The organism is Ruegeria sp. YTSC325 (assembly GCF_059609525.1).
This window is the reverse complement of sequence record NZ_JBXWLY010000007.1, coordinates 169,573-225,965: the sequence shown is the minus strand read 5'-3', so window position 1 is coordinate 225,965 and position 56,393 is coordinate 169,573. Positions and strand designations below refer to the sequence as shown.

Below are 56,393 nucleotides of genomic sequence, written 5' to 3'. Positions count from 1 at the left end.
CGCAAACTGCGGCGAACTGAAGCGCCCGCACCACGTATGTGCGTCCTGCGGCCACTATGATGACCGCGAAGTCGTCGCGCAGGCCGACGAAATCGACCTGGACGAAGACGCGGCCTAAGCCTTTTAACGCGCAGGCCAAGGCATGACGGATCAGCCCTCGCAAGCCGGACGGATCACCATCTCGGTTGACGCTATGGGCGGAGATTCGGGACCCGCCGCTGTTGTAGCGGGCATTGCCAATTCGGCGGATAAGAACCCCGATATTGCGTTCATCCTGCACGGGCCTGAAGCCCCGCTTCGCAAGCTTGTTGCCAAACGGCGTGTCCTGAACGGGCGCGTCGTTTTTCGTGATTGCACCGACGTGGTCACCATGGAGGACAAGCCCAGTCAGGTTGTGCGCAACGGCAAGCAAACCTCGATGTGGTCGACGCTGGAATCAGTGCGTCAGGGCGAAGCGCATGGTGCAGTGTCCTGCGGCAACACCGGCGCGCTGATGGCGCTGTCGATGATACGGCTGCGCAAACTGCCGGGTGTGAACCGCCCGGCTATCGCGATTCTGTGGCCTTCGCGCAACCCGCAGGGGTTCAACGTGATGCTGGATGTGGGCGCCGATGTGCGCGCCGACGCGAAGGATCTGTTGCAATACGCGTTGATGGGCGCCTCATACGCGCGCAACGGCATGGCGCTAGAGCGTCCCCGGATCGGCCTGCTGAATGTGGGCACCGAAGAACACAAGGGCCGCGCTGAATTGAAAGAAGCGCACGCCATGATCTCGGAATTTGCGGAACAGGCCAGCTTTGATTTCGTGGGCTTTGTTGAAGGGAGCGACATCCCCGGTGACAAGGCGGATGTCATTGTAACCGACGGGTTTACCGGCAATGTCGCAATCAAGACCGGCGAAGGCACGGCCAGCTTGATCGGGGACCTTCTGCGTCAGGCATTCAAGTACTCGCCCTTGTCCCGGCTGGCGTCGGTTCTGGCCATCACCTCGCTGAACCGGTTGAAGAAACGTATCGACCCGCGCCGTGTGAATGGCGGGGTTTTCCTGGGTCTCAACGGCACGGTCGTGAAATCTCATGGCGGTGCAGATGCCACCGGAGTTTCAGCCGCCGTGAAACTGGCCTTTACCCTGGCGCAATCCGGGTTCTCTGAAAAATTGGCGGCACGGGTTGCATCGACGGTCGAGCTTGCACAAGATGCCGCCCACGCACCGTCCAAGGCGGGCGAATAACAAAAAAGGCAGTACCCCAACATGGCAGGCCGTTCAGTTGTTGTAGGTGTCGGACATTATTTGCCAGAGCGCATCGTTCCGAATTCCGAGTTTGAAAAGTCGCTTGATACATCTGATGAGTGGATCAAAACCCGCTCGGGTATCGAACGCCGCCATTTCGCAGCCGAAGGTGAAACCACCTCGGACATGGCGACCAAGGCAGCCGAAGCCGCACTTGCGGATGCCGGACTGACAGCGGATGACGTCGACGCCATCGTGCTGGCAACTTCGACGGCGGACCTGACCTTTCCCTCAGCAGCCACCATGGTGCAATCACGGTTGGGTATGACCAAAGGTTTTGCCTTTGACGTCCAGGCCGTTTGTGCGGGATTCGTCTACGCTCTGACCAATGCCAACGCTCTGATCTTGTCGGATCAGGCCAAGCGGGTTCTGGTGATCGGGGCCGAGACTTTTTCCCGAATCATGGATTGGACGGACCGTTCCACCTGTGTGTTGTTCGGTGATGGCGCTGGTGCCTTGATTCTTGAACGCCAGGAAGGGGTTGGTACAGCCGAGGATCGCGGTATCCTTGCTACTGACCTGAATTCCGACGGCCGCTACAAAGACCTGCTTTACGTAGACGGAGGCGTCTCGACCCAGACCACTGGTTTTCTTCGTATGAAGGGCAACCAACTCTTCCGCCAAGCGGTGGAACGTCTGACCGCCACTGCCGAAACTTGCTTGGAAAAAGTTGGCCTTGGACATGAGGATGTGGACTGGATCGTTCCCCATCAGGCGAATATTCGTATCATTCAGGGCACCGCCAAGAAGCTAGGCGTGCCCATGGATCACGTTGTCGTGACGCTTCAGGACCACGGCAATACGTCTGCTGCATCGATTCCCTTGGCTATGTCCGTCGCCAAGCAACGCGGGCAGTTCAAACCCGGCGATTTGCTAGTGACAGAGGCAATCGGGGGTGGATTGGCGTGGGGTTCTGTCCTCCTGCGGTGGTAACAGGCGCAAAACGGCTTACACACAGCCGTGCAATTCATTGATATTGACAGTGAATTTGCCCTGACCCTATGCTTTACCATCAACAGGGGAATTGGCATGGGCGACAAAACACTGACCCGAATGGATCTGAGCGAGGCCGTCTTTCGTGAGGTGGGCCTCTCACGCAATGAAAGCGCGCAACTGGTCGAAAGCGTTCTGAACCATATGTCCGACGCGCTTGTGCGCGGCGAACAGGTCAAGATTTCATCCTTCGGGACTTTCAGCGTTCGGGACAAAACTGCCCGCATCGGCCGCAACCCCAAAACCGGGGAAGAGGTTCCTATTCAGCCGCGTCGCGTGCTGACTTTTCGCCCGTCGCACCTGATGAAGGATCGCGTCGCAGCTGGGAACCGCAAGTAACATCAGGACAGCGACACCATGAGCAAGTCACCCGACGCCTTTCGCACGATCAGTGAAGTTGCGGACTGGCTGGGTGTTCAGGCCCATGTTCTGCGATTTTGGGAAAGCCGTTTCACACAGGTGAAACCGGTCAAACGCGCGGGTGGCAGGCGGTATTATCGACCCAATGACATGCGCCTGCTTGGAGGTATCAAAAAGCTGCTGCACGAAGATGGGATCACCATCAAAGGCGTGCAGCGCATTCTACGTGAGCAAGGCGTGGCTTATGTGGCTTCGCTGTCGCAGGGGCTTGATGAAACGGCCGAACCCGAAACCAAGGCAAACGACGCGGTCGTGGTTCCATTTACTGCAAAACCTGAGCCCAGCCAGCAGATCACTCTGGACTTGGGAGATAGCAGCACGACCCCCGGTGCGCCTAAGGAAAGCCCTGCTGCAAAACCCACTCCGGCCACGCCACAAGACACATCTATGCCGCGTGAAGCGGTTGCACCTGTCCATGTCGAACGGTCTCCGGCGATTTCCGGAATTGCAGCCCGTGCCTGGGCAAGAACCGATTTCGACGACGATCTTTTGCGCCGGATTGCACCCGTCGCAAAGGAATTGCGCGCTGTTCTGAACAGAATTGAAAACCGATCCGCGGGATAAGAAAAAAGGCGATGATTTCCTCTTGCCCCCGCCGGGAAAGTCTTTATGAACACCTCAACGTCGGGCTATGGCGCAGCCTGGTAGCGCGTCCGTCTGGGGGACGGAAGGTCGCAGGTTCGAGTCCTGCTAGCCCGACCAAATCACACCGACGTTTATGGCAGACAGGCCAGATCCCGCTCTGGCATCAGGGGGGATCGAGATGACAGGTGTATGCCCAAACCAGCAAATCGAAGGCATGATCGCACGCGGTGAGATCACTGCAAACCCGGCGGTTATCGACGCGCAGGTACAACCGGCCAGTCTGGATTTGCGTCTTGGAACAGTCGCTTACCGCGTGCGTGCCTCGTTCCTGGCCGGCGAAGGGCGATCCGTCGCCGACCGTCTGACCGAGTTTGAGATGCACCGCATCGACATCACCGACGGCGCTGTTCTGGAAAAGGGATGTGTCTATCTGGTGCCGCTGATGGAATCGCTGGCCCTGCCTGACAGCGTGACCGCTGTGGCCAACGCCAAGAGCTCGACCGGGCGCCTGGATCTGCTGACACGTACAATCACAGATGGAGGGGCCGAATTTGACCGTGTGCCCGCTGGCTACCGCGGCCCGCTCTATGCCGAAATTTGCCCCCGCTCCTTCTCGGTTCTAGTGCGACCTGGCATGCGTTTGAACCAAATAAGATTCCGTCAGGCACAAGCCGTGTTGAGCGACGCAGAACTGAGCGCGCTGCACAATAAGTCCCCGCTGGTCGATGGACCTGCGGTCATTCAGGATGGGCTTGGCTTTTCAGTTGACCTGCGCCTGCCTGACACTGATCTGGTGGGCTACCGTGCCAAGCCCCATACGGGCGTGATCGATCTGGACCGGATTGGTGAATACGACCCGCAGGAATATTGGGAAGAAGTGCGCACCACCGAGGGGCGTATCATCCTTGATCCCGGCGCTTTCTATATCCTGGTCAGCCGCGAGGCTGTTCATATCCCACCAATGTATGCCGCCGAAATGGCCCCTTATCTCGCTATGGTTGGTGAATTCCGGGTGCACTATGCCGGCTTCTTCGACCCTGGTTTTGGTCATGCTGCAGCTGGGGGTGCAGGGTCGCGCGGCGTATTGGAGGTGCGCTGCCATGAGGCCCCATTCGTGCTAGAGCATGGGCAGGTCGTAGGACGGCTCGTCTACGAGAAAATGGCTGAAATGCCCACACAGCTCTATGGGGCGGGCATCGCGTCAAACTATCAGGGACAGGGCTTGAAACTGTCCAAGCACTTTAAAGCTGTTTCTTAAAACTTCATGAACCGCCGCATCTGACGGGTCATCCGCTGCATCTGTTTCATGTTTTGCGCCTGACGGTCGCCGTTCTGTTTCATATGCTGGGCAGCTTGAGGATCATTGGCAGAAGGCCGTCCTTGCTGCGGCTTTCCAACTCGGCCCGCCAAGTCGAACCCTTTATCGACGCCTTTTGTCACAAGCCGACGCATGACTTGACGCACAATCATATCGATAATTCGATTGGCATTCATTGCTTAACTCCGTTTCCTGCGCCTCAACATAGGTGATTCTTGCGTCAACAAAAGGGCCGCGCGATCACTCTTCCTCGAACAGTTCGGTCTGCTCGTCGTCATCTTCATCCTCGCGCCCTTCGCCCATTGGGATCGTTCCCGGAGGCGGCCGGTTTTCCAGCAGCCCGGCGGCGCGCAATTCTTGCAGCCCCGGAAGGTCGCGCGCGTTTTCCAGCCCGAAATGATCCAGAAACTGCGGCGTTACCACGAAGGTCACCGGGCGGCCTGGAGTCATCCGTCGGCGGCCCAGCCTGATCCACTCCATTTCCAGCAACTGGTCGATAGTCCCACGCGAGACGGACACGCCACGGATTTCCTCGATCTCGGCCCGCGTGCAGGGCTGGTGATAGGCCACGATGGCCAGCGTTTCGATCGCGGCACGGCTGAGTTTGCGGGTCTCAACCGTTTCCTTCTGCATCAGAAAACCCAGATCGGGGGCGGTCCGGATGGCCCAGGCTTCGCCCACGCGCACCACGCGCACGCCGCGGCCTTCGTATCGTTTGCGCAACAGATCAACCGCTTGCGCTGCATCGCTGCCATGAGGCATCCGGGCCTCAAGATCGCCAATCGTCACCGGTTCGGCGCTGGCGAACAGCACGGCTTCGACCATGCGCTCCTGTTCGGCCAAGGGGGGTGCTTCGAACAGTGTGCCGGTTTCCTCAGAGGTTTCAGTCACGTGTTTCGGCCCTCTTGCGCAGATGGATCGGAGCAAACGTCTCGCTCTGTTTGATTTCCATATGTCCCTCTTTCACCAGCTCCAACGAGGCCGCGAATGTCGCCGCCGTGGCCGAGCGCCGCCGCACCGGATCGGCGTCCCAGCCATCGGGCAGATAGGTTTCCATATCCGTCCACGCGCCCGCAAACCCGATCAGAGGGCGCATCCGTTCCAGCGCCTGTTCCATGGTAAAGACGGCATCGCGGTCCATGACAAAGGGTCGGAATTCGTCGCGGGTACGAATACGGGCATAGCCCTGCATCAGGTCAAGCAGCGTGGCCGAATAGGTCACTGTACGGATGCGGGTGATATCCTCGCCCTGCCCGCGTTTGAAGAAATCGCGCCCCAGCTGGTCGCGCGCCATCAGACGGGCAGCAGCATCGCGCATGGCCTGCAGACGTTCCAGTTGGAAGGCCAGGTGCGCGGCCAATTCCTCGCCCGACGGTCCTTCGTCATCGGGATCGGGCGGAAGCAGCAGGCGGGATTTTAGAAAGGCGAGCCACGCGGCCATCACCAGATAATCAGCCGCCAGTTCGATCCGCAGCGCACGGGCCTTTTCCACGAAGGTCAGATATTGCTGCGCCAGCGCCAGAACCGAGATTTTCCGAAGGTCAACCTTTTGCGTCCGCGACAGGGTCAACAGCACGTCCAGCGGGCCTTCGAACCCGTCAACGTCAACAATCAACGCCTCGGCGGCAAGCCGATCCGCGACCGAGACCGGGTCTTCGCTGAAAAGGTTATCGTTCATATACCTGCCCGCCCATTAGGGCAGATAGTTCCGCCTCGGCGGCTTCGATGTCAAGTTCCACGGGCTTTTGCCGCATCGACAGTGCCTTTTCGGCGCGTTTTTGCGCTTGCGGGGTCATCTCTCCAGCAGCCTCCAGCACTTTAGCGCGGGCCTCATACGAGCCGTTGCAATGCAAGACCACGTCGCAGCCCGCAACCAACGCATGCTGGGCTATCTCTTCGGGCGCACCGCTCAGGGCTTTCATCGAGATATCGTCGGTCATAATCAGCCCATCGAACCCGATCTTATCTCGGATCAGGCCTATCATCGTAGGTGAAATCGTCGCCGGTTGCGGGTCGATCCGGTCATAGACCAGATGCGCGGTCATCCCCATGGGAAGATCGTTCAAAGCGCGAAACGGTGCGAAATCAGCCCCTTCCAGCGCTTCTTGTGTCAGGTCCACATGCGGCAGGTCATGGTGGCTGTCCAGCGTTGACAACCCGTGGCCGGGCATATGCTTGATAACGGGAAGAACACCGCCCTCAAGATGTCCCTTCGCGACGGCGCGCCCAATCTTGGAAACCTGTTTAGGGTCAGACCCATAGCAGCGCTTCTTTAGAAAAACGTGCGTATCTGCGCGCGCCAGATCCACCATGGGGGCACAGTTACTGTCGATGCCCAGCTCGAACAATTCCCGCGCGATCAGCCGATAGCGCAGATACATCGCGCGTTCGGCGCGATCCCCGGCGCGTTCGGCGTGATCCAGCGGCGGCAGCCACTCGCGCGCTATGGGCGCGCGCAGGCGCTGCACGCGCCCGCCTTCCTGATCAATGGTAATTGGGCAATTGCGACCTACCGCCTCGCGGAACTCATCACACAGAGCGCGGACTTGATCCTCGGTCTCGATATTGCGGGCAAACAGAATGAACCCAAACGGGTTCATTTCTCGAAACAGTTTCTTTTCCTGAGGCGTCAGGCGCAGCCCCTCGGCATCGGTAATTGCGGCGCAGAATGTCACCGAGCGGCCACCGGGATACAGTCAGCGCCTTGCCCTTGCAGCGCGGCACAGAACCGGCGTGAATCGCTCAGGTCATCAAAGCCCAGAACCCGCAGGCGATAGAACGTCCGGCCACCGCTTGAGGTTTTTTGGATAACACGTTGTTTTCCATACATATACTCACCGAAACGCCCATTCAGACGATTCCATTCGGCCCGTGCGACATCAGGGCTTTCATACGCGCCCAATTGGGCCATGCGGGTACCTTTGGACAGCGCGTTCGGATCGACATCCAGCCCCACGGCCGCCTTGACTGCCGCGTTGATGGCATCTTCGGTCTTGCTGGATGCGGTAATGCCACTGGCAGTCGTTCGTGCGGGCCGCGTGGTCGGACGCAATGAGCGCCGGACGCCTGGCAGGGCTGCAATCGCAGGGTCAGGCAGTTGCGCGGCCAGATCGGCAGGATCAATCGCGGGCTCATCATCCAACGGAGTCAACGAGGCCAGCTGAACACCTTCGTCTGTTACGGTGTCAGGCGTGTCGGCCTCACCCGCCAATTCGGCAACCAACGCATCAACCGCGCCTTGACGCAGTTGAGCCGCCTCCTGGTTCGAGATTTCCTCTTCAACCACATGCACCGCAGGGGTTGCACGCAGCGGTTCAACCGGCGTGTCCTCATCCGTCAGCGAAACCGGGCGCGGAGCAAGGATCAGACGATCTGCCGGAGGCGCAGCCGTCCCGACCGCAGCGACAGTATTTACTGCAAGGCCCTGATGATCAGCGGGGGTTCCACCGGGGTTTTCTGGCTGAATACGCATCGGGCCTTCGACAGCACGTACCACCGGAACGCCACTGACATCACGCATCACAAGCTTGTAGCCCCAGACACCGATCCCCGCGACCAAGGCCAGGGATGCAACCGCGCCCAGCGCATTCACGATACGACCTAAACCGGCGGCACGGGGCGCATCTTCGTATCCGTGCATCTCATCGGAATAGTCGTACCCACCCTGAGGATGCGGTTGATTCGTGTAATGCATTTGCTCGGGACGCATTTGCCCCGAGTAATCGTAGTTCGCCATGTCCGCCTCACCGCCCGTTTCGCGCCGGGAAATAAGGCGCGCGGGTCATTTCTTGCCTACCTCGTACCGGCGCGTCGGGCGGTGTTTGTTACCGCATCTCCTGCGCCGGGGTAACGCCAAGAATACCCAAGCCCGCTGAAATCACAACAGAAACGGCACGAGCCAATGCGATTTTTGACTGGCTTGTGGCAACATCGCCATCCTGGATGAACCGCAGCTGGGTTTCGTCGTTGCCCTTGTTCCACAGCGCATGGAAGTCGCCGGCCAGTTCATAGAGGTAGAACGCAACGCGGTGCGGCTCGTTCGTGCGGGCGGCGATTTCCACCAGTCGCGGCCATTCAGCCAGCTTTTTGGCGACTGTCAGCTCGGATGCGTGATCGTTCTTACTCAGATCGGCCCCTTTGAGGGTCGCATCATCTGCGGCAATCCCGGCCTCAGCCGCGCGGCGCAGCACGCTCATGACGCGGGCATGGGCGTATTGCACGTAGAACACGGGGTTCTCGCGGCTCTGCTCCAGCACCTTGTCAAAATCGAAATCCAGCGGCGCGTCATTCTTGCGGGTTAGCATCACAAAGCGGGTCACATCCGGCCCCACCTGATCTACCACATCGCGCAGAGTGACAAAGTTCCCTGCCCGTTTGGACATCTTGAACGGCTCGCCATTCTTCCACAGCTTTACCAACTGGGTCAGCTTGATATCCAGCGGCACCTTACCGTCAGACAGAGCCGACACAGCCGCCTTCATCCGTTTGACATAGCCGCCGTGGTCGGCACCAAACACGTCGATCAGCGCGTCAAAGCCACGGCTGACTTTGTCATAGTGATAGGCGATATCGGGCGCGAAATAGGTCCACGCGCCGTCTGATTTCTTGACCGGACGGTCCACGTCATCGCCATGTTCGGTCGATTTGAACAGGGTCTGCTCGCGCGGCTCCCAATCCTCGGGCTTTTTACCCTTGGGCGGCTCCAGCACACCTTCATAGATCAGACCCTTCTCGGTCAGCGACTGCAGCGCAGCCTCGATCCGGCCTGTACCGTAGAGGGACTTCTCAGAAAAGAACACATCCATCTCGACGCCCAGCGCCTTAAGATCGGCGCGGATCAGGTCCATCATCGCGTCGGTAGCAAAGTTGCGCAGGTCTTCCAGCCATTCGCTTTCAGGCTTGTCGATCAGGCTGTCGCCGTATTTCTCTTTCAGAGCCTCACCGATCGGGATCAGATAGTCACCGGGATAAAGGCCTTCGGCAATCTCGGGGCTGAGGCCATTGGCCTCGCGATACCGCTCATAGGCCGAACGCGCCAGTACATCCACCTGCGCGCCGCCGTCGTTGATGTAATACTCACGCGTCACATCATGGCCGGAATAGGCCAGCAGGCTTGCCAATGCGTCCCCGAAGACCGCGCCCCGAGTATGCCCAACATGCAGCGGGCCTGTGGGGTTGGCCGAGACATATTCGACGTTCACCTTCTGCCCGTGCCCCATGGTCGAGCAGCCATAATCGGTGCCATGTTCCAGCACGGCGGTCAGCACACCCTGCCAGACCGACGGCGCCAGCCGCAGGTTCAAAAACCCCGGCCCTGCCACCTCGGCGCTGGTGATCCGTTCATCAGCGGCCAGCTTACCAGCCAGCACATCGGCAATGTCGCGCGGCTTCATCTTGGCTGGTTTTGCCAATACCATCGCCGCGTTGGTCGCCATATCGCCATGTGCCGCGTCGCGCGGAGGCTCAACCGCCACGTTGTCAAAGCTCAGCCCCTCGGGCAGAGCACCTTCGGACTGCATCTGCGCCAGCGCGTCCAGTACAAGGGCGCGGATCTCGGAAAACAGGTTCATTTCGAATGTCCTTTTGCTTGCCCGGCGGTTTATCACGCAGCGCGGTAAGGTCAATGGATGCCTAAAGTTTGACCTTGGTTTGGGCGCAATCCCCGCTACAGTCTGCCCGAACTGCGAAATTCGGAGACCATTGATGCGCCTCGCCCTACCCCTCAGCCTGCTTCTGTCCACCGCCCTGCCCGTTCTGGCCGAGATGCCCGCACCGCAAGGACATGTGCTGGTGACATTGGGTGGCGCTGTCAGCGAAACCAACCTGCCCGCGCGGGGCGAGAATGATGGCGGGCTGCTTGGGTTTCTCGAAGTGACTCATGACGGGGCAGCAGGGTTTGACGCCGCCCTTCTGGACAGCCTGCCTCAGGTTCAGATCACCATCCCCTACGGCCCGCCCGATCATCAGCGCGACTACACGTTCAGTGGCCCGCTGCTGTCGGACGTCATGATCCTTGCGGGGGCCGAAGGAAAAACCGCACGCCCCATGGCAATGGACGGGTATCAGGCGGAAATTCCGTGGGACAGCATTTCGACGTACAAACCCATACTGGCCACCCATGCCGACGGTGCGCCGATGGGGGTCGGAGGCTATGGCCCCACCATGATCGTGTTCCCGCCAACCGACGATGCAGACGCAGCCGACGCTCAAGCCAGCCAACAGGTCTGGGCGCTGGCCTATATCGGGATCGAGTGACCCGCCGGCGCGGGTCGTCCCGTCAACCGTACATGATCCTGTATCGCAAACCGGTCCGTCATACCGGCGATATAGTCTGACACGATCCGGGCAAGTGCGGTTTCATTCCCTGCCGCCTCAATATCAGCGTGCCAGCGGGCCGGCATTTGACGGGGGTCCCCGAGATAAATCGGGAACAACTCTTCGACGATCTTGCTAACTTCGGCCCGCACCTCCATCACCGAGGGCGCGCGATACATCCGGGTGAACAGAAAGGCGCGGATGTCCTGCAACTGCGACCACAATTGCCCCGAGAACTGGATCACCGGGCGGCCCAAATGGCGGATATCTTCCACCGATTGCGCTCCGGATTCGGCAATCAACGCGGCAGATGTATCGATCACATCCGAGACCATGACCCCAAAGACGCGCCGCAGAGCTTCATGCCTGCGCCGATACGGATCAAGATTTGGATAGGCGCGATCAACCTCGGCATAGCATGCACCCACAATCGGCAGGGCTTGAATTTCATCATCACTGAACAAATCCGCCCGCAGCCCGTCCAGCAAATCGTGATTGTTATAGGCAATGTCGTCGGATAGAGCCGCAACCTGCGCCTCGGCGCTGGCATGAGTGTGCAGCTCCAGATCAAACGCGCCGTTGCACTCGGCCAGCGCCCAGGGCAATTCACCAACCACCGGACCGTTGTGCTTGGCAATGCCTTCCAGACACTCCCAAGTCAGGTTGCAACCGTCGAATTCGGCATAATGGCGTTCCAGCTTGGTGACAATCCGAATGGCCTGAGCGTTGTGATCAAACCCGCCATATGGCCGCATCAGCGTGTGCAATGCGTTTTCGCCCGTATGACCAAAAGGCGTGTGACCCAAATCATGCGCCAGAGCCACGGCCTCGGTCAGTTCGGGGTTCAGGCCCAAGGCCCCGGCTATAGTCCGCGCAACTTGCGCCACTTCGATTGAATGGGTCAGACGGGTGCGGTAGCTGTCCCCTTCATGTTCGACAAACACTTGTGTCTTGTGTTTGAGCCGCCTAAACGCGCTGGCATGAATGATCCTGTCACGGTCGCGCTGAAAGCATGACCGGAAACTGCTTTCGTCCTCCGGCACCAACCGCCCTCTTGCGCGGCCGGGATCCGAGGCAAAACCCGCTCTGTCCAAAGGTCTTGTCCTTGTCGCCTGTCCTTTGGTTACATATATTGTAGCGGAACAAGGAAATAAACCTTTGGAGTCCGGCATGAATCTGCCTCCCACAGTCACCGAACGCGCCTTTGACCGTCTTGCCGAAATCGGCGCTGCGGATCAAGGGCAGGCTTTACGCGTCGCGGTCGAAGGCGGTGGATGTTCAGGGTTTCAATATGAAATTGCACTGGATCAGCCAAAAGACGATGATCTTGTGTTGGAAGGCAAAGGCCAAAAGGTCATCGTGGACTCGGTTTCCCTACCCTTTCTGGAAAACGCGGTCATCGACTTTACTCAGGAACTGATCGGTGCGCGGTTTGTCATCGATAATCCCAACGCCACATCGTCCTGTGGCTGCGGCACGTCGTTTTCGATGTAACGTAGGTGGGGGCTTTGCCCCCACACCCCCAAGGTATTTTCAGCCAGATGAAGAGGGATCCGCTCTCCGACCCTACCGCCGGAGAGCTTCACCTGGCGCGGTCATCGGCGCCTCCGCCTGTACCGCCTCCCATAGATCGCAAAAGTTGGTTAACAATCCGTTTCTTCATCTGGCCAAAAATATCTCGGAGCGCGAGGCAGAGCCTCGCATCCTTCACCGCCACTTGCCGCTGGGTTCATTCTGCGCGATAGGTTGCCAACAGCTTTGGAGGGCCGCGCATGAAAATCGCCACGTTCAACATCAATGGGATCAAAGCGCGGGCCGAGGCCCTGCCCCGGTGGCTGGACGAGGCACAACCGGACATCGCTCTGCTGCAGGAAATTAAGTCCGTCGACGAGAACTTCCCTCGCGAAATCTTCGAAGAACGCGGATACAATGTCGAAACGCATGGTCAGAAGAGCTTTAACGGTGTCGCAATCCTCTCGAAGCTACCATTGGAGGATGTAACGCGCGGCTTGCCCGGTGACGACGAGGATGAACAAGCCCGTTGGATCGAAGCGACTGTTGTCGGCAAGCAGGCGATCCGGATTTGTGGCCTTTATCTACCGAACGGAAATCCCGCGCCCGGGCCAAAATACAACTACAAACTGGCGTGGATGGAGCGTCTGTATGATCGCGCCCGTGACCTGCTGGCAACCGAAGAGCCTGCGTTGATGGCGGGCGACTACAACATCATTCCGCAAGCGGAAGATGCAAAACGCCCCGATGCATGGCGCGAGGACGCCTTGTTCCGACCCGAAAGCCGGGCCGCCTTCCGCAAAATCCTGAACCTAGGGTTCACCGAGGCGTTCCGTGCCCGAGTACAAGGTGCTGGCCACTATTCCTTCTGGGACTATCAGGCCGGAGCGTGGAACAAGGATGACGGCATTCGCATCGACCATTTTCTACTAACCCCTCAGGCCACAGATCTGATGCGAGACTGTCAAATCGACAAGGAGGTGCGTGGGCACGAAAAACCCTCGGATCACGTGCCAGTCTGGGTTGATTTGGACATCTGAGATCAAACGGTTGGGTCGTAGTTGTAGATCCAGTCGTATTTCTGCGTCAGGCGCGGACCTATCGCCGCCAGAACTGCTTGCGCGGCCAAACGCATCGGACCGCGCAAGTGAAAATTGCGTGCATTTGCGGATGCGGCAGCTACCACGTGCTGCGCGCGGCGTTGGCGCACGGATTCGTAGGCTACAAGGGCCTGCCTTACGCCCGATTGGTTGTCGAAAGAGCGTGCGAGAACCCAGGCATCCTCAAGCGCCAGACACGCTCCTTGCGCCATGAAGGGTAACGTCGGATGGGCCGCATCGCCCAACAGGGCCAAGCGTCCGTTCTGCCATCTCTCGGCCACCGGACGCATGAACAGTGCCCACAGATGCGTTTCTTCGACCTTTGTCAGAATGTCTGTCACCGGCCCTCCAAAATCGGCAAACCTAGCGCGCAAGTCATTGGGATCGCCCTTTACACGCCAGCCTTCCTGCTGCCAGTCCGAGCGTTCTTCAATTGCTACGACGTTCATCAGGCGTTGGTCGCGCAGCGGATAGGTGACGATGTGCCGCCCCGGCCCCATTGTCAGTGAGGCTTGCGACTTCTCGACCTTATCCTCCCAAGGCACCGTCGCGCGCCAGGCGATCTGGTGGGTGAAGGCTGGGGCCTCGGGGCCGTTCAGGATCGGGCGAAGGGTGCTGCGTCCACCATCTGCGGCAATGGCACATTCGACGCGGAGGCGCTCTTCATCATCCAGCACGATCTCGACCTCGGACGGGTGTTTGCGAACCGTCTGCACTCGCGCGCCAAGGCGTATGTCGACACCTGCATCCTCGGACGCCCGTCGCAACAGCTCCAGCAAATCGGCGCGGTGATAGTAGAATGTCGGACCCGCCGCAGGGGCTGGGATGCGACTGATAACCCGACCCTTGCGATAGTCACGCAAAATAGTTCCGTGCGAGAGTTGCGCGGCTTCAGGCGGATCCCCCGCAACCCCCAAGGCGCGCAGAACGGACATCCCGTTGGCGCTGATCTGAAGGCCCGCTCCGACCTCGGTCAGTGCTGGGGCCTGCTCTAGCACCGTCACCTGCGCACCGCGCTGGCGCATGGCCAACGCCGCAGCAAGTCCGCCGATGCCGCCGCCAACCACGCAAAACTTCAAACCATTGATCTTCATAGCATTGCCTTAACGCAAAAACGCCGGAGCAACAGGCCCCGGCGTTTGAATTCTTGACATTTCAGGACGATCAATCGTCGCGGTGGACTTTTTCGCGACGCTCATGCCGTTCCTGCGCCTCGAGCGTCATGGTTGCGATCGGGCGCGCATCCAGACGCTTCAGCGAGATCGGGTCGCCTGTTTTTTCGCAGTAACCATACTCACCCTCATCGATCCGGCGCAGGGCCGAGTCGATTTTAGCCACCAGTTTGCGCTGACGGTCGCGCGTGCGCAGTTCCAACGCTCGATCGGTTTCCTCGCTTGCGCGGTCGGCAACGTCGGGGATGTTACGGGTGTTGTCCTGCAAACCTTCGATCGTGTCGCGGCTGCCTGCCAAAAGTTCGGTCTTCCAGTCCAACAGCTTGCGACGAAAATACTCAAGCTGCCTGTCGTTCATAAATGGCTCGTCTTCGGCTGGACGATAATCTTCGGGCAGAAATACTTCCTGCTTCATTTTTGCTCCCTCGGTGTGGCCTTCAACGCCGAGTGCACTCTCTTCACCAGACATGAGGCATTCCCTTCTGCGGAGCGTTTATCTGACGGCGCGGGGATTGTCACTATGCAAACGTAGCGCCGAACAAGTGTGATCATAAACAGTCTAAATATGAGACATCAAACAACAAAACCTTGTTTTTCTGTGAAAATTGGCGGGCCTTTTCAAGGCATCCCCCAAAATGCCGCTGGGTCTGTTAGCGCTCGAATCAACCAAAGGCATTGGACTCGCTGACCAATTTGGCGCGACGGCACTCAGCGACGCGGGTTGTAAAAATCCTCACTGCTCTGTAACCCAAAGACCACAGGCCGCGCGATACAGGATGAGGACCCCATGACCGCACGTTTTCAAGGCACAGCCGAATATGTTGCCACTGATGATTTGACCATCGCGGTGAATGCCGCGGTCACACTGGAGCGTCCGCTACTGGTCAAGGGCGAACCCGGCACCGGCAAAACCGAGCTGGCCAAACAGGTGGCTGGCGCGCTGGGTCTGAAGATGATCGAGTGGAACGTGAAATCCACCACCCGCGCGCAACAGGGCCTGTACGAATATGACGCCGTCAGCCGCTTGCGTGACAGCCAGTTGGGCGATGAGCGCGTGCATGACGTGTCAAACTATATCCGCAAGGGCAAGCTGTGGCAGGCGTTCGATGCCGACGAAAAGGTCGTGCTGCTGATTGATGAGATCGACAAGGCCGATATCGAATTTCCAAACGACCTGCTGCAAGAACTCGATAAGATGGAGTTCCACGTCTACGAAACTGGTGAGACGATCAAAGCCAAGAACCGGCCTATCGTGATCATCACCTCGAACAACGAAAAGGAACTGCCCGACGCCTTCCTGCGCCGGTGTTTCTTTCACTATATCCGTTTCCCCGATGAGACCACGATGCGCCGCATCGTCGAGGTTCATCACCCCGGCATCAAGGACGCGCTGCTGACCACCGCACTAACGCAGTTCTATGAAATCCGCGACACGCAGGGGCTGAAGAAAAAGCCCTCGACCTCGGAAGTACTGGACTGGTTGAAACTGCTTCTGGCCGAGGATCTGACCGCCGAGGATCTGAAACGCGACGGAGCGAATGCCCTACCCAAGCTTCACGGCGCGCTGCTTAAGAACGAACAGGATGTGCACTTGTTCGAACGTCTGGCTTTTATGGCGCGTAGCAAACGCTGATCATGGGGTGATCGGCCTTGCCATACGGCAAGCGGGCTGTCAGCATTGGTTAACGACGGCCCGAAGACCGGGCATCCGAGCAGATGGGACAAGCTGAGTGTCTGACACCCTTACGATCCGCGCCTTGCGGCCTGATGATCGCGCCCAATGGGCCGAACTATGGCGCGATTATCTGGCGTTCTATGAAACGACCGTTCCCGACGGCACCTATGACGCCACTTTTGCCCGCCTTTTGGGTGATGACCCGAACGATTTTTCCTGCTTTGTCGCCGAAAGCGCCGGACAGTTGGTCGGACTGACACACTACCTGTTCCACCGTCATGCGTGGAAGGAAGAGTCTGTCTGTTACCTGCAAGACCTGTTCGCAACCCCGGCATCACGCGGTACCGGCGTCGGCCGTGCGTTGATTCAGGCTGTATATGACGAAGCTGACCGTCAGGGCGCGCCCTCGGTCTATTGGCTGACGCAGGAGTTCAACCACACCGCGCGCAAGCTCTATGACCGTATCGGCAAGCAAACGCCCTTCATCCGGTATCAACGCCCATGATCAGGCTTGGTGCGATGGTGTTCGGATTGGCCCTTGCAGGCTGCACCACGGTCACCCCACCCGAACCGCCGACGCGCGTCAAACCAACCGAAGACATCCTGCCGCCGGCCAAGTCATTCGCGACCGCGCGCCCTACCCCGCCCACGCGATCCAACGTGAGTATCGCGCAGGATTTCGTGTCGCTTCACTTCGCGTTGGAAAGCGGCACTGCGCTGCCTGTCTTCACCCGGTTTGAAGAACCGGTAACCGTGCGCCTTAGGGGTCAGGTCACCCCTTCAATGCAACGCGATCTCCGACGCCTTCTGACCCGCTTACAGCGTGAAGCCGGGATCGATATCCGGCAAATCCAGGACGGCCCCGCCAATATCACCATCGAAGCCGTCAGCCAGGAACAAATCCAAAGCATCCTGCCCCAGGCAGCCTGTTTCGTGGTGCCCAATTCTTCGGACTTTGAGGAATACCGCCGGGATCGGCGGAAACAGAAAAGCAGTTGGCTCCGCCTGCGTAACCGGGAAAGACTGGGCATTTTCATCCCATTTGACGCGAGCCCACAGGAAAAACGCGACTGCCTGCACGAAGAGCTTGCGCAGGCTTTGGGCCCTTTGAACGACCTGTATCATCTACCGGATTCGATCTTTAACGACGACAACATACACACCGTTCTGACTGGGTTCGATATGCTGGTCCTGCGCGCGGCCTATGCGCCTGAGTTGCGCAGCGGCATGACCCGCGAAGAGGTCGAGGCCGTCATACCTGACGTGCTCAAACGTCTGAACCCGCGCGGTGAAAACGTGCCGGCGCAACCAACGACCCAGACCACGCGAGACTGGATTCGAGCCATCCAGAGTTCCCTCAACCCCAACCGCAGTGTTGACGCCAGACTACGCTCGGCCAGTCGCGCCGCCCGGATTGGCGCGGAACAAGGATGGACCGACCACCGTCGTGCCTATCCCTATTTCCTGATGGGTCGGATGGAACAGTTCGACAATCCGCAAAAAGCCTTGCGCGACTATGACACCGCCCTGCAATACCTCCGCGCGACACCAAACACAGAGATTCATCAGGCGTATATCACGACTCAACTTGGAACTTATGCATTGGCACAAGGCAGCGGACCGCAATTCCTGCCCGAATTGGACAAAGCCATCGACGTTATGACGCGCGCTGAAAACGCCTCGCAGCTGGCAACACTATTGCTGCTGAAATCCGAGGCTCTAAATCAGGCGGGACGCCCAACCGAAGCACGTTCCGTCAGGCTGGACAGTCTGGGATGGGCACGCTACGGGTTTGGCTCGGAAACGGTGGTCCGGTCGCTGATGCAGGACGTTGCAGAGGCACCCGCGAATAACAGAGGCGGTTAACGCATGGTCGTAGTTCTGGGAATGGCATTACTGGGGGCGGTCCTAGGAGCGATGGCCGCGCGCAAGCGAAACGGCAGTGGTGCGGACATGGCACAATACGCCGCTGGCTATGGTATCGCCTTTTCGCTGGTGGGCCTTATCCTGTCATTGATCATCGTCAGACTGATTTCGTAGCCATGTTCCTTCCCTTCTTTGAAAACCTCCGCAAAGCCCGTATTCCAGTATCCCTGCGCGAATACCTGACCTTTCTGGAAGGCATGAAAAAGGGTCTGGCCACCTATGATGTCGAGGCGTTCTATTACCTCGCCCGTGTCTCGATGGTGAAGGACGAACGTAATATCGATAAGTTCGACCAAGCCTTCGCCGCCAGCTTCAAAGGTTTGGAAGAAATTAGCTTTGACCAGGTGATCGAGGCTGTGGACATCCCCGCCGAATGGCTGGCCAAGATGGCAGAAAAACACCTGTCCGAAGAAGAAAAGGCCGAGATTGAGGCCATGGGCGGGTTCGAGAAACTGATGGAGACGCTGCAAGAGCGGCTCAAGGATCAGGAAGGCCGCCATCAGGGTGGCAACAAATGGATCGGCACCACCGGGACCTCGCCGTTCGGAGCGTATGGGTACAACCCCGAGGGCGTTCGCATCGGCCAGAAGGAAAGCCGTCACCAGCGCGCAGTCAAGGTCTGGGATAAGCGTGAATTCAAGAACTTAGATGACACAGTTGAACTGGGCACCCGCAACATCAAGGTCGCCCTGAAACGCCTGCGCCGCTGGGCCCGCGAGGGCGCGGCGGACGAGCTGGATCTGGACGGCACAATTCGCGCCACCGCCGAACACGGCTATCTGGACGTTAAAACCCGACCTGAGCGTCACAACGCGGTCAAAGTGCTGTTGTTTCTGGACGTAGGCGGATCAATGGACCCGCATATCAAGGTGGTCGAAGAGCTGTTTTCCGCCGCGCGGACCGAGTTCAAGCATCTGGAATATTACTATTTCCACAACTGCCTGTACGAAGGCGTCTGGCGCGACAATGCCCGTCGTTGGGATCAGCAGACCCCCACCCATGAAGTGCTGCGCACCTACGGCCCCGATTACAAGTGTATTTTCGTAGGCGATGCCTCCATGAGCCCCTATGAAATCGCCTACCCCGGCGGGGCGAATGAGCACTGGAACCAAGAGGCAGGTCAGGTCTGGCTGCAACGCGCACGAGATCAGTGGAATTCAAACCTGTGGATCAATCCGGTGCCCGAGAAATACTGGGACTACACCCATTCCATCAGCATGATCCGCGAGATTTTCGAGGACCGCATGGTGCCGATGACTCTGGCCGGGCTGGAGCAAGGGATGCGCGAACTGACGCGCTGAACCGGCTCTCAACTGCTTATTGGATCCCGGCCCGGAAGGGTCAGCACCCGCGTAAGGGGTAAAGTCAGGCCCAGATAGGTTGACACCGCGCCCGAGTATTTCGGGACATTATCCAACTGATCTTCGACCCGCGTGCCGTAATAGATGTCGCAATCGACCGGTGGCAGTTCCATCTGCTGCGCCGTTCGGGCCGGAACCACCGAGAGCGCGCCGAACAGATAAGCCAGCATCGGATCGCCACAAGATTTGCACAGACCGCGTGACAGAGGCGACGGGTTTTCGGTGTGAATCCATTTGATGGTTGACGGATCAGCAGGACGCGCCTGCCCCCGGCGCAGCAGCAAGGCATCCGCGTAGGGCGCCTGATAAACGGACTGGCATTTCGTGCAATGGCAGCGAAAACGAACACGGGGCGCGGCGGTGACGGTCACTTTGGTCTGACCGCAGGAACAGCATGTCTGGATCTGTGTCATGGCGCAGGTTAAACACGCCTCTCGCGACCGGTCAACGCGCCCTCACAGGCTGTTGCGCAGCGTCATTTTCCTGTTGCTTCGGCCTCTGCGCAGCCCCATATCTGATCTATGCTGCGCCTGACCCCAATCCTGTTGGCCATCGCCTATGCCGTCGTTATGTACCGGATTTCCGTGTGGCGTACCCATCGCGAATTAGACGCGAAGTCGACCGAGTTGGCGGACCCTGCGCTGAAACGCATGACCGATCGTTTGGCGGCGGCGCTCGAGATCGAGCGGGTTCCGGTCTACATCTACGAAATCGACCCTGTAAATGGGTTGGCCGCGCCGGACGGGCGGATTTTCATCACGCGGGGGTTTTATCGCAAGTTCCGCGATGGCGACGTCTCGGCCGAGGAAATGGCCAGCGTGATCGCGCATGAGCTTGGTCACGTGGCGCTGGGTCATGCGCGGCGGCGGATGATTGATTTTTCCGGTCAGAACGCGCTGCGGACGGCGCTGATCATGGTGTTGAACCGGTTCATTCCGTTCATTGGGGCGTGGATCGCGAATATGCTGGCGCATCTGCTGGCCTCGCGCCTGTCGCGCGGGGATGAGTATGAGGCGGATGAATATGCCGCCGCGCTGCTGACCAAGGCCGGGATTGGGATTGGGCCGCAGAAATCTCTGTTTCACAAGCTCGAAAAGCTGACCGAGCAGAGGGCGGGAGTTACGCCAGCTTGGTTAATGAGCCATCCCAAAACGGATGAGCGGATTGCGGCGTTGGAGGCGCTTGAACAGCGTTGGAAGGCGGGTGGATAGGTTGCGGCCGTGAGGGGCCAGCCCCTCACACACCCCGAGGTATTTTTAGCCAGATGACGGGCGGATCGGATTTAAGTGGTGAGGGCTTTGCCCAGGCGTGGCAGACGAGCTTTTTTCATCAGCGCACGCAGGGTCCATTGGTCGCCTGAGAGGCGGTTGGCTTCTGCGAGAACACGGTCGGCCATCTTAGATATGCCTTCCGGATCGATGCGCCAAAAGCCGTGCAGCAGGTTATCGGGATCTTGGCGGTCCAACCCTTCTTCCGACAGGATGTTTCGGGGGAAGTCTTTCGCGTTCATAGTGACAATTACATCTGACGACGACGCTATGGCGATGGCCAGTACGTGAACATCAGCGGCATCGGGCAGCCAGAGGCGCTGCTCAAGACCTGGTTGTGCTTCACGCTCTGCTTTGGGCCATTGAGATTGAGTCAGGGCAATTTCGGCGCGGGCCTGTGACTCACCCGTGGAGCCCAGCTTTCGTGCAGCACGGGCCCATTCTTCGAGGATGCGCGCAGACCATATGGGTTCGAAATGACCCATCTTTGCCGCGCCCAACAGCATCGCTCGCATCACCGTGGGATAGATGACGCAGGTATCCAGAACCGCCCTCACACCCGGTAGAACACGGCTTTGAGGTATCCGCTTTCGGCCAGTTGCGGCAGTTGCAGGTGATCCGGCCCCGCAAAGCCCGTGTGGATCAGTTGCGCCTGCTGCCCGGTTCGGCCGATCCCTCGCGATGAGGCGTCGCGGAAACGGCCCAGATCGGCGGCGTGAGAACAGGAACACAGGCCAAGATAACCGCCCGGTTTGGCCAGCGGCGCGGCCAGACGCGCGATGCGCTCATAGGCGCGCAGCCCCGCGTCCAGCGCCTGTTTCGAGGGCGCGAAGGCGGGCGGGTCACATATGACCACGTCGTATTGCGCGCCCTCTTCGGCCAGTTGGGTCAAGACATCGAAGGCGTCGCCTTGCCGGGTTTGGAACCGGTCGGCAAAGCCCGAGGCTTGCGCGCCTTGGGCGGCCAATTCCAATGCGGCGGCTGAGCCATCGACGGACAGCGCCGACCCGGCTCCGCCAGCCAGCATCGCCAGACCGAACCCGCCCACGTGGCTGAACACATCCAGCACCTGTGCGCCGGGTTGGACCAGCCGGGCCGCGAAGGCGTGGTTGGGGCGTTGGTCGTAGAACAGCCCGGTTTTCTGGCCGCCGGTCAGGTCGGCCATATAGGTCGCGCCATTCATAGGCACCGGCAGCGGCGCATCGGGGGCCGTGCCGCGCAGGGTGAGGTTGGCATCGTCTAGCCCCTCAAGCCCGCGTGTCCGGCCCGAGGCGTTTTTCAGCACCGTGGTCACGCCGGTCACCGCGACCAGCGCGTCGGTCAGAGTGTCCAGATGCGCTTCGGCCCACGCCGCGTTGGGTTGGATGACGCAGGCGTCACCAAAGCGGTCGATGATCACACCGGGAAAGCCATCGGCTTCGGCGTGGATCAGACGGTAATAGGGCGCGTCGAACAGGCGCTCGCGCATGTCTAGCGCGCGGCGCAGGCGGGTTTCGAACCACGTGGCGTTTAACTCGGCATCCAGATCGCGGTCCAAAACGCGGCACATGATCTTGGACTCGGGGTTCACCGCCACCAGCGCGATGGGCGCGCGGTTTTCGTCTTCCAACACGGCCAAAGCCCCTGCCGGGATCTTACGGGTGCGGCGGTCTGTAACGACGTCATTGGCATAGACCCAAGGGAAGCCGTGGCGCAGTCCGCGCGCATTGGCTTTGGGTTTCAGGCGGATACGGGGGCGGTCGGCGGATTGGGTCATGCCGCTCCTCTTAGTGGCTCCGGCGCGCGGGGAAAAGCCCTAGCGATCGCGGGACCGCCAGCCGCCGCGGCGTTTGGGTTTTTGTGCTGCCTGCAATCCCTCGGTCAGCACCTGCGTCATCGGGTGATCCGCCTGCGCCGCGTAGATGGCGTGCAGATCGGTCAGCGCCTGCGTCTGATCCCGATCCGCAGGCAGGCTGAGTGCCCAGTCCAGAAAGATGCTTCGGCATTCGGGCAATGTGATGCCCTCCATGTTATATGCCTCGCGGATCAGGCCCTTGTGGTCATTGGGGTCGTCACTGCGCGCCATGAGTATCCTCCGAAATAACGCAGCCGATGATCCCGGCGGCGGTGTCGTAACTGTCCTGCAGCGCGGCCTGAAGCTGGTCGACCTTTTCAAACCCGGTGGCCCGGCACAGGAAGGCGGCACCGCCCTCGCCGATCTTGTCGGCCTCGATCACCTTGCCCGACAGCAGCCGGGCCGCGCATTGTACCGACCAGCATAGATCATAGCAGTCCTTCAGCGTTTGCGCCTGCGCGACATTCAGCAAGCCAGCAGCGACCGCGCCGTCCATCCCCGTGTGTACATCACGTTGAGGTAAACCGGACAGCAACGCGCCAGTCTCGGCCATCAGTTCGATATCCATCATCCGACCCGAGCCGTTCTTGGCATCCCAGATACCGGCCGGAGATTTGGCGGCGGCAAGTCTCGTGCGCATCTCGGCCACCTCGCGTAGCACCTTCGCGGTATCTCGGGGACGGGTCAGAAATTCGGCGCGGAAGGTTTCGATATCCTGCGCCAGATCAGCATTTCCAGCCACAACGCGGGCGCGGGTCAGGGCCAAGTGTTCCCAGACCCATGCTTCATTCTGCTGGTAGTTGGTGAAACTGGCCCAACTGGTCGCCACCGGCCCCTGATTGCCCGAAGGGCGCAGACGCATGTCGACCTCATAGAGCCGCCCCTGCGACATGGGCGCGGAAAGGGCCGTAATCAAAGCCTGCGTGAACCGCGCGTAATAGGTGCGCGTGGCCAGCGGGCGCGGACCGTCGGACATGTCCTGATCCAGCGGGTCATAGATCACGATCATGTCCAGATCGGATTGCGAGTTGATCCGCCCTGCCCCGATCGACCCCATGCCCAGCACCACCGCCCCTCGTCCCGGTGCGGGCCCGTGTTTTCGGGCGAATTGTTCGGTCACGCAGGGAAAAAGCGCGGCGATCACGGCGCTAGCCAGATCGGCGTAGTGCTGCCCGGCCTGTGCGCCGTCGATCAGCCCGCGCAGGTGGTGAACACCGATGCGGAAATGCCATTCCTTGCACCAGCGGCGGGCGAAATCCAGCTGCGTCTCATAGTCTGCCTCTTGCGCCAGCGCCTGCTCCAGATCGGCGTGCAACACCGCTTGCCCGGGCCAGTCGTCAAAGAAACTGCCCCCGATCACCGCGTCAAAGACCGAAGCATTGCGCGACAGATGCCCCGCCAGCGCATGAGACGTGCCGACGATATCGACCAGCAGGTCGATCAGATGCGGGTTGGCCTCGAACAGGGAAAACAGTTGCACCCCCGCAGGCAGGCCCGACAGGAACCCGTCGAGCGCCAGCAGCGCTTCATCCGGTTTCGCGGTCTTGGCCAAACGCGCCAGCAATTCGGGTTTCAGCCGTTCGAATATCCGCGCGCCCCGTTGCGAGCGCAGCGCCGGATAGGTCGGCCAGCGCGCCATGACGCCTTCGTCAAAGCTAACCTCGGGGGTTGGCGCGGGGGCTACTGCTCCGGGCGCGAAGAACCCTTCGGTCAGTTCATGCACCTCGGTCAGGCGGCGGGTCAGGTCGGAGGTCAGCTCGGCGCTGTCGATCCCCATAAGGCAGGCGACACGTTCGATACCTTCCGCAGATTGCGGCACTTTGTGGGTCTGCGCATCGTGGATCATCTGGATGCGGTGTTCGACGTCGCGATGAGCACGGTAATGGTCGGTCAGCTTGTCGGCGACCTCCTGCGGCACCCAGCTTTTTTCGGCCAGCGCGGCCAGCCCCGGCACCGTACCGCGGACGCGCAGATCGGGGTCGCGCCCCCCGGCGATCAACTGGCGGGTCTGGGTGAAGAACTCGATCTCACGAATGCCGCCCTGCCCCAGCTTCATGTCGTGGCCCGGAATGGTCAGCGCACCGCCGGTTCCTTTGTTTTCGCGGATGCGCAGGCGCATGTCATGGGCGTCCTGAATGGCCGCAAAATCCAGATGCCGCCGCCAGACAAAGGGGCGCAGCGTGTCCAGAAACCGCTGCCCTGCTGCGATGTCCCCGGCACAGGGGCGCGCCTTGATATAAGCCGCGCGCTCCCACGTGCGGCCCAGGCTTTCGTAATACCGCTCGGCGGCCTCGGCGGCCATGCACACGGGCGTTACCCCGGGATCGGGGCGCAACCGCAGATCGGTGCGGAACACATAGCCATCGGCGGTTTTGTCGCTGAGCGTGGCGCAGAAATTCCGCGTGGCACGCACCATGCCATGGCGCGCCTCGTAGAAATCATCCGGGTCAAACCGGGTCTCATCGAACAGCACGATCAGGTCGATATCCGAGCTGTAATTCAGCTCATGCGCGCCCATCTTGCCCATGGCCAGAATGATCATCCCGGCGGCGGTTTCAACGTCGTCCTCGCTCATGCCCGGCAACTTGCCTCGCCGGATCAGCGCGGCGATCTCGGCCTTGGCCGCCACATCCGCCGCCAGCGCCCCGAAATCCGTCAGCGCAGCTGTCACTTTTTCTAAGGGCCACGCCCCCGCCACATCGGCCAGCGCGGTCAGCAGCGCCATCCGTCGTTTGCCCTGCCGCAACCCCGGTTTCAGCTGATCCGGCGGCAGCGCGCGGGCGGCTGCCATCACCTCAGCCAGCGCTTGATCGGGCTGCTGCAAGGCCCCGGCCAGCCAGTCTTTTTCCCGCTCGATCAACCCTTTGAGATACGGGCTAGAACCCGCGACACCCGCGATCAGCTCAGCCTGTTCAGGCGTCAGATCCGCAACCAGACCCTGTGTTTCATCACCCAACGCGGGATCGAACGGGCGCGGCATTCGCTGGATCGACAGAGCGGTCATGATGGGGCCTCCGGCGTGTTACTGTCCCCAAATGGCCTGATTTCAAAGGCTTGCACAAGTCCTAACTGCATCGCTGCGACACCCCCTTAAAGCCAATGTAAAACATTTTTACATACACCCCTTGCAACCTGCCGCCCAACTCCCATCTATTCAATGTGAAAACAATTTACATCAACCCGGAGACCAAAATGACCGCACTATCCGACCCCGCCGTCCCTTCAAATCCGGGATGGCTGCACCGTATCGAGGCCTGGCTGGACGACAAGGGCAAAGGCGCCTGGATTGGCGCCATGGTCCTAGGTTTCATCTTTTTCTGGCCTGTGGGCCTGGCCCTTCTGGCCTATATGATCTGGAGCAAACGCATGTTCAGCAAATCCTGCAGCCGCCGCACATCCTGGAACAGCCACATGAGCGCGATGAAACCGTCGGGCAACAGCGCCTTTGATGCCTATAAGGCCGACACCCTGGCCCGGCTCGAGCGCGAACAACAGGATTTCGAAGCCTTCCTGCGCCGCCTGCGCGATGCCAAGGACAAGGCCGAGTTCGATCAATTCATGGACGAACGCGCCCGTGATAACCACGATGCAGACGAAAGCGACGCACGCGCCTGATCTGATCCTTGCCCTGCCCCGGTTTTCGGGACAGGGTGAACCCATTCAACGACGCGGATATCCCTATATGACTCATCTACCAGATCCAGATCGCCAACCGGAATTCTATCAATCGGTGGCGACCAAGCGCTTTGTCGCCTGGCTGTTCGATATCGCGCTGATATCGCTGCTTTGTATTGTTCCGATCTTCCTCACTCTGGGTGCGGGGTTGTTTTTCCTGCCTCTGATCTATGCCGTCATCAGCTTTGTCTACCGTGTCGTCACGATTGCGAACGGGTCGGCCACTTTGGGCATGCGTTTTATGGGAATCGAACTGCGTGATGCATTCGGCACACGGATGGACCTGGGCAAGGCTATCGCCCATACAGCGGGATATTTCGTGAGTATGGCGATCTTTGTGGTGCAGGTCATCTCGGTCATCATGATGCTGACCAGTTCCCGCGGACAGGGCCTGACGGATTCCTTCCTTGGAACGGTGATGATCAACCAGCGCGCGTAATAGTAACCCTGTCGCGTGAATCACTTGGCGGCTCCGGGATCGATTGCTATCATCCCGGTCAGAAAACACGGGACTTTCATGCGACACACGCTGCCTATCGCGCCACAATTCTATGTGACGGCCCCACAGCCTTGCCCTTATCTTGAGGGCAGGATGGAGCGGAAGCTGTTCACAGCCCTACAGGGTGAAGGGGCAGATCAACTGAATAACTCGTTGTCGCAACAAGGGTTTCGCCGCTCGCAAAACGTCCTGTACCGGCCGTCATGTGCCGATTGCGCCGCTTGTCTGTCAGCCCGTATCGACGTATCCGCGTTTGCCCCCAGCAAAAGCCAAAAGCGCGCGGTAAAGCGAAACGCGTACCTGCAGCGCAAGGCCAATTCGCCTTGGGCCACCGATGAACAGTACGAGCTGTTTCGCCGCTATCTGGATACCCGCCATGCCGATGGAGGTATGGCCGATATGGACGTGTTCGAATTCGCCGCAATGATCGAGGAAACTCCGATCCGCAGCCGCGTTGTGGAATATGCGGACCCCGACACCGATAACCTGATCGCCGTCAGTCTGACCGATGTTCTGGATGACGGGCTTAGCATGGTCTACTCGTTCTATGACCCGCATCAACCGCAGAATTCCTTGGGCACCTATATGATCCTTGATCATATCGACATCGCGCGCGAGGCCGGACTGCCCTATGTTTATCTTGGATATTGGGTCCCTGGCAGCCCCAAGATGGGATATAAGGCCCGGTTTTCGGGGTTGGAGGCATATATTCAAGGTGAATGGGTCAAGGTCGGAAACCCGGCTGATCTTGCAGGATCGGGCCACCACCCTCTGTCGACCGCTCCGATTGCCGAACAAGTCGCGAATATTCAATTGCCCGACCGACACCCGACCAAAGGCTGAAGTCCCATGCGTCAGAGCCTGCATGCGGTGACCCTCGTAGTGCCAGACTACGATGCTGCGATCTCATTTTACACGCAGACCCTGAGCTTTACGCTCGAGCAGGACATTGATTTGGGTGATGGTAAACGTTGGGTGCGCGTGGCCCCCCCCAACGCGCCCGAGGGGTCTTTGCTGCTGGCCAAAGCGGCTGACGCCGATCAAAACAAGGCCATAGGCAACCAAACCGGCGGACGTGTCGGCTTTTTCCTGGCAACGGATGATTTTCAACGCGACCACGCGGCCATGACGGCGGCTGGCGTGACGTTCGAGGAAACCCCGCGTCGTGAACCTTATGGAACCGTCGCGGTCTGGCGCGACCCGTTTGGAAATCGCTGGGATTTGATCGAGTTCAGCTAGCGCTTGTTCCAGCATTTTGACTGTCTCGGGGCAGATCCGTCAGAAAAGATGAACAATTATTAATCATCTAAATGGCGACTTCCCTACGCCCAGCGATTGAATCCTTACCCTACGTCACCAAGTAATCCTGACCCTCAGCCGTTCGACCCCGTTTAGATCCGCTCGGCTGGGCTTCAATGACATAGCCCGTGATGCAACAGGTTCCCGACCTGCGGGTTTGGCTTTGGTAAAGGGAGACGGACAATGACTCATGCTATTCGACGGCTGCTTGCGGCCAACCTGACGACGCAAATTCTAACGGCCCTTGCGCTTGGTTCAGCCCTTGGACTGGCCCTGAACTATTGGCACATACCGTTCCTTCAAGAACATCTGGTCAATGGCCTGTTCAGCATGGTCGGCCAGATGTTCCTGAACGCGCTGCAGATGCTGGTCGTACCGCTGGTGGTTTTTTCCCTACTGTGCGGCGTGGTTGGGATTGGTGATCTCAAGGTCTTGGGGCGTGTCGAAGGGCTGACTTTTGTGACCTATCTGGCGACCACGGCGCTGGCGGTGATGACGGCGCTTGTGTTTGCCAACATCATCAACCCCGGCATAGGATTTGACAGCCTGCATATGGCCAGCGCGGATGTGTCCGTCGCAACGCAGGATACCGCGTGGCAGATACTGGCAAACATCATCCCCAAGAACCCGGTTCAAGCGCTGGCCAATGGCGAAATGCTGCAGATCATCTTTTATGTGATCGTTGTCGGCATTGCGGTCCTGATGATCGGAAGCCGCGCCAAAGCCTTTGTCGAGGGCTGTACCTTCATGAACGAACTGGCGATGAAAATCGTCGAGATCGTGATGGCCTTCGCTCCGATCGGCGTCTTCTGTCTGATTGCCAAGACCTTTGCGCTGGAAGGGTTCGGCCTGTTTGCCCCGGTCATCGGATATCTAGCGACCATCAGCCTGACGCTTGTCTTCCACCTTTGCGTGACGTTGATGGTGCTGCTTTACGTCTGCACCGGCCTGAGCCCGCGTGCGTTTCTGCGCAAAATGCGTTCGGCACAGGTGTTTGCCTTCTCGACCTCAAGCTCAAACGCGACGATCCCGGCCTCGATGCAATGCGTGACCCAGCGCATCGGTGTAGACCGCTCGGTTGCCTCGTTCGGCATCCCGTTGGGCGCGACGATCAACATGGACGGCACCGCGATCATGCATGGGGTGGCGACGGTGTTCCTGGCCAATGCCTATGGGATTGATCTGGGGCTGGGTGGCTATATGACCATCATCTCGATCTCGGTTCTGGCCTCAATCGGCACTGCCGGAGTGCCTGGCGTGGGTATCGTGATGCTGGCCATGGTGTTGAATCAACTGGGAATGCCGCTGGACGGGATCGCCATCATCCTCGCCGTTGACCGGATCATCGACATGATGCGGACGGTGGTTAACATAACCGGCGACGCGGTTGTCACCACCATTGTCGCCCAGCGTGTCGACAAGCTGGACAGGGCGGTCTTCAATGACCCCGACGCCGGGACCCTGACCCCTGCCACGCTGGATATCGACCACGAGGCCGAAGCTGCTTTTGCGGAACTGACGCATCCCAAAGCCGAAGCCTGAACAAAAAAGACCGGAGGCCACAGGGCCTCCGGTCTGTCATTTTTATGTCGGCCTGATCAATTCGGGATCAGATCCGGCACGATGGTCACGATGGTCGGGAAGAACCATAGGATACCAATCCCGACTACCTGAATCAGCACGAATGGAATGATCCCGCGATAGATATGACCTGTTGTGACCTCTTTAGGCGCAACGCCCCTTAGGTAGAACAGCGCGAACCCGAAAGGTGGCGTCAGGAACGAGGTCTGCAGGTTCACCGCCACCATGATCGTGACCCATTTCGGATCGAACGACCCGCCATAGATCACCGGGCCCACGATGGGGATCACGATGTAGATGATCTCGAGGAAGTCCAGCACAAAGCCCAGAATGAACAGCACCAGCATCACGATCAGGAAGACCGTGAACTCGTTGTCGAAACTGCGCAGGAACTGCTGGATATAGTGCTCACCCCCGAACGAGATCACCACAAGGTTCAGCAACTGCGAGCCGATCAGGATGGTGAAGACCATCGAGGTCACCTTGGCTGTCTCGCGCACCACGGGCGTCAGAACCCCGCTGGTAAACAAGACCCAGCAACCAAACAGCAAGCCGAACAGGGCAAACAGATAGGCGCCATAGGCCACGATGAAGGCAATCCAGGTCTCGACGCTAACATCGCTCTGGTTGATGCGCAGGTCAAAGTTCACACCCATCAGCAAGGCCACGATCACGGCCAAAGTCGCCCAGATGATCACCTTGGCCGAGCGGCCCTGATCCTGCAGCTTGCGGTACGCGGCCAGCATGATCGCCCCGCCTGCCCCCAGCGCCGCAGCGGGCGTCGGGTTGGTCACACCGCCCAGGATCGAGCCCAGAACCGCGATGATCAGAACCAGCGGCGGGAAGACCACGCGGATCAGATCATTGGTCGCGCAGCGCGCAGCGGCCTCTTTGCATCCATAAATGGCCAGCGCAAACGGCACCGCCATCAAGACAAAGGTCGCCCCCGAGGACGTGGTTGGCGCAATGAGCAGGACATCGACCAGCAGCATCAGCAACAGGCCGATGGCCCCTACGATCAGCGGCTGCGTCGGCTTCGATGGCGCAATGCCGCGACCCATGACCAGCGTCAGACCCAGCAGCACGACCATGACAGCCACACCCGTGCCGATCGGCGCAGCAGCAGCGATCTTAGCTTGTTGCGCAGCAACCAGTTCCTCTTCGGTCAGGCGTGTCGACTCGGCGGTGCCACCTGCGGCATCGATGGCCTCTTGCTCGGCCACGGCCTGATCCCAGGCCAATTGTCCGTGCAAGTCGATCATCGAGGCTTTGCATTCCTCAGACACGTTCGTGCGCAGCGATGCGCCCTCACCGATATCCGAGAAAGCCGAGACGCTGATGTTCTGGCTTCCGACAACACCAGCACTGCTCAGAACCATCATGCCCACGATCAGCGCAACCGGTGCACCCAGCAACCAGGTCAGACCTTCGGCACGGGTGATCGGCTCACCACTACCGCCTGACATTTCAACGGCCGGGGCCTTTTCCGGATTCAGCAACGCATAGCCAAAGGCATAAAGCGCATAAAGCAGCGCCAGCATGATCCCCGGCAGCAAAGCGGCTTGGAACAATGTCCCAACCGAGACCACCGCAGGCTCACCCAGATAGGTCAGCGCGTCTGTACAGCCTGCATCCTGCGCGCGGGTTTCCTGCGCGGTCGAATACAGATCACCGGCCAGCGTCCCCAAAAGAACGATCACGATCGACGGTGGGATGATCTGCCCCAACGTGCCCGAGGCCGCAATCACACCGGTTGCCAGTTCTGGCGAGTAGTTGTTGCGCAGCATGGTTGGCAGCGCCAGCAAGCCCATGGTCACAACGGTCGCGCCCACGATCCCGGTCGAAGCGGCAAGGAACGCCCCCACAACCACAATCGACACGGCCAGACCACCGGGCAGCGGGCCAAAGACACGTGCCATCGTGGTCAGCAGATCGTTTGCGATCTTCGAGCGTTCCAGCGTGATGCCCATCAGGACGAACATCAGAACGGCCAGCAGGGTTTCAATCGACTGACCGGCCAGAACGCGTTCGTTCATGCGGTTCACGATGAAGGACACGTTGCGGTCCAGCGCGGTTTCCCAGCCCTGCACAAAGACCGGCTCGGCGATCCTTGGTAAGTCCGGGAAGCGGAAAACCGACACCGTGTCGGGTTTGACGCCCGAATTCACGAGATCTCGGTAGGCTTGGGAGCCGGTATCAATTGCCTGGTGGATCAGCAGCCCGGCACTGTCCAGCGCTGCGATGATCCCGAAGGAAATGATCCCTGCCCCGCCGATGGCGAACGCCACCGGGAAACCGGATAGGATGCCTCCGAAAAGGCAGAAGAATACGATAATGAGGCCTATCTCGACGCCATCAAGTCCGAATAACATAGTCTGGGTCTCCGTCCCTAATGTGCGCCTTCGTAGGCTTCTTCACCCTCACCAAGGCTATCCTTGTCGAGGTATTTTCCTGTGCTCTCGGACCCTTCCGAGTATTCCAAGAACGAGCGGTAGAGGAATGCAATGGCGTGCAGGAACACCATGGCCGCAAAAGCCACCAGCAGGATCTTGAACAGGAAGTACGCGTTGAACCCGTTGGGGCTGAAACCGATGGTTTCCACGTTCCAGCGCAGCGCGCGGGATTTGGCGACCAGGCGGTCCAACGTATCACTAGCCGAGGGTTTCGGCACGATCAGGTGCCGCCACATGAAGTACCAGCCATACATCCACGTCAGCACGGCCATAGGCATCATAAACAGAACCGCGCCGCACATGTCGACCACGCGTTTGGCCCGATGGCTGATGCCGGCATAGATCAGGTCAACGCGCACATGCCCGCCCTGCACGAACGTATAGGTACAGCACAGGCAGACCACCATGGCGTTATACAGTTTAAGTTCTTCCGCGAACCAACTGATATCCTGAGTGAATGGGATACCAAGGCCAAAGGACATATCAGGGCGGGTAAACACCCGTTGCATGAAAACGATGACAATCTGCTGGATGACCATCAACAAACCGGCCCATGCAAAGAACCGACCTGTGGTGTTCGCAAAGCCCTCGAGAACCCGCACCATCCCCCACATGAAATTGCGGTAGTACAGGCCGACGGCGGTCAGAACCAGAAAGAAGGTGAAGATCACAAAGAAGAACTCGACCGAGCCACCGTAATAGACAAAGCGCATGATCGACGCCTTGTCTGACCAGTCTAGCCAGAGTTGCGGATGCGTGATGGCGTATCCGAAATTATAGAAGGCTTCGGCAATGTTCTGGATGAACCATACAAGTCCATTCCACAGGGCGCCGAAGAACGAGATACCGTTTTCGTCCTGCATGTTGTCCCCAGGTCGCGTCAGTTGCACCTATGATGCGCGGCTGTCCGAACCGCGCTGTTGCAACGGGAAAGGCTTCCCCACGCGTGGTGGGGAAACCGTTTGGTCGAAGAAACGCTGCTTAGCCGCGAACGCGGTCGCGCTGGGTGGTGTAGGCACCCGACGACAGGTTGTTCCATGCCGAAGACGCTGCCATCGACGACATTGCGCTGTCGTGGATTTTCTTGAACAGCTCGTCGCCCATGTTTTCGTCCAGAACTTCCTGGCTAGCCTGACCGAAGGCATCCCAGACGCTGTCGGGGAATTCCAGAACCTTCACGCCACCCGACTGCAGGCGCTGCAGCGCCGCGCCGTTGTTGGCCAGGAATTGCGCCAGGTTCCACTGGTGTGCTTCACCAGCTGCGATCTCGATGATCTTCTGCTGTGCAGGTGTCAGTTCGTCGAACACGTCGCGGTTCGTTGCCAGCGACAGACCTGCGCCCGGCTCGTGGAAGCCCGCGGTGTAGTATGTCTTGGTGATTTCCTGGAAACCGGCTTTTTCGTCCGCCCAGGGGCCAATCCACTCGGTGCCGTCAATCGCACCCGAGGACAGCGCCTGATACACTTCCGAGCCCGGAATGTTCTGAACCGATGCGCCCAGCTTGCCCAGCGCCTGACCACCCAGACCCGGCATGCGGAATTTCAGACCCTGGAAATCCTCGGGGCCGTTGATCTCTTTCGAGTACCAGCCGCCCGCCTGCGCGCCGGTGTTCCCGGCCAGGAAGGATTTCAGGCCAAAGATTTCGCCCAGCTCGTCATGCAGCTCCATGCCGCCATCGTGGTAGTACCAGTTCACCAGTTCCTGCGCGGTCATGCCGAACGGAACAGCGGTGAAGAACGCGTAGCCCGGGTGCTGACCCACAAAGTAATAATCGGCAGCGTGGTACATGTCGGCCTGACCGGACGAAACGGCGTCAAAGACCTCGAACGCGCCAACCAGTTCGCCCGCGGCTTTGATTTCGACCGTCAGGTCGCCATCGGACATCGTAGTGATGCTGTCGGCGCAACGCTGTGCGCTGTCAAAAACGCCCGCCAGACCGCGACCCCACGAGGTCACCATGGTCAGGGTGCGCTTGCCCTGTGCATAAGCCGGTGCTGCCAGCGTGGTGGCCGCAGCAGCCGAGCCGCCCAGAGCAGATGTTTTTAGAAATGAACGACGATCCATATGAGTGTTCCTCCCCTACATAGTTCAAACCCCCGAACGATCTCGGGGCAGTCGTTTTCAGTGCGCGCCAGCCTAATGACAGGAATTTGAATGTGAATACCTACTACTACGTAGGTAAGCCGGTTTTTCTGCGGCGAGGCTTAGAAATTGGGGAAACGTCCAGTGCTTTCCGCTCGCGAACGATAGAAAAAACCGGTCTCGAGCAAAGATTTTGCATTTTCCCGCGCGCTTGCGTATCGATTCGTCCATGAAAGGATTTCGCAACCTGATCTCGCTGACCTATGGCCAGAAACTGTCACTTGTGGCAGCTATCCCGCTATTGGTGGCCGTGGCGGCAATTGCGTTCTTTGTTACACAGGAAGCCCGCGCCACGGCCGAGCGCGAAATTCAGGCACTTGAACGTCGCCTGATCGAGGCCAAGAAAGAAGAACTGCGCAACTATGTCACCCAGGCCCGCAACGGGTTTGCCTATATCTATGGCCGCGCCACGCCCGACGATAAGGTCGCGCAGAATCTTGTGACACAGATCCTGTCGGCGATGATCTACGGTAAGGACGGATTCTTCTTCGTCTATGACTATGACGGCAACAACCTTGTCAGCCCACGTCAGACGCAATTCATCAACCGCAACTGGGAGGGGCTGACCGACAGCGATGGCACCCCTGTCGTGGATGAGTTCATTCGCCTCGCCCGTCAGGGCGCGGGATGGCACAGCTTTATGTGGCAAAAGCCCTCGACCGGGGAAGAGGCGCAGATGATCGCCTATGTGGTCGGCCTGCAGGACTGGCGCTGGGCCGTGGGGACCGGCGTTTTCATCGACGATATCGTAGCAACCGTCGCCAATGCCCGTGCCGAGGTCGAGGCCCGTGTGCAGCGCACCTTTGGATACATCGGCGCTATCGTTCTGGCGGCTGTCCTAATCGTTTTCACATCGGGGATGCTGCTGAACGTTCGCGAGCGCAGGTTGGCCGACGCAAAGCTGAAAGAGCTGACACAACGCGTTTTCGATGCGCAAGAGGAAGAGCGGGGCCGCGTGGCGCGCGAATTACATGACGGGATCAGCCAGATCCTTGTGGGCGTGCGCTATGCGTTGGATAACGCCCGCAGGCGGTTGGAACGTGGCGATGATGCGGGCGCGCGTGATCCTTTGGGCAAGGGCATCGACCATCTGGGGTCTGCCATCACCGAAGTTCGTCGCATAAGCCGCGACCTGCGTCCCGGCGTTTTGGACGACCTCGGGCTTGGCCCTGCCCTCAAGGCATTGACCGATGACTTTAGGGACCGCACCGGAATCGACACCGAGTTCTCAACGGTTGTCTTCCGCAACCGTCTGGATCAGGACAGCAAGATTGCGCTCTACCGTATCGCGCAAGAGGCCCTGACCAATATCGAACGCCATTCCGGCGCAACTCGTGTTACGATAGACCTGCGCGGCCACAAAAAGGGCGCAACCATGCGGATCACCGACAACGGCCGCGGACTGCGCAGTGCACCCGGCGACGGCAGTACGGGGATCGGGTTGCGAAACATGCAGGAGCGTATCGAACAGCTTGACGGATCGCTGCGTATTCTGTCATCACGCGGCCCACGCAGCGGAACGGTGATCGAGGTCAGCCTGCCTCTCAGCCATTTGCTGCCGCCACAGGAAGACGCCACGCCCAACCGAAAGGCCGGTACATGAGCGACGCCACAATCCGTGTCCTTATCGTAGACGACCACCCAATGGTCGCCGAAGGGATACAGTCGATCCTCGAAAGCTACGACGAAATCACTGTTGTCGGAACGCTCAGCAGCGGGCAGGACGCCGTAGATCAGGTCGCTACTCTGGCACCTGATGTGATCTTGATGGATTTGAACATGCCCGGCATGGGCGGCCTCAGCGCGACCGAGATCATTCTGGAACGCCTGCCTCAAACCCGCGTTCTGGTCCTGTCCATGCACGACAGCCCTGAATACATTTCGACGGCCCTCAGTCACGGGGCCAAGGGATATGTCCTCAAGGATGTTCCGACGGACGAGATCAAGAAGGCCATCGATGCCGTTATGCAAGGCGAGCAATACCTGTGCACCGGGGCCAGCGGATCGCTGGAACCCAAAAGAGGTGGTGCGCGCGAGGCCCTGACGGGTCGGGAACAGACCATTCTATTGGAACTGGCGCAGGGAAAATCCAACAAAGAAGTAGCCCAAACGTTGGACATCTCGGTCCGCACAGTCGAGACCCACCGCAAGAACATCAAACGCAAACTGGGAATTTCTTCGACCGCCGGTCTGACTCGCTATGCGCTCGAGCATGGAGTCTTGCAGGGCACCAGCCCCGGTTTCTGACCGCAGCGCGGCACGCGCTGCCCGGCCCAACCGGCGGAGATGCGCCGCAGACGCATTGACAACGGGCGGGAGCACTCAGCCCCGTGGCCTGATGTCCTGACCGAAAAACACCAGCGTTCCATCTTCATCAATGACGTGAAACTCGCGCTGCTGATAGGGTTGGTCAAATGGTGGCCGCACGCGTCCCTCGGGCAAACTCTCCAACCCCGCGCGTAGGGTTTCATACAGCGCGTCAACATCATCCACGTCTATGTAGAACGATTGCTCGTCGCCTAACTGTCGTCGGTCTTCGCGCGGCGGGCATTCCAGCAAACGAACGGCCACTGGGCCAAGCGACAGAAACGCGTAATTGTCTTGCCGAAACCCGCAGGCAAACCCAAGACGGTCGCAATAGAAGTCTATCTGCTTTTGCAACGAAGAGCACAATACAAATGGAGTGAGCTGCAATATTTCAGGCATACGCGCCTCCGGCGGAAAATCTATCTCACGCGCAGGCTACCACGTTTCAATCCAGCAATGGATCGTTTCTCAGCCCCTCCCGATCATGGTGATGTTGTAGCACCCGACCATAGAGCTGTTTGGTTCGCTCAACGCTGCCACACATCCCTTCGGCTTCGGCGAATGAGAAAATGCCGACGTAACGGCTGCGCGGCCCTTTCACAGGGGCCACCCGGTGCAACGCGTACCGCCCACGGAATATCTGCAGATCGCCAGGAAGCAGTTCCAATTCACGGACCCTTGACCTGCTTCCGTCAAGAATCGAAGCGACCGATTCAAACTGCTCGTCCTCGGCGGTTCGAAGGTTCGGGACGTATTCGAACGCACCGCCTGCCTCACCATTTTGAATGGCCAGTGTGACCGTGTAGTTGTTGGTGTCGAAATGCCATGGAAAACCCTGCCCCTCCTCCACAACGTTGATAATCACATCCGCCAACGGGTCATCGTAGCGAAAGAACTTGTCTTCCGGTTCGTTCAGCGCCGCCCGGATAAAAGGCAAAAAAGGTTCAGACTCATATATACGCCTCAGCGGCCCGGAATTCGGTAAATTATCCGCAGGCACAAACGCGTTCGAACGATCATAAAACTGCCGCACTGGGTGGGATCTTTCCAGCGTAGGATCGTCCTGCGTGAAATAGGCGTTCGTCCGGTTGAACGAGCGATAGGCGTGACCTGCGACACGCTCAGCCTCTTGCAACAGCGACGCGACACCTTCGGCATGAACGAACCCCGGCATGACGGCGCAGCCATCCTGATCCAGTTCTTTTCGCAGATCGTTGATTAACTGCTCATATGCCCGCGAGTCCGGACAATCTATCGGATACCGTCCCAGATCAATCAGATCATGCAGCATGGCCTGCCTCCGTTGCCAGCAAAGGTCTGGGTCAGGTTGCCTCAGCTTTGAGCCGCAATCATGCTCGTTTCGGACATCGTCGTGACGCTTTTGAGCACAAGCGAAACAGGCGAATGCAGGGAATCAGCACCCCTATTTCGCAAAAATTCCAGGCATGCGGCAATCTGCGCAATAAAATGTCGCAAAATTCACTGCCTGAGATAGAAAATTGGTGCGATTGCCTGTTGACGCCCCGTCGCGCCGCCCATAATGTCCCTGCACGCAAAAAAGGAGCCTCTGGCGATGAAAGCGCTAGTCGTAATCGTAGGAAACACGCGCATGGGCCGGTGACGGTAAACCATAATCCAACCCATGCGCCTCCGAAAATCTCGGGGGCTTTTTTTTGGCAACACGCAAGACACATGTCGCGAACGGAGCAAAGCAGATGACACGTGAGATGACCGGCGCAAAGATGGTGGTTCAGGCCCTCAAGGATCAGGGCGTGGACACGGTATTCGGATACCCCGGCGGCGCCGTGCTACCGATCTATGATGAGATTTTTCTGCAAAACGACATTCGTCACATTCTGGTGCGTCACGAACAGGGGGCCGTGCACGCCGCCGAAGGCTATGCGCGGTCGACCGGCAAGCCCGGCGTTGCGCTTGTGACATCCGGCCCCGGTGCCACCAACGCGGTGACCGGCCTGACCGACGCGTTGCTGGATTCGATCCCGATCGTGGTTCTGACCGGTCAGGTTCCGACCTTCATGATCGGCTCGGACGCGTTTCAAGAGGCTGACACCGTTGGCATCACCCGCCCCTGCACCAAGCACAACTGGCTGGTGAAGGATACGGATTCGCTTTCTGAGACCATGCACGAGGCTTTCCACGTCGCCACCTCTGGCCGCCCTGGTCCTGTGCTGATCGACATTCCTAAGGACGTGCAGTTCGCCTCGGGCGACTATACCGGCCCGAAACCTTCGACCTCACATTACCAGCCAGTTTTGAAAGGCGATCTCGAAGAGATCACCGAACTGGTTGCCGCGATTGAGACGGCGAAAAAACCTGTCTTCTACACGGGTGGTGGCGTGATCAACTCGGGCCCCGCGGCCAGCCAGTTGCTGCGCGAGCTGGTGGATGCAACCGGCTTTCCGATCACCTCGACCCTGATGGGACTGGGGGCCTATCCGGCGTCGGGCGAGAACTGGTTGGGCATGCTGGGAATGCATGGTCTTTATGAGGCCAATCTGGCGATGCATGACTGCGACCTGATGATCAACATCGGCGCACGTTTCGATGACCGGATCACCGGGCGCATTGATGCGTTCTCGCCGAACTCGAAAAAGGCGCATATCGACATTGATCCGTCGTCCATCAACAAGGTGATCCGCGTCGATATCCCGATTGTCGGGGACGTGGCACATGTGCTGGAAGATATCCTCAAGGTCTGGAAAGCACGTGGGCGTAAAACCGACGCAGCGGCGGTTAAACAATGGCAGTCGCAGATCGCGGATTGGCGCAAGGTCAACTGCCTGGCCTATACCAACAGCGAAAAGACGATCAAACCGCAATACGCGCTGCAACGTCTTGAAGAGCTGACCAAAAACCACGACCGTTATATCACCACCGAGGTCGGCCAGCACCAGATGTGGGCAGCACAATATCTTGGGTTCGAAGACCCCAACCGCTGGATGACATCCGGTGGTCTGGGCACCATGGGCTATGGCACTCCGGCCTCGATCGGTGTGCAGATGGCGCATCCCGACGCGCTGGTAATCAATGTCGCGGGTGAAGCCTCTTGGCTGATGAACATGCAGGAAATGGGCACCGCCGTTCAGTACCGCCTGCCCGTGAAACAGTTCATCCTGAACAACGAGCGTCTGGGCATGGTACGCCAGTGGCAGGAATTGCTGCATGGCGAGCGGTACTCGCATTCGTGGTCCGAGGCCCTGCCCGACTTCGTCAAACTGGCTGAGGCCTTCGGGGCCAAGGGCATTTTGTGTTCCGACCCGGCCGATTTGGATGACGCGATCATGGAGATGATCAACTATGACGGCCCGGTGATCTTTGACTGCCTTGTTGAAAAGCACGAGAACTGCTTCCCCATGATCCCGTCGGGCAAAGCCCATAACGAGATGCTTCTGGGCGAGGCCGAGACGCAGGGCGTGATCGACTCCAAAGGTTCGGTTCTGGTTTAACAACATTCGTCGGAATTGACCGGGCGCCCAACGCCCGGTTTTCGCAAGATGATGAAAGGGACGTAAATGTCTGCCCTACATATCAAAAAAGGCTCTACCCGCCATTCCGCTTATAACCTACGGCCGACCTTCTCGGACGTACAGGAACGTCATACAATCGCGGTTCTGGTCGAAAACGAACCGGGCGTTCTAGCCCGCGTGATCGGGCTGTTTTCGGGTCGTGGCTACAACATCGAAAGCCTGACAGTGGCCGAGGTGGACCACACTGGTCACCTGAGCCGTATCACCATCGTCACAACCGGAACCCCGCAGGTGATCGAACAGATCAAGGCGCAGCTGGGCCGCATCGTGCCCGTGCATGAGGTACATGACCTGACGGTCGAGGGCCCATCGGTCGAGCGGGAACTGGCGATCATTAAAGTCGTCGGCGAAGGCGACAAGCGGGTCGAAGCGCTGCGTCTGGCAGATATTTTCCGTGCCAATGTGGTCGACAGCACCTTGAATTCATTCATCTTTGAGATCACCGGTGCGCCGGACAAGATCGACGCCTTTGCCGACCTGATGCGCCCGTTGGGTTTGATCGAGATCGCCCGCACAGGTGTCGCCGCACTGCTGCGCGGCGACTGAGTATTCTGTCCCGTCCACTGCGCTTACGTAGCGGACGGGTCAACTCGGGTTTGATAGCGGCCACACGCGTTTTAGCAATGTGTTGCCTAAAACGAGCCAAAACACCAAAAATTCCATACAATATACTTAAAAGACTATTGCTTTTACGCATCAGGACGTTAGCCTCGTCTTGTGACGTGGCGTTGGGATGCGCTGGTCAGGGTCCTCAGTACGATTGAAGCGCGATTGTCCGGTCTATTGCTCGGACAAACAGGGTGAACACGGCAACACATAATAAGACCGGGACAGAAATGACCAACGAAACCCGCAGCCCGGCTGAGCTGCGCAAGATGTTCGGTGATAATCTTCGACTGCTAGCATCGGACTACCCCTCGATTTCTGAACTGTGCCGTCAGCTTGGGATCAACCGCACTCAGTTCAACCGGTACCTTGGCGGAGAGAGCTTTCCCCGGCCCGACGTGCTTAATCGTATTTGCTGTTTTTTCGACGTGGACGCACGTATTCTTCTACGACCCCTTAACGAAATCGATCTACCTACACCTCATCCTGCTGCAACTGCTCTGACAGAATTTCTGGGTTCCGGGCCCGGCACTCTGACCGAGGACCTTCTGCCCGCTGGTTTTTATTATGTCTCGGAAACCGCTCTGGACGGGGCGCAAGCGACACGGTACCGCGTGATCCATGCGCGACGCCTGCCGCAATGCACCATGATCCGCAGCTACGAACCGCCGACGGCCAGCGAGGCGACCTCGCCTGAGTTGCGCGAAGTTCAGGGCATTGCCGCCTGCGCAGGAAGCCAAGTCTACATATTGATGTCGAACCGTACGGCGCAAAACAGCAAAATTTACCTGATGACTCGCTGTGGAGGAGATCAGCCGGACACCTGGCGAGGTGTTGCGATTTGCTTGTCCAAAACCACGGCCAACGAGACAACCATGCGTCGCTTGAATTTGCGTTACCTTGGTACACAACCATCCGCAGCCATAAGCGCGGCCCGCACCGCCCGACGTGCGCATACCATGGCCTTGAACGCTTAGAATAAACGTGGATTAACTTGGCTCTGCAGCAGCGGATTCGGCTTGTGTGATCTGCCGATACAAGTGCCAGCTCGCATGTCCAAGCAGCGGCAAGATGATCAGCAGTCCAAGAAACCATGGGATCATGGCAAGAAACGTCAGCACGGCGACGAACACGCCCCAACCCAGCATCACCGTCAGGTTCGCACTAACATAGCTGTAGCTGGCGATCATCGCTGTCACGAAATCCAATTCCCGATCCAGCAACATTGGGATGGACAGTACAGTGATCATGTAAAGAAGGGTGGCAAAAACCGCTCCGACCAAAGTTCCGACCGCCAGCATCGTCAGGCCATTTACAGTCAGAAAAACCTCAAGAGAGGTAGAAACGTTGGTCATGGTCGACAGTCCCATGAACAGTGCAAAAATCATGTGGCCAAGGAAGAACCAGAACAGGAACATGACCACGATGATCGCACAAATTGAAGGCAGCTGACGTCGGCCCTGTTGCGCCACAACGCCGAAAATAGAAGCATAATCAAGTGGCTCCCCCAACTCCAACCGGTGAGAGACTTCATAAAGCCCGACTGCTGCAAAGGGCCCCAATAGTGGGAATCCGATCGCGGCCAGTACCAGCCAATACGAGGTCTGAGTTTGTACCGTGACCCACGCCATTGCCCAGCCTGCGAGGACGTAGAAGCCTGCGAACACAAGGCCATAGACCGGCGCACGTCGAAAATCCGCCCAAGCCCGGCTCAAGGCTTCACGCAACATGTCTGTCGTAACCGGCCCCATTTTCGGAACTCCGAAAGGCTTCTCCATTCTGTCTCCCTCCTCCCTTTGTCGCTTATTAGCTGGCGGGTCTTTTTTGTGGCCACTCAGTCGCCGCATGATAGGCAGCCCCGATTGACAAAAGCTTTGCGTCCGTGCCGCGCGGACCGAAAATCTGCATCCCCATCGGCACGCCTTCTGGGCCAAACCCCGCCGGCACTGACAGGCACGGCAAGCCAATCAGGCTCACTGGCAGAACAACTTCCATCCAACGGTGGTAAGTATCCATTTTGGTGCCAGCGATCTCAGTCGGATACGACGTTTCGATCTCGAAAGGCCAGACTTGCGCTGATGGCAGGATCAGCGCGTCATAGGTGTTGAACATTCCAAGAGCGTGCCGGAACCATTCTGAACGCATCTCACTGGCGCGGTGAACCTGCATTGCGGTCAAGGCAAGCCCCCGATCCAGTTCCCATTGCGCCGTGTCTTTCAACATTGATCTATGCTCGGTCAGAGGGGCAAGGCCGGCGGCTATGCTCCATGATCTAAGCACCGTCCAGCTTTCCCACAGACGCTCGGCTTCGAAATCAGGCACGACTTCATCGACCTGTGCCCCCAACCCGGCAAGAACGGACACTGCATCCCGACACAGGTCCGTTATCCCGTCTTCGAACGGATAGGCTCCGCCCCAATCGCCAAGCCAACCGATACGAACCCCTGTCAGGTCTTGTGCCTGAACCGGCCCAACGGGCTCAGGTTTCACACTGTAGGGCTGTCGCGCGTCACGCTCGGATATTACATCCAAAAGCAGGCCCAAATCTTCGGGGCAACGCGCCATCGGGCCGAGGGTCGAAAGCTGATGCAGAAACGCGTCTCCGACTGGTTCGGACGGAACCCTCCCCCAGCTTGGTCTAAACCCGTAGACATTGTTCCACGCGGCGGGATTTCGCAAACTACCCATCATGTCCGAGCCATCCGCCAGCGCCACCATACCGGACGCCAAAGCAACCGCCGCGCCACCAGAAGATCCACCGCAAGTTCGTGATGAATCATACGGGTTGCGCGTGGCGCCATAAACGGGGTTGAACGTGTGTGACCCCAATCCGAATTCGGGCGTGTTGGTCTTTCCGATCAAAATCGCTCCGGCCGCCCGCATCCGGGCAGCGATCATGTCATCCTTCTGAGGGATATGATCGCGAAACAACGGCGACCCTTGGGTCGACACAACCCCGGCCACATTGACCAAGTCCTTGACCGCGATCGGAACCCCATGCAGAGGACCCCGCTTCGCCCCTTTGTCCAGCTCAGCCGCCTCTGCCAACAGATCGCCCTGGTCCCGCAATCCAACTATGGCGTTTAAATCGCCATTCACCGCTGCTATGCGGTCCAACGTGGCACGCATCACTTCAGACGCAGAGACCCGCCCCTCGGACAATTCGGTCACCAACGCGGTTGCGGTAATCTGGCTTAGGTTCATTCGGATCTCTTCGGCTGACAGGTCACACTGACTCGATCAGCCTATCCGGGGCTTATCCCCATTTAAACCCACTGTTTAGATGTATCTTTTCCAGCAGCAACTACACGGGGATCGACTTCATCTGGCCAAAAATATCTCGGGGGAGTCGCGCACCGCGCGGCGGGGGCAGAGCCCCCTGCCCGGCTTAGTCGCCCTGCGCCTCGGACCGGGACTTACCAGCCACATCCAGCGCCAAAGTTGCCGCCATGAACCCATCCAGATCCCCATCCAACACACCCTTTGTGTCCGAGGTTTCATGGTTGGTCCGCAGGTCCTTTACCATCTGGTAAGGCTGCAACACGTAAGACCGGATCTGGTTACCCCAGCCCGCATCACCTTTGGCTTCATGGGCGGCGTTGATATCGGCGTTCCGGCGGTCCAGCTCTTGCTGATACAGACGCGACTTCAGCGCTTTCATGGCGATATCGCGGTTCTGGTGCTGCGACTTTTCGGAACTGGTCACAACGATACCGGTGGGAATGTGCGTGATCCGCACCGCCGAGTCCGTGGTGTTCACGTGCTGACCACCCGCACCTGACGACCGATAGGTATCAATCCGAATATCCGCCGGATTCACCTCAATCTCGATATTGTCATCAACCACGGGATAGACCCAGACCGAACTGAACGATGTATGCCGCTTGGCCGCCGAGTCGTAGGGCGAAATTCGCACCAAACGGTGCACACCGCTTTCCGACTTCAACCAGCCATACGCATTGTGACCGGAAATCTTGTAGGCCGCCGATTTGATCCCGGCCTCTTCACCTGCGGTCTCGGACTGCAGTTCAACCGTATAGCCCTTTTTCTCGGCCCAGCGGACATACATCCGCGCCAGCATCGAGGCCCAGTCGCAGCTTTCCGTCCCCCCCGCGCCCGAGTTGATTTCGAGGAACGTGTCGTTGCTGTCGGCCTCGCCGTCCAGCAGCGCCTCAAGCTCTTTCTTGGCGGCTTTTTCGCCAAGCGCCTTGATCGCCCCCTCGGCGTCGGCGACGACCTCGTCATCCTCTTCCATTTCGCCCAACTCGATCAGCTCAATATTGTCGCTGAGATCGGTCTTGATGGTTTCATAGGTTTCGATGGCATCGACCAGCATCTGCCGCTCGCGCATTAGCTTCTGTGCGTTTTCGGGGTTGTCCCATAGGTTGGGGTCCTCAACACGCGCGTTGAATTCCTCAAGACGATGAGGTGCGGTTTCATAGTCCATACGCTGCGCCAGCAGCTCCAGCGACTTTTCGATTTCCGCCACGATATTCTGGGTTTCGGCGCGCATGGTTACGTCCCAACTTGCTTGATCAGTGCTGCGTGATAGCAAGAGCATGGGACCGCTACAAGACAGAGCGGCCCTTAAAGATTTCAGTAAAGCCCGCCGCCCTGCAGATCGCCCTGGCTGGCGTTGGGGCCAACAGTGATCGTATCACCGGTCGACGTCGTCACCTGTCGGCCCGAGCTGGCCTCTTCAAACAAAGGCAGGTCCGAGCCCATCGCAAACCCACCATCGTAAACCCGGTCGATAAAGCCATCCACTCCATCGCGGAAATACTCGGCGACGACATAATCACCGGTTGCGTCCGCAGGCAGACGCGCGCCGCTGAAGCGGTCGATTTTGATGAAATGGCCACCCTCGGGCACTTCGAACGGACCGCCGCCATACTTCTCGGTGGCATGTTCCATGAAACTCTGGAACACCGGGCCGCACATTGTGCCCCCATAGGCACCTCTACCCATCGGACGCGGGCGGTCATACCCAATGTAGCACCCGGCCACGATGTTCGAGGTGAAACCAATAAACCATGCATCCTTGGATTCGTTGGTCGTACCGGTCTTGCCAGCCGTTGGCACTGGCAGGTTTACATGAGCAGATGCAGTCCCACGATCCACAACACCTTTCATCATCGACGTCAGCTGATACGCGGTGATGGCGTCCATGACCTGCCAGCGGTCGGTCTCGATGGTGGGCGACTCGTCAGGCTCCAACCATGCCGAGTTGCAATCCAGACACTGCCGGTCGTCATGGCGATAGATCGTCTTGCCGAACCGATCCTGAATGCGATCGACCAGAGTGGGCTCGACCCGCTCACCACCATTCGCAAACATCGCGTAGGCGGCGACCATTTTATAAAGCGTCGTCTCCTCTGACCCCAGCGAGTTCGCAAGGAATGCGCCCATCCGGTCATAAACTCCAAACCGTTCGGCATAGCCCGCAACCACGGGCATCGTGACTTCTTGCGCCAAACGGATGGTCATCAGGTTCCGCGACTGTTCAATCCCGGTCCGCAAGGGCGTCGGGCCATAGAATTTATTCGACGAGTTCTTGGGCCGCCACAGACCTTGGGGTGTGTTCACCTCGATCGGGGCGTCCACAACGATAGTTGCAGGGCTATAGCCACTGTCCAGCGCGGCAGCGTAGACGAACGGCTTAAAGCTGGAACCCGGCTGTCGTTGCGCCTGCGTGGCGCGGTTGAAAACCGAATCCTGATACGAGAACCCGCCCTGCATGGCCAAAACGCGGCCCGAGTTCACGTCCATGGCAACAAAGCCACCTTGTACTTCGGGCACTTGTCGGGCGGACCACTGTCCTTCCTCGCCGGCCATCACCAAAATGACGTCGCCGCGCTTGAAATTGTCAAAGAAGTTGCCCTGCATCCATTGAATATCCGAACGTGGAACCGTGCCGTCTGCCGGGCCGTCTTCAATTCCTACGGTCAGAGCTTGCTCGGCCACGTTCAGCACAACGGCCGGATACCATTGCGTCGGTAGTTCTACATCGCGGGGGATTTCCATTGTGGCCAGCGCCTCGCGCCATTGCGCCTCATTCGACAGGGCATCTTCGGCGATCACCTGACCTGTGCCGCGCCATTTCCCGCGCGACCGGTCGTATTTCTGCAGCGCTGTGCGCAAAGCCTTGGCGGCCTCGACCTGCATTTCCTCGTCCACCGAGGCTCGGACGGTGAAGCCGCCGGTAAAGAACTCACCCTCTCCGAAATCCTCGCTCAGCTGACGGCGGATTTCGTCGGTGAAATAGTCACGCGGCGGCAACGCGGTACGGAAGCTTTCGAAATCGCCGTTCTGGACCGAACGCAACGGTTGCGCGACCTCGGCCTCATAGGTGGCTTTGTCGATATAGCCGTTCTGGTTCATCTCGCGCAGAACATAGTCGCGGCGCGCCAGCAGGCGGTCTTTCTGACGGACCGGGTGGTAATCCGAGGGCGCTTTGGGCATCGCGGCCAAAGTCGCAGCCTCATGCGGGGCCAGTTCCTGCAACGTCTTGTTAAAATAGGTCTGGGCAGCGGCGGTTACACCATACGAGTTCTGGCCCAGAAAGATCTCATTCATATAGAGTTCGAGAATCTGTTCCTTGTCCAATGTATCCTCAAGCCGGGTGGCGAGGATGATTTCCTTGATCTTACGCTCTGCGCGGCGGTCGCCGGACAGCAGGAAGTTCTTCATCACCTGCTGCGTGATCGTGGACGCACCACGCACGTTTTCGCCCTTGGACTTCACCGCCTCAACACCCGCAGCAATGATACCGCGCGGATCATAGCCCTGATGCGTGTAGAAGTTCTTATCCTCGGCCGAGATAAACGCCTGTTTGACCAGATCGGGAATTTCCTCGGACGGCGTGAACAAGCGGCGTTCTTGCGCGAATTCGTCGATCAAATGGCCTTCGCCCGAATAGATCCGACTGATCGTGGGCGGTTTGTACTGCGCCAGCGATTCATGGCTGGGCAGGTCGCGCCCATACATCCAGAAGATCGCGCCAATCACCAGCGCGGCCATGAAAACACCAAGGGTCACGAGGCTGAAGATCGCCCCGAAGATTGAAAATATGAAACGGATCACGTCACTGCCTTTTGCTCGCGGTGCGGTCTATATAAGGGCGCGCATGCTCTGGGTCAAAACACGATGGCCCATATTAGCCGGATTACGCCGTAGGGTCACTGACCAATCAGGGACCGCCGGATCACATCCTGCTGACGCCAATCCTCTAGCCCGTCACGGATCCCCCGCGCCATGCCCATGCGCCATTCGGGATCTACTATGTTTTTCAGGTCTCTGGGACTGGACAGAAAGCCCAGTTCGATCAGAACCGAAGGGATATCGGCCGCCTTAAGCACTGAAAACGACGCTGTTCTGATTGGATGGCTGTTCATCGGTCCGCCTTGCTGAGCCATTCCGTTGGCCAAAGCCCCCGCCAACGCATCTGTGCGTGGACGGGTTTCCTGACGCGCTAAATCCAGCAAAACATCCGCCACCTGATCGTCCGCACCACTCAGATCAATACCCGAGATCAGGTCGGCACGATCGTGCCGTTCGGCCAGTTTGTGACTGGCCACATCCGAGGCGTCTTGGGACAAGGTATAAACAACGGCACCATGTGCGCGGCCTTCTGACAGGATATCCGCGTGCAGCGAGATGAACACATCCGCCCCCGCCCTGTGCGCAAGCGCAATGCGCCGCTCGAGCGACACGAAATGGTCGTCTGTCCGCGTCAGGATCACCTCATACCCGCCTTGACGCAGCAAAAGCTCGCGCAGTTCGCGGGCAAAAGTCAGTATGAGGGACTTTTCGTTCACGCCCTGAACCTCGGCCCCCGGATCAATACCGCCATGTCCGGGGTCCAACATGACACGCAGCGGACGCGGACCGTCATTGGGGTGAGCGTCGGGTAAATCAGCGGCTTCCGGCAGATCCCATCCCGGTTGTCGCGGTGCGCCGGCACTGATGGCAAAGGTTTCCGCAGTCGATCGCTTAAGGCGCAAAGATAACTCAGCGGCTCCGGACGCGGAATCAATCCGCAGGCCCGCCGTATCGACGACCATTGGCGCGCCAAGCTCCAGCACCATCCGAGACCACCCCGGCACATAGGCCCCGAATTGCACAGACGTCACGCGATCCGCCTGCAGAAGGCTGTCGCTCTCAAGCCCGGTCCAATCGACCTCTTTGAAATCAAGGACGACGCGATAGGGGTTTTCCAGAGTGAACACCCGATACGGCACACCCTGGCTGAGACCAAGCTGTACACGAACCCCAGCCTGCCCATCATTTTGGACATGGCTGTTTGCAGGTTCAATCCGGGCCAATGCGCTGAAATCATGCGCAAAGGCTGAACCTGCAAGCGCGCAGATGAGCGCTATGGCAAAAAATATCCTGCTCATGGCCTCGAGTTTTCCCAAGATCGTTTGCGCACAAGACTAACCGACCTACGCCCACTTGTGAACGCCTTAGGCTTTGGCCTTGGACAATCCCCGCTCGGTCATGAAGCGCGCAAGTCGGCTTAGGCCTTCGGCGATATCATCGCTTGACCGCGCATACGAGAACCTCAAAGTCGTGTGGCCCCGCTGAGGGTCAAAATCCAAGCCCGGGGTCACGGCGACACCAGCCTTGTCCAGAATCTCGGCGGCGAAGGCTTGGCTGTCATTGGTTAGTTCAGAGACATCTGCATAAACATAGAATGCCCCGTCAGGAGGCGCGATATTTGTAAACCCTGCCTTGGGTAACCCTTCCAGCATCAACGCGCGATTTCTGCGGTATACATCCAGATTGGCTTGCAATTCCTCGTCGCAATCCATCGCGGCCAGCGCCGCCACCTGACTGGCATGCGGAGCACAGATAAACATGTTCTGGGCAATCCGTTCGACCACTCGCACCTGATCTTCGGGCACTACCATCCAACCGACGCGCCAACCTGTCATCGAGAAATATTTTGAGAAGGAATTGATCACATAGCACTCATCCGTCAGCTCCAGCGCAGTGACAGCCTTGGCCTCGTATTCCAGCCCGTGGTAAATCTCGTCACTGATGAACGAGGCCCCCTGCCCCTGCGCCGCCTCGATCAGCGCGCCCATTGCCGTGCGATCCAGCATTGTCCCGGTGGGATTTGCCGGAGACGCCACCATCAACCCTTGCAGGTCCAGCCCTGCAAAATCCGCCGGTACGGGCTGCAGCCGATTTTCCGGTGCAGTGGGCAGGTCGACCGGCACCAGCCCCAAAGCCTTCAAAATCTGCCTGTAAGATGGATAGCCCGGTGCGCCGATTCCAACCCGGTCTCCGCTGTCGAAAAGCGCGGTGAACGCCAATAAAAACCCCCCTGACGATCCGGGTGTGACCACCACCCGATCAGGGTTGAGGTCGACATCATACCATTCACCATACATCCGAGCGATGCGTTGACGCAGCGCAGGCATACCCAGCGCGACAGTGTAGCCCAGCGGCTCATGCTGCATCGCTTGGGTCAACGCGGCTGTCGCCCCCGTGGGGGCGCCGGTGCCAGGCTGGCCGACCTCCATGTGGATGATGGTGCGCCCGGCTTCTTCCGCTTTGCGCGCGGCCTCCATCACGTCCATCACAATAAACGGATCGACCCCGGACCGGGTTGAGTTTCGCATGCCCATCTCCCATGTTACTGACATGGCTTTTGAACGTGTATCCAGGCTGGCGTCAATCCCGGCCCTGTTGCTGCTTGTAGCGACATGGGCCGCGACAGTTGTTCAATCCGCCGCGCAAAGCCTGATCCGCGACCCGGACATCGAATATGGCCTGCGAGAGTTGGCGTTTCCCGTGCTGCGTGCTGCGGGCTTGAATACCAACAGAGTTCAAATTCTGGTGGTGAATGACAGCACGTTCAACGCCTTTGTCATTGATTACAATACCATATATCTGAACTACGGCCTGATCCTGAACGTCGAGTCCCCCGAGATGCTGCAGGCCGTGATCGCCCACGAAGCCGCGCATATCGCCAATGGCCATCTGGCGCGCCGTGTCGAAAACCTAAAGGCCGCACAACGCAATTCGCAATTGGGAACAGCCCTTGCACTGGTTGTCGCAGCTGCAGGCGGCGGCGAGGCTGCGGCCGGTATCGCCGCGGGCACATCAGGTTCAGCCTTGCGCAGCTTTCTAGGGCACACGCGGGCCGAAGAATCCTCGGCCGACCAAAGCGCCGCCAGTTACCTCAGATGGGCTGGCATTTCACCCAGCGGCATGGTTGCTCTACACCAGAAATTCGCAGGGCAGGAGTTGCTGAGCGAGATCAACCAGGACCCTTATATGCGTTCGCATCCCACAAGCCGCGAACGCTTGCGGGCCGCACAAACCTTTTTGGACGCGTTCGGGGATAGTGCGCTTCCAGATCAGAACGCCAAATATTGGTTTGCCCGTGTTAAAGGCAAACTATCCGCCTTTCTCAGATCCCCAAGCTGGACAATGCGCCGCGCCAAAGAGGAATCCGCTCAGGACATTCGCCTGATGCGCGAGGCCGCCGCCTATCACCAGAACCGGGACCTGAATAACGCGCGTGCTGCAATAAACGCAGCACTGGCTGTCCGTCCTGACGATCCGTTTTACTACGAATTGAAAGGGCAGATCCTGCTTGAAAATCGGCAAGTGGAGGCAGCTGTCGCCGCATACCGCCACGCGGTCGAGATGACGCCCAATGATCCTTTAATTCTGGCAGGATACGGTCGCGCCCTCTTGGCGCATGGTGAAACGAAGAACGCCCTGCAAGTGCTTGAAAAGGCACGGGCAAGGGACTTCAAGAACGCGCGCCTACTACGCGATCTGGGCGTTGCCTATTCACAAACCGGCAATACCGGCATGGCATCTACAGTCACCGCCGAACGATTTGCCTTGCAAGGCCAGCTGGCAGATGCAGGTATTCACGCAAGACGCGCCGTCGGGCAATTGCCCGAGGGATCCCCTGGTTGGCAACGCGCACAGGATGTGCTGATTGCCTCGGAACAAGCAGAAAAAAAGAAAAGGAAACGGAAATGATCCTCAGACATGCTGCACCGGCCCTTCTGGGTCTTTCCCTGATCACCGGTCCCGCACAAGCGCTGGACCTGAACGCCATGAGCGATGCCGAGAAAGAGCAGTTCGGCGCTCAGATTCGGGAATATCTTCTGGAAAACCCCGAAGTGATCATCGAAGCCATAAACGTGCTTGAACAACGCAACGCCGTTGCCGAGGCCGCTGCCGACAAGGAACTGGTGGCCGTCAATGCAGATGAGTTGTTCAACGACGGCTATAGCTGGGTTGGCGGAAACCCGGACGGCGATATCACCCTTGTCGAGTTCATGGACTATCGGTGCGGCTATTGCCGTCGAGCCGTGCCTGAAGTGGCCGGATTGCTGGCCGAGGATGGCAACATCCGGTTTGTCATCAAAGAGTTTCCGATCCTCGGCGACGCGTCCGTCGTCTCGTCCCGCTTTGCCGTGGCGACAAAACACGTAGCTGGCGACGACGCCTATAAACAAGTCCACGACGCCTTGATGGAATTTGGCGGAGAGCCCAACGAAGTCACCCTGCGCCGCCTGTCAGATGGCCTTGGGCTGGACAGCGATGCAATCATGGAGGCGATGGACAGCGATCGTGTAACCGACGAGATCAATCAGACCCGTGAATTGGCGCGTCGGATGCAGATTTCGGGTACGCCCTCTTTCGTTTTGGGCTCCGAAATGCTGCGCGGCTATCTGACTGCCGATCAGATGCTGCAGATCGCAGACGCCGTGCGGGCCGAACAGGGTTAAGTTTGAACGCAGGCGGTGCGCATTTGTGCGCCGCCCTATCTCTTACCGATCGGCCACAGCCATCGGAATTTCACGCAGCAATTTACGCCGAAGCGCTGCAGCATAGTTCTCATACCCAGCGGCGATTTCCACAAACGCACCGTGCCCTGAAATGACGTGATCGAGGTAATAGGCCAGCACTTCGGGCTCGGCCCCTTCGATCACCAGTGCGTTCACGGTGACATCTTGCATCACCTGCATTTCGCGCGCGACATGGGGACGAAAGCCGTTGTTGTGTTTGCCGTCCCCCGACACATCAATGACGCGCCGACGGCAATCGGGCCCATAGTCGAACATCAACGCTCCGAACGCCACCGCCGGGCCGATGCCGGTTCCACCCGTTGCACTTCGAGGGGCCGCCAGCACTTCGGCGGCAATCGATTTTAACCCTGCCACCCCAGTGACCAGACGCCAGGCCGAAATCTGCGTCTGCTGGCGTGAGTCTGACCACTCATACACCATAAGCGCCACGCCACCGGGTTGGGCCGAAATTGCCGTTACCACGTCAGGGTCCAATAAGGCGGCGGCGACGCCATCGCGCTGCAACTGATGTTCGGCCTCATCGACGCTCCCCGACACATCCAACGCAAAGGCCAAGGCCAACTCACACGCACGCGCCGCGCCAATGGGGGCAGTCCACATCAGTAAAACAACGACGATTATAGCCTTCATAGCACCGACTTGGCCCCAGAACGGCGCGGCCTGTCAACACAGACCTCTCCACCCTGTCGAGAACCCCGGCCTGCCTGGAACCGCCTGGCTGCGCTATTCCGCAGCCTCAGCTGCCGCGTCCAGTTCAGCCGCTTTCTTTTCGACCTGCTCAACGATGTGGTCGATCATCTGATCGTTCGACATCTTGTGGCTGGCTTTGCCCGCCAGATAGACCATGCCAGACCCCGCACCGCCGCCGGTAAAGCCAACATCGGTCATCAGCGCCTCACCGGGGCCGTTCACGACGCAGCCGATGATCGACAGGCTCATGGGTGTCTTGATGTGTTCCAGCCGCTGTTCCAGCGCTTCGACCGTCTTGATCACGTCGAACCCCTGCCGCGCACAAGACGGGCATGAGATGATGTTCACACCGCGATGGCGCAAGCCCAGAGATTTCAGGATCTCATAGCCCACCTTGACCTCTTCCACCGGGTCCGCGGACAGGCTGACGCGGATCGTATCGCCGATCCCCATCCACAGCAGATTGCCCAACCCAATGGCGGATTTGATGGTGCCGCTGACCAGCCCCCCAGCCTCGGTGATGCCCAGATGGATAGGGGCATCTGTGGCCTCGGCAATACCTTGATAGGCCGCCGCCGACAGGAACACGTCACTGGCCTTCACGCTGATCTTGAAGTTGTGAAAGTCGTTGTCTTCCAGAATGCGGATATGTTCGAGCCCGCTTTCGACCATCGCCTCGGGGCACGGCTCGCCGTATTTCTCAAGCAGGTGCTTCTCCAGCGACCCCGCATTGACCCCGATCCGTATCGAGCAATTGTGGTCGCGGGCGGCCTTGATCACCTCCTGCACGCGCTTTTCGTCGCCGATATTGCCCGGATTGATCCGCAGGCAAGCGGCGCCCGCCTCAGCCGCTTCGATCCCGCGTTTATAGTGGAAATGGATGTCGGCCACGATCGGTACAGGGCTTTCGCGCACGATCTCTTTCAACGCTTTCGAAGACGCCTCATCCGGGACCGAAACCCGCACGATATCCGCCCCTGCTTCGGCTGCGGCCTGCACTTGCGCCACCGTTGCTGCAACGTCGGTTGTCAGAGTGTTGGTCATGGTCTGCACGGCAATTGGGGCATCGCCGCCGATGGCAACATCGCCAACCATGATCTGACGGGATTTGCGGCGATAGATATTGCGCCACGGACGAACGTGATTGAGCGACATGGGAACAGGTCCAAGACAGACTAGGTTGCGCCTTTAGATAGTTCGCTTACCCCACTATCGCAATGGCTAGATCAATCAGATGCAGCAACAGGTTCCTGCGCCTGAAGCTCGGCCACAAGGCGCTTGAGCGCGCTGTTCTGCTCGGCTTCCAGATCCGCAACACTGTAGGTTTCGGCAACAGCGTCCTTGGATAGAATCACGCCTTTAGCAACTGTTCCCGGCGCGCCTACCGGGCCGAAATGTTCACCGTTCATTGAAAAGTAAACAGAACCCGACGCGCCGGCCCGAAGTTGCGGAGGTTCTTCCGTCAGAGGCACCTCAAAAGTGTTGCCCTGCTCTACCGTTCCTAATGTGCCTTCGAAGATGATACTGCCATCCGCAGCAGTTACGCGCATCCACGAAGGATTCACGGCCACAATCTTCAGCGTCGTATCCAGCTTTTCAACAACCTGCGGCAAAGCGGGACGTTCGACCGTGTGCACCTCGGCCACTTCAATCTGAGGCGGCTCGGGCGGCTGGAATGTTCCAACTGTGCGAGGGTCCAGAGTAGAAATCGGCGCGTCTCGGGCCACCAATACCGGCAGGTCCAACGCCTGGGGACGATACAGCCGGTCCAGAGCTTCAGCACTTGGCAAATCGGTCGCCGCCACTTGTTCGTCTGGTGTCGCACTGCGCGCAACGTCCAACGGATCGAGGTCGGACAGAACAACAGGTGCTTGCTCAACCGGGCTGACTTGAACTTGCTGAATGCGGTTCAGCACCGCCCATCCGCCGTATCCTATGCCACATATTACAGCCAGCAAAACCAGCGAAGACCCGATTGCACGCGGTTCGATCTGGCTGACAAACGACTCACGTCCGGGAACAAACGGCGTGTTAGGAGAGGTAAAGGGATCGCGTCCCATGGGACCGCGCGCGGGCAGCCCTCCATTTGGTTTGCGTACAACCGATGCTTCGGCCGACATGCCATGGGCAACTTCAAACCCGCTTTCGGCACAAAAGGTGGCGAAGGTTTCATCCGGGTTCATACCCAGGTAACGCGCGTAAGACCTGACGTACCCTGCGATAAAACCCGGTGTATCAAATGCGTCAGGGTCAGCGTCTTCTATGGCTGCAATGTAGTTGGCTTTGATCCGCAGCTCGCGTTGGACATCCAGTAGGGACTTGCCCATCGTTGCGCGTTCCCCGCGCATCCGATCACCCAGACTCACCTCGTAATCGTCAAAGCCCTTTGGCCTGACGTCGGTTTCATCTTCGGATTCGCGCTGAGATCTGCGCCCAATCATCCCTGCTGCCCCATTCTGCCTACGCGTGTTTCACGCAAGAACCGAATCAATCCTACACGATTCGGTCACTTCTTTTGTTAGCTTAAGCCTAACACGTGAAAAACACGTTGCACACTTTGGCGTGAGGTTAACCTGCGAGTTCGGCGCGATTTAGCGCACAATGTGACCAAAGTTCGTCCATCGCCTGAACCAGACTGTTCATTTCATTGGGTCCGTGAACAGGTGACGGCGTAAACCGCAAGCGCTCCGTTCCGCGTGGAACGGTCGGGAAATTGATCGGCTGGACATAGATGCCATAGTCATCCAGCAACATATCGCTCAGCTTCTTGGTGTGAACCGGGTTGCCAACAATCACCGGGACAATGTGACTGCCGTGGTCGATCAATGGCAGGCCCAACCCCTTGAGCCGCAGCTTGAGAATTTTGGCCTGCGTCTGGTGCTGCTCGCGGAGTTCAGGAGCATTCTTCAGATAAGCGACCGACGCCGCGGCACCCGCAGCGACGGCTGGCGGCAGAGACGTGGTAAAGATGAAACCC

General features: G+C 58.8%; 56 protein-coding genes and 1 tRNA gene (2 of these 57 only partly in view). 28 read left to right on the top strand and 29 right to left on the bottom strand.

Features of this window, described 5'->3' with window-relative positions; genetic code table 11:
• The 7 genes from rpmF to AC2FF7_RS12570 all read left to right on the top strand — a co-directional run.
• On the top strand, positions 1-118 hold the 3' portion of the coding sequence (rpmF, locus tag AC2FF7_RS12600; protein WP_037316137.1) for a 50S ribosomal protein L32. Its footprint begins 89 nt before the window's first position; the window shows 118 of its 207 coding nt (coding positions 90-207); the start codon falls outside the window, past its left edge; the stop codon is at positions 116-118.
• A 24-nt stretch (positions 119-142) separates the two neighbouring features.
• Entirely contained in the window at positions 143-1,231 is a 1,089-nt protein-coding gene (plsX, locus tag AC2FF7_RS12595) for a phosphate acyltransferase PlsX (RefSeq protein WP_496905704.1), read from the top strand.
• 21 nt (positions 1,232-1,252) lie between these two features.
• On the top strand, positions 1,253-2,224 hold the full coding sequence (locus AC2FF7_RS12590) for a beta-ketoacyl-ACP synthase III (RefSeq protein ID WP_496905703.1): 972 nt from the start codon (positions 1,253-1,255) through the stop codon (positions 2,222-2,224).
• A 96-nt stretch (positions 2,225-2,320) separates the two neighbouring features.
• Entirely contained in the window at positions 2,321-2,623 is a 303-nt protein-coding gene (gene ihfA / locus AC2FF7_RS12585; RefSeq protein ID WP_008755922.1) for an integration host factor subunit alpha, read from the top strand.
• An 18-nt stretch (positions 2,624-2,641) separates the two neighbouring features.
• The gene (locus AC2FF7_RS12580; protein ID WP_480865720.1) at positions 2,642-3,268 is read left to right on the top strand and encodes a MerR family transcriptional regulator; all 627 of its coding nucleotides are present in this window, start codon (positions 2,642-2,644) and stop codon (positions 3,266-3,268) included.
• A gap of 61 nt (positions 3,269-3,329) precedes the next feature.
• A tRNA-Pro gene (locus AC2FF7_RS12575) sits at positions 3,330-3,406 on the top strand.
• Between the two features lie 61 nt (positions 3,407-3,467).
• A complete protein-coding gene (locus AC2FF7_RS12570; protein ID WP_480865721.1) occupies positions 3,468-4,547 on the top strand; it encodes a 2'-deoxycytidine 5'-triphosphate deaminase in 1,080 nt (359 codons plus the stop codon).
• Here the strand turns inward: AC2FF7_RS12570 and AC2FF7_RS12565 are convergent.
• The 6 genes from AC2FF7_RS12565 to argS form a co-directional block, all read right to left on the bottom strand.
• The gene (locus tag AC2FF7_RS12565) at positions 4,544-4,783 is read right to left on the bottom strand and encodes a hypothetical protein (protein ID WP_480865722.1); all 240 of its coding nucleotides are present in this window, start codon (positions 4,781-4,783) and stop codon (positions 4,544-4,546) included. The two genes, AC2FF7_RS12570 and AC2FF7_RS12565, sit on opposite strands and share 4 nt — an antisense overlap.
• A gap of 64 nt (positions 4,784-4,847) precedes the next feature.
• On the bottom strand, positions 4,848-5,498 hold the full coding sequence (gene scpB, locus AC2FF7_RS12560) for an SMC-Scp complex subunit ScpB (protein WP_170354447.1): 651 nt from the start codon (positions 5,496-5,498) through the stop codon (positions 4,848-4,850).
• Positions 5,491-6,285, bottom strand: a complete 795-nt coding sequence (locus tag AC2FF7_RS12555; RefSeq protein ID WP_480865724.1) for a segregation and condensation protein A — start codon at positions 6,283-6,285, stop codon at positions 5,491-5,493. Before AC2FF7_RS12555 ends, scpB begins: the two co-directional genes overlap by 8 nt.
• On the bottom strand, positions 6,275-7,282 hold the full coding sequence (gene nagZ, locus AC2FF7_RS12550) for a beta-N-acetylhexosaminidase (RefSeq protein ID WP_480865725.1): 1,008 nt from the start codon (positions 7,280-7,282) through the stop codon (positions 6,275-6,277). The genes AC2FF7_RS12555 and nagZ overlap by 11 nt, the downstream gene beginning before the upstream one ends.
• Complete coding sequence (locus AC2FF7_RS12545) at positions 7,279-8,343, bottom strand: SPOR domain-containing protein (RefSeq protein WP_496905702.1); 1,065 nt, start codon at positions 8,341-8,343, stop codon at positions 7,279-7,281. Before AC2FF7_RS12545 ends, nagZ begins: the two co-directional genes overlap by 4 nt.
• A gap of 88 nt (positions 8,344-8,431) precedes the next feature.
• Positions 8,432-10,177 (bottom strand): arginine--tRNA ligase, encoded by a 1,746-nt coding sequence (gene argS / locus AC2FF7_RS12540; RefSeq protein ID WP_480865727.1) that lies wholly within the window; start codon positions 10,175-10,177, stop codon positions 8,432-8,434.
• Between the two features lie 133 nt (positions 10,178-10,310).
• Between argS and AC2FF7_RS12535 the strand changes: the two genes are divergently transcribed.
• Positions 10,311-10,862: a putative pterin-binding protein gene (locus AC2FF7_RS12535; protein ID WP_480865728.1), complete on the top strand. Its 552-nt coding sequence runs from the start codon at positions 10,311-10,313 to the stop codon at positions 10,860-10,862.
• Here the strand turns inward: AC2FF7_RS12535 and AC2FF7_RS12530 are convergent.
• The gene (locus AC2FF7_RS12530; protein ID WP_480865729.1) at positions 10,844-12,016 is read right to left on the bottom strand and encodes a deoxyguanosinetriphosphate triphosphohydrolase; all 1,173 of its coding nucleotides are present in this window, start codon (positions 12,014-12,016) and stop codon (positions 10,844-10,846) included. The genes AC2FF7_RS12535 and AC2FF7_RS12530 overlap by 19 nt on opposite strands.
• A gap of 76 nt (positions 12,017-12,092) precedes the next feature.
• On the opposite strand from AC2FF7_RS12530, the gene AC2FF7_RS12525 reads away from it, so the two are divergent.
• Complete coding sequence (locus tag AC2FF7_RS12525; RefSeq protein WP_170354454.1) at positions 12,093-12,416, top strand: HesB/IscA family protein; 324 nt, start codon at positions 12,093-12,095, stop codon at positions 12,414-12,416.
• Between the two features lie 278 nt (positions 12,417-12,694).
• On the top strand, positions 12,695-13,474 hold the full coding sequence (xth, locus tag AC2FF7_RS12520) for an exodeoxyribonuclease III (RefSeq protein WP_480865730.1): 780 nt from the start codon (positions 12,695-12,697) through the stop codon (positions 13,472-13,474).
• A gap of 2 nt (positions 13,475-13,476) precedes the next feature.
• On the opposite strand, the gene AC2FF7_RS12515 is transcribed toward xth, so the two are convergent.
• Both AC2FF7_RS12515 and dksA read right to left on the bottom strand, forming a co-directional pair.
• Positions 13,477-14,628 carry an FAD-dependent monooxygenase gene (locus tag AC2FF7_RS12515; RefSeq protein ID WP_496905701.1) on the bottom strand — a complete coding sequence of 384 codons (1,152 nt, stop codon included), beginning with the start codon at positions 14,626-14,628 and terminating at the stop codon, positions 13,477-13,479.
• Between the two features lie 70 nt (positions 14,629-14,698).
• Entirely contained in the window at positions 14,699-15,121 is a 423-nt protein-coding gene (gene dksA / locus AC2FF7_RS12510; RefSeq protein ID WP_170354457.1) for an RNA polymerase-binding protein DksA, read from the bottom strand.
• 372 nt (positions 15,122-15,493) lie between these two features.
• Between dksA and AC2FF7_RS12505 the strand changes: the two genes are divergently transcribed.
• The 5 genes from AC2FF7_RS12505 (at position 15,494) to AC2FF7_RS12485 (ending at position 19,608) form a co-directional block, all read left to right on the top strand.
• Positions 15,494-16,339, top strand: a complete 846-nt coding sequence (locus tag AC2FF7_RS12505) for an AAA family ATPase (RefSeq protein ID WP_353390247.1) — start codon at positions 15,494-15,496, stop codon at positions 16,337-16,339.
• 97 nt (positions 16,340-16,436) lie between these two features.
• Positions 16,437-16,886, top strand: a complete 450-nt coding sequence (locus tag AC2FF7_RS12500) for a GNAT family N-acetyltransferase (RefSeq protein ID WP_480865732.1) — start codon at positions 16,437-16,439, stop codon at positions 16,884-16,886.
• On the top strand, positions 16,883-18,247 hold the full coding sequence (locus AC2FF7_RS12495) for a DUF2927 domain-containing protein (protein ID WP_480865733.1): 1,365 nt from the start codon (positions 16,883-16,885) through the stop codon (positions 18,245-18,247). Before AC2FF7_RS12500 ends, AC2FF7_RS12495 begins: the two co-directional genes overlap by 4 nt.
• A 3-nt stretch (positions 18,248-18,250) precedes the next feature.
• Positions 18,251-18,421, top strand: coding sequence for a hypothetical protein (locus AC2FF7_RS12490; protein WP_353390253.1), 171 nt, complete (start codon positions 18,251-18,253; stop codon positions 18,419-18,421).
• Positions 18,422-18,423: 2 nt separating this feature from the next.
• Positions 18,424-19,608 carry a vWA domain-containing protein gene (locus AC2FF7_RS12485; RefSeq protein ID WP_496905700.1) on the top strand — a complete coding sequence of 395 codons (1,185 nt, stop codon included), beginning with the start codon at positions 18,424-18,426 and terminating at the stop codon, positions 19,606-19,608.
• 8 nt (positions 19,609-19,616) lie between these two features.
• Here AC2FF7_RS12485 and AC2FF7_RS12480 read toward each other — a convergent pair whose 3' ends face one another.
• The gene (locus AC2FF7_RS12480; RefSeq protein ID WP_480865735.1) at positions 19,617-20,081 is read right to left on the bottom strand and encodes a GFA family protein; all 465 of its coding nucleotides are present in this window, start codon (positions 20,079-20,081) and stop codon (positions 19,617-19,619) included.
• Positions 20,082-20,189: 108 nt separating this feature from the next.
• On the opposite strand from AC2FF7_RS12480, the gene AC2FF7_RS12475 reads away from it, so the two are divergent.
• Complete coding sequence (locus tag AC2FF7_RS12475; protein WP_496849033.1) at positions 20,190-20,879, top strand: M48 family metallopeptidase; 690 nt, start codon at positions 20,190-20,192, stop codon at positions 20,877-20,879.
• A 71-nt stretch (positions 20,880-20,950) separates the two neighbouring features.
• Here the strand turns inward: AC2FF7_RS12475 and AC2FF7_RS12470 are convergent, their stop codons facing one another.
• Genes AC2FF7_RS12470 through AC2FF7_RS12455 form a run of 4 tightly spaced genes read right to left on the bottom strand, consistent with a single transcriptional unit; the run spans position 20,951 to position 25,774 of the window.
• Positions 20,951-21,493 (bottom strand): RSP_2648 family PIN domain-containing protein, encoded by a 543-nt coding sequence (locus AC2FF7_RS12470; protein ID WP_480865737.1) that lies wholly within the window; start codon positions 21,491-21,493, stop codon positions 20,951-20,953.
• Positions 21,490-22,692: an RSP_2647 family RNA methyltransferase gene (locus tag AC2FF7_RS12465; protein ID WP_480865738.1), complete on the bottom strand. Its 1,203-nt coding sequence runs from the start codon at positions 22,690-22,692 to the stop codon at positions 21,490-21,492. The genes AC2FF7_RS12470 and AC2FF7_RS12465 overlap by 4 nt, the downstream gene beginning before the upstream one ends.
• A gap of 39 nt (positions 22,693-22,731) precedes the next feature.
• Positions 22,732-23,001 carry a hypothetical protein gene (locus tag AC2FF7_RS12460; protein ID WP_480865739.1) on the bottom strand — a complete coding sequence of 90 codons (270 nt, stop codon included), beginning with the start codon at positions 22,999-23,001 and terminating at the stop codon, positions 22,732-22,734.
• Positions 22,988-25,774 carry a [protein-PII] uridylyltransferase family protein gene (locus AC2FF7_RS12455; RefSeq protein WP_480865740.1) on the bottom strand — a complete coding sequence of 929 codons (2,787 nt, stop codon included), beginning with the start codon at positions 25,772-25,774 and terminating at the stop codon, positions 22,988-22,990. The genes AC2FF7_RS12460 and AC2FF7_RS12455 overlap by 14 nt, the downstream gene beginning before the upstream one ends.
• Positions 25,775-25,962: 188 nt before the next feature.
• Here AC2FF7_RS12455 and AC2FF7_RS12450 point away from each other — a divergent pair, with 188 nt between their 5' ends.
• The 5 genes from AC2FF7_RS12450 to AC2FF7_RS12430 all read left to right on the top strand — a co-directional run bounded on the left by AC2FF7_RS12450 (position 25,963) and on the right by AC2FF7_RS12430 (position 29,785).
• Entirely contained in the window at positions 25,963-26,385 is a 423-nt protein-coding gene (locus tag AC2FF7_RS12450) for a DUF2852 domain-containing protein (protein WP_480865741.1), read from the top strand.
• 67 nt (positions 26,386-26,452) lie between these two features.
• Entirely contained in the window at positions 26,453-26,884 is a 432-nt protein-coding gene (locus AC2FF7_RS12445) for an RDD family protein (protein ID WP_496905712.1), read from the top strand.
• A gap of 78 nt (positions 26,885-26,962) precedes the next feature.
• On the top strand, positions 26,963-27,787 hold the full coding sequence (locus AC2FF7_RS12440; protein WP_170354469.1) for an arginyltransferase: 825 nt from the start codon (positions 26,963-26,965) through the stop codon (positions 27,785-27,787).
• A gap of 6 nt (positions 27,788-27,793) precedes the next feature.
• Positions 27,794-28,183: a VOC family protein gene (locus tag AC2FF7_RS12435; RefSeq protein WP_496905699.1), complete on the top strand. Its 390-nt coding sequence runs from the start codon at positions 27,794-27,796 to the stop codon at positions 28,181-28,183.
• 243 nt (positions 28,184-28,426) lie between these two features.
• Positions 28,427-29,785 carry a dicarboxylate/amino acid:cation symporter gene (locus AC2FF7_RS12430; RefSeq protein WP_496905698.1) on the top strand — a complete coding sequence of 453 codons (1,359 nt, stop codon included), beginning with the start codon at positions 28,427-28,429 and terminating at the stop codon, positions 29,783-29,785.
• A gap of 56 nt (positions 29,786-29,841) precedes the next feature.
• Here AC2FF7_RS12430 and AC2FF7_RS12425 read toward each other — a convergent pair whose 3' ends face one another.
• The 3 genes from AC2FF7_RS12425 to AC2FF7_RS12415 form a co-directional block, all read right to left on the bottom strand.
• Positions 29,842-32,196 carry a TRAP transporter large permease subunit gene (locus AC2FF7_RS12425; RefSeq protein WP_170354472.1) on the bottom strand — a complete coding sequence of 785 codons (2,355 nt, stop codon included), beginning with the start codon at positions 32,194-32,196 and terminating at the stop codon, positions 29,842-29,844.
• Between the two features lie 17 nt (positions 32,197-32,213).
• Positions 32,214-33,140, bottom strand: a complete 927-nt coding sequence (locus AC2FF7_RS12420) for a TRAP transporter small permease subunit (RefSeq protein ID WP_170752655.1) — start codon at positions 33,138-33,140, stop codon at positions 32,214-32,216.
• Positions 33,141-33,258: 118 nt separating this feature from the next.
• Positions 33,259-34,341 carry a TRAP transporter substrate-binding protein gene (locus AC2FF7_RS12415; RefSeq protein WP_170354474.1) on the bottom strand — a complete coding sequence of 361 codons (1,083 nt, stop codon included), beginning with the start codon at positions 34,339-34,341 and terminating at the stop codon, positions 33,259-33,261.
• A 247-nt stretch (positions 34,342-34,588) separates the two neighbouring features.
• Here AC2FF7_RS12415 and AC2FF7_RS12410 point away from each other — a divergent pair, with 247 nt between their 5' ends.
• Positions 34,589-36,022 carry a cache domain-containing protein gene (locus tag AC2FF7_RS12410; protein ID WP_170354475.1) on the top strand — a complete coding sequence of 478 codons (1,434 nt, stop codon included), beginning with the start codon at positions 34,589-34,591 and terminating at the stop codon, positions 36,020-36,022.
• Complete coding sequence (locus AC2FF7_RS12405; RefSeq protein WP_480865744.1) at positions 36,019-36,666, top strand: response regulator transcription factor; 648 nt, start codon at positions 36,019-36,021, stop codon at positions 36,664-36,666. Before AC2FF7_RS12410 ends, AC2FF7_RS12405 begins: the two co-directional genes overlap by 4 nt.
• A 75-nt stretch (positions 36,667-36,741) precedes the next feature.
• Here the strand turns inward: AC2FF7_RS12405 and AC2FF7_RS12400 are convergent, their stop codons facing one another.
• Entirely contained in the window at positions 36,742-37,125 is a 384-nt protein-coding gene (locus AC2FF7_RS12400; protein ID WP_480865745.1) for a bleomycin resistance protein, read from the bottom strand.
• A gap of 46 nt (positions 37,126-37,171) precedes the next feature.
• The gene (locus tag AC2FF7_RS12395; RefSeq protein ID WP_496905697.1) at positions 37,172-38,017 is read right to left on the bottom strand and encodes a HalD/BesD family halogenase; all 846 of its coding nucleotides are present in this window, start codon (positions 38,015-38,017) and stop codon (positions 37,172-37,174) included.
• A 424-nt stretch (positions 38,018-38,441) separates the two neighbouring features.
• Here AC2FF7_RS12395 and AC2FF7_RS12390 point away from each other — a divergent pair, with 424 nt between their 5' ends.
• The 3 genes from AC2FF7_RS12390 to AC2FF7_RS12380 all read left to right on the top strand — a co-directional run bounded on the left by AC2FF7_RS12390 (position 38,442) and on the right by AC2FF7_RS12380 (position 41,857).
• Positions 38,442-40,193, top strand: a complete 1,752-nt coding sequence (locus AC2FF7_RS12390; RefSeq protein ID WP_170774566.1) for an acetolactate synthase 3 large subunit — start codon at positions 38,442-38,444, stop codon at positions 40,191-40,193.
• A 66-nt stretch (positions 40,194-40,259) separates the two neighbouring features.
• The gene (gene ilvN / locus AC2FF7_RS12385; RefSeq protein WP_170354480.1) at positions 40,260-40,820 is read left to right on the top strand and encodes an acetolactate synthase small subunit; all 561 of its coding nucleotides are present in this window, start codon (positions 40,260-40,262) and stop codon (positions 40,818-40,820) included.
• A gap of 290 nt (positions 40,821-41,110) precedes the next feature.
• Entirely contained in the window at positions 41,111-41,857 is a 747-nt protein-coding gene (locus AC2FF7_RS12380) for a helix-turn-helix domain-containing protein (protein WP_480865748.1), read from the top strand.
• Positions 41,858-41,869: 12 nt separating this feature from the next.
• On the opposite strand, the gene AC2FF7_RS12375 is transcribed toward AC2FF7_RS12380, so the two are convergent.
• The 6 genes from AC2FF7_RS12375 to AC2FF7_RS12350 form a co-directional block, all read right to left on the bottom strand.
• Positions 41,870-42,658, bottom strand: coding sequence for a DUF2189 domain-containing protein (locus AC2FF7_RS12375; RefSeq protein WP_480865750.1), 789 nt, complete (start codon positions 42,656-42,658; stop codon positions 41,870-41,872).
• Positions 42,659-42,686: 28 nt separating this feature from the next.
• Positions 42,687-44,084, bottom strand: coding sequence for an amidase (locus AC2FF7_RS12370; protein WP_480865752.1), 1,398 nt, complete (start codon positions 44,082-44,084; stop codon positions 42,687-42,689).
• Positions 44,085-44,268: 184 nt separating this feature from the next.
• The gene (prfB, locus tag AC2FF7_RS12365; RefSeq protein ID WP_170752641.1) at positions 44,269-45,393 is read right to left on the bottom strand and encodes a peptide chain release factor 2; all 1,125 of its coding nucleotides are present in this window, start codon (positions 45,391-45,393) and stop codon (positions 44,269-44,271) included.
• An 83-nt stretch (positions 45,394-45,476) separates the two neighbouring features.
• Complete coding sequence (locus AC2FF7_RS12360) at positions 45,477-47,963, bottom strand: penicillin-binding protein 1A (RefSeq protein ID WP_480865754.1); 2,487 nt, start codon at positions 47,961-47,963, stop codon at positions 45,477-45,479.
• Positions 47,964-48,058: 95 nt separating this feature from the next.
• On the bottom strand, positions 48,059-49,279 hold the full coding sequence (locus AC2FF7_RS12355; protein ID WP_496905696.1) for an N-acetylmuramoyl-L-alanine amidase: 1,221 nt from the start codon (positions 49,277-49,279) through the stop codon (positions 48,059-48,061).
• Positions 49,280-49,345: 66 nt separating this feature from the next.
• The gene (locus AC2FF7_RS12350; protein WP_496905695.1) at positions 49,346-50,509 is read right to left on the bottom strand and encodes a pyridoxal phosphate-dependent aminotransferase; all 1,164 of its coding nucleotides are present in this window, start codon (positions 50,507-50,509) and stop codon (positions 49,346-49,348) included.
• Here AC2FF7_RS12350 and AC2FF7_RS12345 point away from each other — a divergent pair.
• The gene (locus AC2FF7_RS12345) at positions 50,508-51,890 is read left to right on the top strand and encodes a M48 family metalloprotease (RefSeq protein ID WP_496905694.1); all 1,383 of its coding nucleotides are present in this window, start codon (positions 50,508-50,510) and stop codon (positions 51,888-51,890) included. The genes AC2FF7_RS12350 and AC2FF7_RS12345 overlap by 2 nt on opposite strands.
• Positions 51,887-52,645: a DsbA family protein gene (locus AC2FF7_RS12340; RefSeq protein WP_496905693.1), complete on the top strand. Its 759-nt coding sequence runs from the start codon at positions 51,887-51,889 to the stop codon at positions 52,643-52,645. The genes AC2FF7_RS12345 and AC2FF7_RS12340 overlap by 4 nt, the downstream gene beginning before the upstream one ends.
• 42 nt (positions 52,646-52,687) lie before the next feature.
• Here AC2FF7_RS12340 and AC2FF7_RS12335 read toward each other — a convergent pair whose 3' ends face one another.
• The 4 genes from AC2FF7_RS12335 to hemA all read right to left on the bottom strand — a co-directional run.
• Entirely contained in the window at positions 52,688-53,356 is a 669-nt protein-coding gene (locus AC2FF7_RS12335; protein WP_170752631.1) for a DUF1194 domain-containing protein, read from the bottom strand.
• Positions 53,357-53,449: 93 nt separating this feature from the next.
• Positions 53,450-54,571, bottom strand: coding sequence for a flavodoxin-dependent (E)-4-hydroxy-3-methylbut-2-enyl-diphosphate synthase (ispG, locus tag AC2FF7_RS12330; RefSeq protein ID WP_170782593.1), 1,122 nt, complete (start codon positions 54,569-54,571; stop codon positions 53,450-53,452).
• 71 nt (positions 54,572-54,642) lie between these two features.
• Positions 54,643-55,857 carry a helix-turn-helix domain-containing protein gene (locus AC2FF7_RS12325; protein ID WP_480865764.1) on the bottom strand — a complete coding sequence of 405 codons (1,215 nt, stop codon included), beginning with the start codon at positions 55,855-55,857 and terminating at the stop codon, positions 54,643-54,645.
• A gap of 127 nt (positions 55,858-55,984) precedes the next feature.
• Positions 55,985-56,393 carry the end of a 5-aminolevulinate synthase gene (gene hemA / locus AC2FF7_RS12320; RefSeq protein ID WP_496905711.1) on the bottom strand. Its footprint extends 815 nt past the window's final position, so 409 of the gene's 1,224 nt are visible here — the last part of the coding sequence; its start codon lies beyond the right edge, outside the window; the stop codon is at positions 55,985-55,987.

Excerpts from the sequence above, each read along its gene's own strand:
- AC2FF7_RS12370 (WP_480865752.1), bottom strand. The coding sequence starts at position 44,084 with ATGAACCTAAGCCAGATTACCGCAACCGCGTTGGTGACCGAATTGTCC.
- ilvN (WP_170354480.1), top strand. The coding sequence starts at position 40,260 with ATGTCTGCCCTACATATCAAAAAAGGCTCTACCCGCCATTCCGCTTAT.
- AC2FF7_RS12580 (WP_480865720.1), top strand. The coding sequence starts at position 2,642 with ATGAGCAAGTCACCCGACGCCTTTCGCACGATCAGTGAAGTTGCGGAC.
- AC2FF7_RS12355 (WP_496905696.1), bottom strand. The coding sequence starts at position 49,279 with ATGAGCAGGATATTTTTTGCCATAGCGCTCATCTGCGCGCTTGCAGGT.
- AC2FF7_RS12485 (WP_496905700.1), top strand. The coding sequence starts at position 18,424 with ATGTTCCTTCCCTTCTTTGAAAACCTCCGCAAAGCCCGTATTCCAGTA.
- AC2FF7_RS12515 (WP_496905701.1), bottom strand. The coding sequence starts at position 14,628 with ATGAAGATCAATGGTTTGAAGTTTTGCGTGGTTGGCGGCGGCATCGGC.
- AC2FF7_RS12395 (WP_496905697.1), bottom strand. The coding sequence starts at position 38,017 with ATGCTGCATGATCTGATTGATCTGGGACGGTATCCGATAGATTGTCCG.
- AC2FF7_RS12405 (WP_480865744.1), top strand. The coding sequence starts at position 36,019 with ATGAGCGACGCCACAATCCGTGTCCTTATCGTAGACGACCACCCAATG.
- AC2FF7_RS12505 (WP_353390247.1), top strand. The coding sequence starts at position 15,494 with ATGACCGCACGTTTTCAAGGCACAGCCGAATATGTTGCCACTGATGAT.
- AC2FF7_RS12400 (WP_480865745.1), bottom strand. The coding sequence starts at position 37,125 with ATGCCTGAAATATTGCAGCTCACTCCATTTGTATTGTGCTCTTCGTTG.
- AC2FF7_RS12590 (WP_496905703.1), top strand. The coding sequence starts at position 1,253 with ATGGCAGGCCGTTCAGTTGTTGTAGGTGTCGGACATTATTTGCCAGAG.
- AC2FF7_RS12410 (WP_170354475.1), top strand. The coding sequence starts at position 34,589 with ATGAAAGGATTTCGCAACCTGATCTCGCTGACCTATGGCCAGAAACTG.
- AC2FF7_RS12430 (WP_496905698.1), top strand. The coding sequence starts at position 28,427 with ATGACTCATGCTATTCGACGGCTGCTTGCGGCCAACCTGACGACGCAA.
- AC2FF7_RS12425 (WP_170354472.1), bottom strand. The coding sequence starts at position 32,196 with ATGTTATTCGGACTTGATGGCGTCGAGATAGGCCTCATTATCGTATTC.
- AC2FF7_RS12350 (WP_496905695.1), bottom strand. The coding sequence starts at position 50,509 with ATGCGAAACTCAACCCGGTCCGGGGTCGATCCGTTTATTGTGATGGAC.
- AC2FF7_RS12415 (WP_170354474.1), bottom strand. The coding sequence starts at position 34,341 with ATGGATCGTCGTTCATTTCTAAAAACATCTGCTCTGGGCGGCTCGGCT.
- AC2FF7_RS12460 (WP_480865739.1), bottom strand. The coding sequence starts at position 23,001 with ATGGCGCGCAGTGACGACCCCAATGACCACAAGGGCCTGATCCGCGAG.
- AC2FF7_RS12345 (WP_496905694.1), top strand. The coding sequence starts at position 50,508 with ATGCCCATCTCCCATGTTACTGACATGGCTTTTGAACGTGTATCCAGG.
- AC2FF7_RS12420 (WP_170752655.1), bottom strand. The coding sequence starts at position 33,140 with ATGCAGGACGAAAACGGTATCTCGTTCTTCGGCGCCCTGTGGAATGGA.
- AC2FF7_RS12465 (WP_480865738.1), bottom strand. The coding sequence starts at position 22,692 with ATGACCCAATCCGCCGACCGCCCCCGTATCCGCCTGAAACCCAAAGCC.
- AC2FF7_RS12545 (WP_496905702.1), bottom strand. The coding sequence starts at position 8,343 with ATGGCGAACTACGATTACTCGGGGCAAATGCGTCCCGAGCAAATGCAT.
- AC2FF7_RS12475 (WP_496849033.1), top strand. The coding sequence starts at position 20,190 with ATGCTGCGCCTGACCCCAATCCTGTTGGCCATCGCCTATGCCGTCGTT.
- AC2FF7_RS12335 (WP_170752631.1), bottom strand. The coding sequence starts at position 53,356 with ATGAAGGCTATAATCGTCGTTGTTTTACTGATGTGGACTGCCCCCATT.
- AC2FF7_RS12570 (WP_480865721.1), top strand. The coding sequence starts at position 3,468 with ATGACAGGTGTATGCCCAAACCAGCAAATCGAAGGCATGATCGCACGC.
- AC2FF7_RS12435 (WP_496905699.1), top strand. The coding sequence starts at position 27,794 with ATGCGTCAGAGCCTGCATGCGGTGACCCTCGTAGTGCCAGACTACGAT.
- AC2FF7_RS12495 (WP_480865733.1), top strand. The coding sequence starts at position 16,883 with ATGATCAGGCTTGGTGCGATGGTGTTCGGATTGGCCCTTGCAGGCTGC.
- AC2FF7_RS12445 (WP_496905712.1), top strand. The coding sequence starts at position 26,453 with ATGACTCATCTACCAGATCCAGATCGCCAACCGGAATTCTATCAATCG.
- AC2FF7_RS12565 (WP_480865722.1), bottom strand. The coding sequence starts at position 4,783 with ATGAATGCCAATCGAATTATCGATATGATTGTGCGTCAAGTCATGCGT.
- dksA (WP_170354457.1), bottom strand. The coding sequence starts at position 15,121 with ATGAAGCAGGAAGTATTTCTGCCCGAAGATTATCGTCCAGCCGAAGAC.
- AC2FF7_RS12380 (WP_480865748.1), top strand. The coding sequence starts at position 41,111 with ATGACCAACGAAACCCGCAGCCCGGCTGAGCTGCGCAAGATGTTCGGT.
- AC2FF7_RS12480 (WP_480865735.1), bottom strand. The coding sequence starts at position 20,081 with ATGACACAGATCCAGACATGCTGTTCCTGCGGTCAGACCAAAGTGACC.
- AC2FF7_RS12325 (WP_480865764.1), bottom strand. The coding sequence starts at position 55,857 with ATGATTGGGCGCAGATCTCAGCGCGAATCCGAAGATGAAACCGACGTC.
- plsX (WP_496905704.1), top strand. The coding sequence starts at position 143 with ATGACGGATCAGCCCTCGCAAGCCGGACGGATCACCATCTCGGTTGAC.
- ihfA (WP_008755922.1), top strand. The coding sequence starts at position 2,321 with ATGGGCGACAAAACACTGACCCGAATGGATCTGAGCGAGGCCGTCTTT.
- AC2FF7_RS12525 (WP_170354454.1), top strand. The coding sequence starts at position 12,093 with ATGAATCTGCCTCCCACAGTCACCGAACGCGCCTTTGACCGTCTTGCC.
- ispG (WP_170782593.1), bottom strand. The coding sequence starts at position 54,571 with ATGTCGCTCAATCACGTTCGTCCGTGGCGCAATATCTATCGCCGCAAA.
- AC2FF7_RS12450 (WP_480865741.1), top strand. The coding sequence starts at position 25,963 with ATGACCGCACTATCCGACCCCGCCGTCCCTTCAAATCCGGGATGGCTG.
- AC2FF7_RS12390 (WP_170774566.1), top strand. The coding sequence starts at position 38,442 with ATGACACGTGAGATGACCGGCGCAAAGATGGTGGTTCAGGCCCTCAAG.
- AC2FF7_RS12375 (WP_480865750.1), bottom strand. The coding sequence starts at position 42,658 with ATGGAGAAGCCTTTCGGAGTTCCGAAAATGGGGCCGGTTACGACAGAC.
- xth (WP_480865730.1), top strand. The coding sequence starts at position 12,695 with ATGAAAATCGCCACGTTCAACATCAATGGGATCAAAGCGCGGGCCGAG.
- prfB (WP_170752641.1), bottom strand. The coding sequence starts at position 45,393 with ATGCGCGCCGAAACCCAGAATATCGTGGCGGAAATCGAAAAGTCGCTG.
- AC2FF7_RS12340 (WP_496905693.1), top strand. The coding sequence starts at position 51,887 with ATGATCCTCAGACATGCTGCACCGGCCCTTCTGGGTCTTTCCCTGATC.
- AC2FF7_RS12455 (WP_480865740.1), bottom strand. The coding sequence starts at position 25,774 with ATGACCGCTCTGTCGATCCAGCGAATGCCGCGCCCGTTCGATCCCGCG.
- AC2FF7_RS12440 (WP_170354469.1), top strand. The coding sequence starts at position 26,963 with ATGCGACACACGCTGCCTATCGCGCCACAATTCTATGTGACGGCCCCA.
- AC2FF7_RS12555 (WP_480865724.1), bottom strand. The coding sequence starts at position 6,285 with ATGAACGATAACCTTTTCAGCGAAGACCCGGTCTCGGTCGCGGATCGG.
- argS (WP_480865727.1), bottom strand. The coding sequence starts at position 10,177 with ATGAACCTGTTTTCCGAGATCCGCGCCCTTGTACTGGACGCGCTGGCG.
- AC2FF7_RS12490 (WP_353390253.1), top strand. The coding sequence starts at position 18,251 with ATGGTCGTAGTTCTGGGAATGGCATTACTGGGGGCGGTCCTAGGAGCG.
- AC2FF7_RS12535 (WP_480865728.1), top strand. The coding sequence starts at position 10,311 with ATGCGCCTCGCCCTACCCCTCAGCCTGCTTCTGTCCACCGCCCTGCCC.